We start from the raw sequence: 57,671 nt of genomic DNA, 5'->3' as shown, positions 1-57,671 counted from the left end.
TATAGCCGAATCATCTTCCGCGGTGAATATGCGTACGTCTTGACGAGCTCACTCGCGAAATCAAAAGTCTATGCCAAAACAAATCGCCTGTACATCCAAAAAACGACACCGATTCAGGTGGAGCCAAACAGTTCGAGCACCGTCTTGAAGCATCATAAACAAAATACACTCTTGACGATTTACGGGACGAGCGGCGCCTATAGCCGAATCATCTTCCGCGGTGAATATGCATACGTCTTGACGAGTTCGCTCGCAGCAACGAAAGCAGATCTGTATGCGACGACAGGAACACGTTACGTGACCGAAGACAAGTTGGTCGTCCATCCAAAAGCCAGTCTTAGCGGAAACATTGGGACACTGAAAAAAGGAGCATTAATCACGACCTACGGAAAAAGCGGTTACTACACACGCGTTAAAATCGGATCACGCTTCGGATTCGTTGACTCAAGTCGGCTCGGTTTAAATAAACCGACATCTAAAGCCAAAGTCGGGACCGTCTTTTACGTCCATTTCAACCAAACACCACTCTTTTCTGCTGACGTCGCCTACAGTCGTCCGGCGAGTCACTTAAGCAAAGGAACGAAATTGATCGGATTAAAATCGATTGATGATGACTTTTGGCAAGTCCGTCTACCGAATGGTCAAACGGGTTACGTCCTCAATCCTTATATCGGAACGAGCAAACCGGATATGCGGTATAACGAGCAAGCCATCAATCGTTCAAAAGTCTATACGGTCAAAGCAACGACTTCATTTTATGACACACCTGCCAGTCCAAAAAGTGCCGGGTTGGTCGAAAAAGGCAAGCGTGTGTATCCGCGTTACCGCGTCGGTAATTTCTATGTCATTCAGTCCGGCTGGACGCCCGTCTACATCCCGGTGACGGCCCTTACAGTGACGAGCGAAACAAAAGTTGACAAGAAAAATAATTCACGTGGCGAAAAGTTGATTCAAGCTGCTGTTGCCCATATCGGTACTCCGTACACATGGGGATCACAAAACGTGGCGAATGGTGGATTCGATTGTTCCGGATTGATTCATTATGCGACGAACCAAGCCGGAAAATACGGCGGACGGACGAATGTCCGCGGTTACTGGTACGGAGCGTTCTTTACAAATCAACGCACAAGTATCAGTTCCGGAAAACGCTCGGATATCGTCTTCTTCGAAAACACGTATACGGATGGCCCCTCGCATATCGGGATCATGTTAGATAGTAAACACTTCATTCATGCCGGAGGATCACAACTGCAAATCAGTTCAATTTACGAGCCGCACTGGCGTGAGCACTTCCTCGGTTTCAAATCAATGTAATGATTAAAAAAACGGACCTTCCCTAACCCGGGAGGTCCGCTTCTTTTAGCTAACATTAAAATGTCATTTCCGCATATTTCGTAACTTGGCGATCGATTAAGTACAATTCGATTTGTTCGCGATACGCTTTATAGTGGTCTGACGCAATATGCGCTTCTAACGCTTCTTCATCTTGATAGACTTCATACAGCATGAACTGATGTTCATCTTCAATCGATTGATGTAAGCTATAACGCAAGCACCCCGGCTCGTTTTGTGAAGCTTTGTAGACCGTACTTAAAATCGGAAAGACTTGATCGGCTAAACCTGCTTTGACTGTGATGACCGCGTTGACAATCATTTCTCCCATGACTTGTTTTCCTCCTCATCATTCATTACTCCTATCTGTACCCGTTTTATAGAAAGTCATACCTCAAAAACCTGAAAGGATGATTATGATGCAACAGCAACTCTTCACTCAACTCGATCAACTCGAACAACAAATCATTGAAAGACGTCGTGATCTGCACCGTCACCCGGAACTCTCTTTTCAAGAAGTGCGGACACCAAACGCCATCGCCTCATTTTATGATGAGCTTGGTCTCCCTTACCGCAGGAACGTCGGTGGTAGCGGGATCGTCGCGACCCTCAAAGGAAAACATCCTGGAAAGACCATCGCCATTCGGGCCGATTTCGATGCCCTGCCACTGCAGGAGGAAACGGATCTCGCCTTCCGTTCGATTCATCCGGGTGTCATGCATGCGTGTGGACATGACGGACATACGGCGATTGCACTCGGTCTTGCCTCGGCCTTTACAGCACTGCAAGAAGACCTTCACGGAACAATCGTATTCATTCATCAACACGGGGAAGAAGTCTTCCCGGGTGGTGCCATTCAAATGATTGAAGACGGCTGTCTTGACGGGGTCGATGCAATTTTCGGTACGCATCTCGAAAATGACTTACCTGTCGGAACAATTGGCTATCACGCAGGACATACGCTGTGCGCCATAGATGAATTCGAAATCGTCGTCCACGGACAGGGTGGTCATGCGCAAGCCCCTCATAAAACACAAGATGCACTCGTCGCCGGGGCACAACTCGTCTGTAATCTCCAACACCTCGTCAGTCGGCGCGTTGATCCGTTTTCACCTGCCATCATCGCAATCGGTTCATTCCACGCCGGAACGGCTCCGAACATCGTTACTGGTGAGGCACGGATTGTCGGAGAAATTCGAACATTTGACGAAGCGCTGCGTCACCAGTTACGACAGCAGGTCGATTTGGTTGCCCGGACGACGTGTGCCGGAATCGGTGCGAGCTATTCCATCGACTTTACGACGGGTTATCCTTCCCTTTGGAATCATCCGGTAGAAACAAATCTCGTTAAAGAAGCGACGGCTTTCTTAGGTGAGGCATCTGTCAAAGAACTCAAACCGATGATGGCAGCCGATGATTTCGCCTATTATTTAGAGCGTATCCCAGGAAGCTACTTCTTTACGGGGTCCGCCAAAACGGATGGGAGTACGATTTATCCGCAACATCACCCGAAATATGAAATCGATGAACAGGCATTGCTCATCGGCGCAAAAGCCTTAGGTGCAACCGTCCTGCATGCTTTAGAATCTTAAGGATTGACTTTGTCGTTTTAGAGATGCTATTATCACATCAATGATAACGAATTTAATCAACTTCATATAACACTTATCAAGAGTGGACTGAGAGATCTGGATCGATGACGTCCCAGCAACCTGCCTTCAGTGGCAAGGTGCTACGACCAGCAAAGCGCAAGCTTTGGTTGATAAAAAGCGACGACTCCTTTTGCAACCAAGCAAAGGAGTCGTTTTCGTTTTCTCGCTGTCAGAGCACGAATGATTATAGGGCGACTACCGCCAGCGGAAAGGACGAGATATAGATGGAAAAAGCAACATTCGCAGGAGGCTGTTTCTGGTGCATGGTGACACCATTCGAAGAACTGCCCGGTATTCACGGAATTGTTTCCGGTTATACAGGAGGACAAATCGAAAATCCGACATACGAACAAATAAAAACAGGCACGACCGGTCATTCGGAGGTCGTCGAGATTACATTTGATCCGGCGTTATTCTCATACGAGCGGTTACTCGAACTTTACTGGCCGCAAACGGATCCGACTGACGCCGGCGGACAGTTCCAGGACCGTGGGACACAATACGCACCTGCCATCTTTTATCATACGGAAGAACAGCGCCTTGCTGCGATTGCTTCACGTGACGCGCTTGCTGCGAGCAATCGCTTTAAGCAACCGATCGTCACACGAATCGAAGCGGCACAAGCCTTCTACCCAGCAGAAGACTATCATCAAAACTTCCACAAAAAGAATCCGGAGCACTACAAAAAAGACCGGAAAGCATCCGGTCGCGATGAATTCATCGATGTGGCTTGGAAAGAAGAAGTATCTGTCTAAACTAAAAAAAGCCCGCTCTTCGCGTGGGCTTTTTTGTTTGCAAATAAACGCTTATGAAGAGTGAGTATGCTATAACGAAAGACAATCAGTTTGCGCTTCCCTGTTTCGCCTCGTCTTCAAAGCGATTCGAGACAGATTGTGCTCTAACACTACTCTATGATTTTCTCTGCGGTACACCCTGAAAGCTTCGTTTTTCGTTGACTCCTACGGGAAAAAGCGCGTGAACACGCGCTGCCAAGAGGCTGGCAAGACCCTGCTCGTTGTCCGTGAGGTCAAGGAGCAACGGCTTGCGCCTCGCCCGAGGAAAGCAACGAAAAGAACGAATCTTTCATTCCACAACTACTGATTCGTCTTCGCGCTAAAAAATCGACTTTATACTGCCAGAGTTAACCGTAAGAATTACGATACCTTTTCCGACAACTCATCCGAAGATTCGATTTCTACGACTTGATATCGTTTCAACACAAAAATACCGGCTAGCATCACAAGCAATCCAGCGACTTGTCCGAGCGAAAGCTCAAGTTCCGGTAAACCGAACCAACCGAACAAGTCGACACATAATGCAAAACTCAGTTGCGAAATCAAGACGACCGAAATCGCAATCGATGGACCGAGCAACTGAATCCCGCGCATCACACAAAATACGACACCGACACCGACCAGACCACCGAATAAATAAAGCGGTTCGACCGTTTGAATGTTCGAGAATGTGCCACCCCGAAATACGAGTAGCGCAAACAGTGAACCGATGAACCCGACAAAAAAGACGAGGGTCGTCGTCGCCCATGCCCCGAACGCATGACTCATCCGTGCATTCAATACCGTCTGTAAACTAATCATCATTCCTGCCGTAATCGCACAAAACATACCTAGTCCCATGCTAGCCCCTCCTTATTCGTAACTATTTCCGTTCGCTTTTTCTTTAATCCGCTCTACATCTAAAATAATGATTTTCCCGCGTCGTCTCGCCAAGATTTCTTCTTCACAAAGTGTTGAGATGATACGGTTTAAATGACGGTAACTCGTCCCGAGCCAATCGGCGACGTCATGGAGATTCGACGTTCGCATCTCTTGATAAAACAGACTGTCGGAAACGTCCGAGGTAATCGATAACAGATATCCGGCAAATCGTTCTTCGACCGAATAGAGGACATGAAATGATGCTGATTTCGAGTCCGCGTACCACTTGGTCGTAATGACCCGCAGTAAAAATTGTAAAAAGGTGTTCGTCGTATTGTGCTCACGTAAGATCGCATACGGAATGCTGAGTGCCACGACGTCCGTAATCACCTCGATGGTATTCAAGACTTCCCGTTGATTGATATATTCCGCATCACCAATCACCGTCATCGCCTTTTTAAAGCGTAAAATCCGTTGTTTCCCTTCAGCCGATGCTGCAGAGATTTTAATTTTTCCTTCGACGATGAAATACATCCGGTCAATCGGTTCACCCGTCACACATAACAGGTCCCCTTCCGAAAACGTTTCGATGCGTAAATAGCCTTTACTGGTCTCCGTAAAAATATCCGCTAAGTCGTACTGTTTTAAATAGGTCTCAATCGTCTGCATAGGCCCTCCCTTTAGGACAGTGAAAAAATCGCAACTCCGGCAAGCATCAAACTGATCCCGATCCACTGTCCCCGGTTACTCCTTTTTTTGATGACACCAAACCAGCCGTTCAAATCAATCACGAATGCACATAAAATTTGTGCGACGAGCAACAAACACATCGCCCACGTCATGCCAAGTAACTGAATCGACGTCAGTTCGGTCACGACGACGAGTACGCCAAGCAATCCGCCACTGGCATAGAGGAGCGGAAGCTGTCGAAAACCGCCGATTTTCCGGTCACGAACCACACTATAAATCGCTAAGCACCCCATCAATCCGACGAAATGAACGATCGTCACCGAAAACCACGGACCAATGGCATCTCCTAAACGGGCATTAAAAATCCCCTGCAACGCAATGAATAGTCCACTCATTAATGCGAATATAACTCCCTGCACTTTAAGGCACCTCCTTTTGTTTCTTCTGTTATGAGTAGACACTATTTTCACCTTATCTGAAAAGGACAAATGTCCCATTTTAAAAAATTGTATAAAAAAAGACGGATTGCCCGTCTTCAGCGTGTAGATAATCGATTAAGAGGCGTAACCATGCGATATCGGGATGCAATCCGTTCGCGCTTCCCCGTCTCGCCTCGTCTTCAAAGCGGTATCACCTAAAAAGCGTCACGTTTCGTTGACTCCTACGGGGAAAGCAACGAATAACGACGCTTGATCTCCCGATCGCACGTTGTCTACAGTCCGAAGGCGGATTGTTCGTCTTCCCAGGAACAATCCGCCTTACTGATTACTGATCCATTACATATAATCGGCCCGCACCCGTTCAATTTGCGTATACGCTTCCTGTTGCATCCGCTCGAATAATTCAGATACGGTCGGAATATCTGTAACGAGACCAGACACGAGACCGGCGTTGACATACCCGTTGACCTCGTCACCATCGACCGCACCCGTCACGTGATACGCTTCTGTCGTCTTCGCGTTAAACTCATCAAGCGATGAAACACCTTGTAGTGCAGCAACGTACGGTCCATTTAACACACGCCGGACACGGCCGACGGAACGACCGATGATTCGTGTCTCAAGATCCGTTGCTTCTACGAGATGGTTCTTGTAGTTCGCATGAACAGCTGCTTCTTGCGTCGCAATCAGCCGCGTACCGAGTTGAACACCGGATGCACCAAGCATCCAAGCGGCTGCAAGGCCACGACCGTCTCCAATTCCACCAGCCGCGATGACGGGAAGCGTGACCTGATCCACGATTTGCGGAACCAGTGTCAGCGTCGTCAGCTCGAGCGGTGAATTGATACCTGCCGCTTCCACACCTTCTGCAACAAGCAAATCGACCCCGGCCGTTTCTGCCTTTAATGCATGTTTGACTGACGCGATGACCGCAATCGTCGTAATTCCGGCCGTCCGTAAACGTTCAGTATAGGGTGCTGGGTTTCCGGCTGATAAGGACACGACCGGAATCTGTTCTGCTATCGCTAATTCAATCAGGGCTTCCGTATGCGGCGAGACACCAATCGCAATGTTCAAGGCAATCGAATGCGTTGTTAATTGACGGGTCTGCTCAATCAAACGGCGCATTTCTTCCGGCGAACGTGTGCCACAACCGAGTGTTCCTAAACCACCGGCATTCGAGACGGCTGCCGTTAAGGCAGCATGACTGACATTTCCCATTCCGCCTTGGATGATTGGAACGCGGATTTGCAGTAACTCACATAATCGGGACATCGTCTTCCTCCAATCTGCTGTTTAAGAATGGTATACTAAGTAAGACTGAATTGAAATTCATTAATCGGAAAAGAGGGATTTTTATGAATATTCCATATCGTGATACGACACCTAGACTTGCGGAGACCGTCTTCGTGGCGCCGGGAGCATTCTTAATCGGTGACGTAACGATCGGTGAAGAGTCAACGGTTTGGTTCAACGCCGTATTACGCGGGGACGAAGGACCGATTACAATCGGGAAGCGTTGCAGCATCCAGGACAACGCGACGATTCATTTATACGAAGGGGCACCTGTCATCGTCGAAGACGAGGTGACGGTCGGACATAATGCGATTCTCCATGGCTGTCGCATCGGTCGCAGATCGATCGTCGGCATGGGGGCGACGGTCCTTGATCACGCCGAAATCGGTGAAGAATGTATCATCGGCGCCAATACGTTGATTCCCCCGGGCAAGAAGTTCCCGCCCCGCTCCTTGATTGTCGGGTCCCCCGGTAAAGTCGTGCGGCAGTTGACACCAGCTGATCTCGAGATGATTCAGGAATCAATCGACTCCTATGTTGATAAAGGTTACGCCTTCCGGGAACAGCTCGGACAATAACTGTTTTCCACATGCGAAAAGTGAACTTCCAGAAGACCGGAGTTCACCTGTAATAGATTCATTTCTCAATTGACGCTACGGTCGTAAGCACAAGGTTACTTGCGCTTACGACCGCTCCGCAAACAATGGATGCTCCGACGCATCGTAGTCAGCACTTTTTTGTGTCACGTCGTGTGTCTCTTTGAAAATCGACTCAAAAAATCGGCTGGCCGGTGCCGCAAGCAGGCGATAGTATTGTTCGAACAATACTGCCGCATGGTGTCCGTTCCAGGCATCCGGAAGTAATTCTTGCGGCAGACCAGGATCCGTAAACAAAAACTTCCGGTATTCATGGACGAGCTTCGTCCGTTCGACAAAACACTGTTCCTCATCCATCTCTCCGAGTTGGATTTGGCTTTGGTGGACGATGTAACGCCGGCTGTACTCAACGATGAATGCTTCGTACCGCGCTTGCAACTCGTCGAGCGGAAAAGCACGTTCGACGAGCGATTGATCTTGTTGCGGTCCGTGGTATTCACCGACAAAAAAATCAACGTATTCGGTAATCTGATACGCCTCGATCAGACGTGTCGCTTCTTTTTCAAGCGGGTTCGGAGAAATCCAGACCCCGTTTGATAAGTTACCGAAACCACTCCACGTCAGTTCCTTCCGCAACTCATCCCGAATCTGACGTTTTTCCTCCGGAATCGTATACATCAATGTCCGCCATTTCCCATCCCAGACGTGTGGCGTCGACTTGTAAATCCGCCGCGCCGCCTCTTCCATCCGTTCGACCCCACGGTCCGTCAGCGAATAAAAACTTTTTGTCCCTTGTTTTTCAGAAATCAACCATCCTTGCTTGACCATTCGTGAAACGGCAACGCGAACGGCTTGTTCGTTATGTCCGAACTCCTTCAACAACCGAATCAGACTTCCCACCCAAACCTGATTCCCGTAGTGCCGGATGTAATCGCCATAAATCGTAAAAATCATCGATTGGGTATTCGCACTCATGTCATTCACTCTCTCTTTGATATAACGTTTTTTTGTGTACCGTTAGTATACGTGTTATTTCAGGTGGCGACCATCCTCATCTCCCTTGAAACTGCGGTGTTCGCTTCTCAGCAAAGGCGCGGAGTGCTTCAAGCCGGTCCTCGGTCGGAATGACTGCCTCATAGGCTTCCGTTTCAAGTCGTAAGCCGTCAGCGAGCGACACATTCATTCCGCCATCGATCGCTTGTTTCGCCTGACGAATGGCAATCGGCCCATTGCGGAGCATCGCTGCTGCCAGTTCAAAGCAAGCCGGTAACAACGCATCCTTTGTCGCGACGACTTGCGAGACGAGCCCGTATCGTTCTGCCGTCTCGGCATCAATTTTCTTCGCCGTAAAGATCAGTTCTTTCGCCCGTGTCTCCCCAATCAGACGCGGAAGGCGTTGCGTCCCACCTGCTCCCGGGATGATACCAAAGCTCGTTTCCGTCAGACCGACCAACGCGCCGTCGACGATGATCCGGAAATCGCAGGCAAGCATCCACTCAAATCCCCCGCCAAGCGCGTGACCGTTAACTGCTGCAATCGTCGGTTGAGGCAACGCCGCGATGCTCGCAAAGACTTCACGGATTGCCAGCACATTCCGCCGGACTTCTGTTTCATTCAGTGTCACCCGCTCTTTTAAGTCAGCACCGGCACTAAACGCTTTCCCTGTCCCGGTAAATACGACGACCCGGACCGATTCGTCCGTTTTGACGGCATCCACAAGTTCCTGTAGCTCGACCAGCGTCGGATAATCAAAACAATTCATCCGTTCCGGACGATCAATCCGAATCAGCGCAAGTTGTCCACTTCGTTCAAAATGAATCATGTCAGTCCCTCCCGTTCGACTATCAAGGCGATTCCTTGTCCGACCCCGACACACATCGTCGCCAGCCCGTACGTCCGGTTCGTCCGCTTCATTTCATGCAACAAGGTCGTCAAAATCCGGGCACCACTTGCACCGAGTGGATGACCGAAAGCGATCGCCCCTCCGTTGACATTGACCTTGTCTGCATCAAGACCAAGTTCGGCAATACAGGCTAAACTTTGTGCCGCAAATGCTTCATTCAGTTCAATCAGGTCGAGTTGCTCGATTGTCAGTCCTGCGCGCCGTAACGCTTTTTTTGTCGCGTCAATCGGACCAATCCCCATGACGGCAGGTTCGACACCTGCCGTCGCACTCGCCCGGTAAAACCCGAGCGGCGTCAGTCCAAGCTCGCGTGCGTGTTCTTCGCTCATCAACAGCAAGGCTGATGCACCATCATTGACACCTGACGCATTCCCCGCCGTGACCGTTCCGTTTGGAAACAATGGGCGCAATGTACCGAGCTTCTCGCGCATCGTCTCCGGTCGCGGGTGTTCATCTTGACTGACCTCAAGCATCGCTCCCCGTTTATTTGCGTAACGAACAGGAACGATTTCGTCCGCAAAACGTTGACTATCGATCGCCTGTTTTGCCCGGGACTGACTTGTATACGCGAAGTCGTCCTGGGCATCCCGGCTGATTCCGTAACGCGACGCGACATTTTCCGCCGTTTCCGGCATCGAGTCGGTTCCGTATTGTTCGGCCAGCCGTTCATTGACGAACCGCCAGCCGATTGTCGTATCGTATAACGTTTGATTGCCACGCGGGAACGCCGCATCCGGTTTCCCCATCACGAATGGAGCACGCGTCATACTTTCCGTCCCGCCGGCGATATAGACGTCGCCTTCGCCTAAGGCAATCGCCCGTGCGGCTGCGATGACAGCATCAAGTCCGGAACCGCATAGCCGATTCATCGTCGTTCCGGCGACGCTGACCGGTAAACCGGCAAGTAAGCCCGACATCCGGGCGACATTCCGATTGTCTTCGCCCGCTTGGTTGGCGTTGCCGAAAATGACTTCTTCAATTGTTTCAGGGGCAACTTGTGTATTACGGGCGAGTAAGGCTTCGATGACGACTGCTCCTAAGTCATCCGGCCGGACGTCTTTTAACGCCCCATTGTACCGTCCGATCGGTGTCCGGACGGCGTCGATGATCGCGACACGCCTCATGGTGCCTTCACCCCGCTTTTCGCATAGTCATATACTCCGCGTCCCGTCTTACGACCGAGTCGTCCCGCTTTGACGTATTGCTCGAGCAATGGAGCCGGACGGTATTTTTCTCCGAGCTTCTCATGTAAGTAACGTAAATTATGCAGGCGCGTATCGAGCCCGACTAAGTCTCCCAGTTCGAACGGTCCCATCGGATAATTTAACCCGAGCTTGATCGCCTTATCGATTTCTTCCGGCGTTCCAAGTCCTTCTTGCAGCATGTAGAAGGCTTCGTTACCAACGAGGGCACTGATCCGTGACGTGACAAACCCCGGGAATTCCTGAATGACGACCGTTTCTTTCCCCATCCGTTCGGCGACGCCCGTCAGTGCCGTCACGGTCTCATCCGACGTCTCAAGTCCACGGACGAGTTCGACGAGCGGCATCAGATGAACCGGATTAAAGAAATGCATCGCCATGACACGGTCCGGTCGCATCGTAAACGAGGCGATTTCCGTCGGACTCATCGTCGATGTGTTCGTCGCGAAAAAACATGCCGGCCGGGCTGCGGCTTCAATCGTCCGGAAGACGGACTGTTTAATCTCGAGCCGTTCCGGGACGGCTTCAATCACGAGATCGGCGTGTGCTGCGGCCGCTGTTAAGTCTGTCGAAAAACGAAGGTGCAAAAACAGTTGTTCGACTTCATCCGCCGACATCTTCCCGCGGACGATTCCTTTTTCGGCAATCCGTTCCAACTCCTGTTTGGCAGAAGTGAGCAAGGCAGTTTCGATATCGACGAGTGTGACTTCGAATCCTTTTGCGGCTGCGACGTAGGCGATTCCGCGCCCCATGACGCCTGATCCAACAACGACAATCTGATTAATCATCTGAATTCCTCCTTATAAAAAAATGTGCGGACTCGCGTCCGCACGTTGGTGTTTACAGTCCGAACGGATTAAGCGGACGGCTTCCGTAATACGATAAGATACTTTTCGTTTCCGTATATAAATCAAGCGTTTCGATACAGAGTTCACGACCGAAACCGGATTGTTTGTAGCCACCGAACGGCGTACCCGGGAAGGCGGAGAACGGACAGTTAACCATGACAATCCCGGCTTTGATTTGGTTCGCGACTCGTGTCGCCCGCGCCCCGTCCTTCGTCCAGACCGCTGAACCGAGACCAAATTCCGTATCGTTCGCGAGACGAACCGCTTCTTTTTCATCTTTGAATGGCATGACGACGACGACCGGTCCGAAGATTTCTTCATTGACCGCTTTCATCTCGTGCGTGACGTTCGTGATGATCGTCGGTGCATACCAGAAGCCTTTTTCGAATCCTTCGACCTGTTCGACTTGACCGCCCGCAAGGATCGTTGCCCCGTCTGCTTTTGCCGATTGGACGTACCCGTCGATGACATCGAGTTGTTGTTGATCAATGATCGCCCCGATGTGTGTCCCTTTATCGAACGGGTTCCCGAGGACAAGTTGCTTTGTCTTCGCGACGAATTGTTCCATGAATGTTTCGTAGATGTCTTCATGGACGTAAAGACGTGACCGTGCCTCACACGATTGACCGCTGTTATAGAAGATGCCGAATAATGAGCCGTCGACAGCAGCCGTGATATCCGCATCTTCAAAGACGATGTTCGGTGACTTGCCGCCGAGCTCGAGCGTGACACGCTTCAGTGTCTCGGATGCCCGGCCCATGATGTCTTTCCCGACCGGTGTCGAACCGGTAAAGGCTACTTTATCGACGTGCGGATGCTCGACGAGATGGTTCCCGATTTCACGTCCTGATCCCGGAATGACGTTGACGACGCCTGCCGGGACACCGGCTTCCAGACAAATTTCTCCGAGAATGATGGCAGTCAGCGGCGTCAGCGTTGCCGGTTTGACGACGACGGAACAACCGACCGCGATCGCTGGTGCGACTTTCCAGGCAGCCATCATCAACGGATAGTTCCATGGAATGATTTGGGCACAGACACCGACTGCTTCTTTTTCTGTGTAGTTATGGAATTGTCCCGGCACGTTATTGACGACACCGCGGTGACCGACGATCGCCCCGGCATAAAATTCGAAGTCTTCGATTGCCTGCGTGACTTGTCCTTGCGCAGCCGCTAACGATTTCCCGGTATCGAGAATCTCGAGTTCCACGATTTCATTGAAGCGCGACCGCATGATGCTGGCGATTTTGTTCAGGATTTGCGCACGACGACCAACTGGCCACATCTTCCATTTGCCATGGTCAAACGCCTCACGTGCTGCTTTGACGGCACGGTCAGCATCTTCTTTGGACGCTTTCGCCACTTCTGCCAGGACTTCTCCGGTCGCCGGGTTATAGGTCTTAAACGTCTCGCCTGTCGTGCCTTCGACTTGCTCCCCATTGATGACGAGGTGGTAGACCGACCGTTTCATTTCGATTGTTTTTTCGTGTACCGTTGACATGACATCCACTCCCTTTTTAGTTTCCTTTGAATGTAGGTTGACGTTTTTCGAGAAAGGCTTGCATGCCTTCCGTTTGATCGTCTGTCGCAAATAACAAGTAGAAATTTCTCCGCTCGTGTTCCATTCCGTCCTGAATCGACAAGTCGCCGGCTTTATCGACGGCATCCTTAATCAGGCGGACCGACATCTTCGGTTGCGCCGCAATCCGGTGGGCAACGGTCAATACCGTCGCTTCGAGTCGGTCGGCTTCGACGAGTCGGTTGACGAGGCCAAAACGCTCCGCTTGATCTGCTGTCATCTGCTCCCCCGTCCATAACCATTCGAGGGCACGTGTCCGGCCGATCCGTTTCGTCAGTCGCTGTGTTCCGCCTGCTCCCGGCATGACACCAAGATTGACTTCCGGGAAACCGAACCGTGTCGTATCTGTTGCATAAATTAAATCGCAGGCAAGTGCCAGTTCAAACCCGCCACCAAGGACATATCCGTGAACGGCAGCGAGCAGCGGTTTCTTCAACCGGCTGATGCGATCCCAATCGGCGAAAGGGTCCAGGAGTTCCATCGAAATCGGTGTTGCCTCTACCATCTCATCGATATCTGCCCCGGCAGAAAATGATTTTCCGGTGCCACTCAATACGATGGCACCAATTGTTTCGTCACGGTCGAACTGCTCCATCGCTTCAACGATTTCACGAATCATCGCCCGGTTGAGGGCGTTGTACCGCTCCGGCCGATTGAGAGTGATGCGTCCGACCGCTCCATCAATCGCCGTTTTAACGTACTGTTGCATCGGCATGGACTTCTTCACCAATCATCAATGTGACGAGATCCCCAGCGAAGCTCATCAAGTCCTTCCCGGATGCTTTCCCTTCAAGTGAACGCATACCGGCCTGCATCGACTCGTGACTTTCGTAGACCATTTCACACATCAAATAATATTTTCCTTCGCCACCCATCGGTGAACCAACGATTTTCGTCACGGTCATCTCTTGTAAGCCGGGAATTTTAGCCGTGATCGGACCATGAACATTGAAGTAGTGCTCGTCAAACTGTTCCTTGTTCTCCGGGTGTTTATAAAGCGCGATTAGTTTTACCATATCAATTACCTTCCTTCACATGAGAGTAGAGACGGGTTTCATCGCCTCGAATGGATTTTTACACGTTTTACAGTACAGAATGCTGCGACATGCCGTCGGACCAAAGAGGTTTTCGATCGATACGAACGTCGAACCACAGTACGGACAATCAATTTCCCAAGATCCGTCGACGACGCGTGGTGGTGCAATTCCGAATGACTTCAGTCCCTCGATGCCCTGCTCAGTGATCCGGTCCGACGTCCACGGCGGGTCAAAGATGAAGACGACGTCGATTGTTTGTAACGCCGTTATTTGCTCGAGTGCTGCAATCGTATTTTTTTTGATGATGTCGAGTGCCGGACACCCGAGGAATGTCGGAAGTAACGTCACCCGAAGCGCGTATCCCGTCGCAGATTCCGTCAACTCCATCTTGTCGAACATACCGAGATCAAGAATGCTGACGGCATCGATTTCCGGATCCTTGACGGTATCGAGCGCGGCCTGGATTTCTTGTTGTAACGCAAGCGTCGTCATGACGCATCCCTCCTCACCATACGGCGGACTGGTCAATCAAGTAGACTTCTCCGAGCGTCGACAAGGCATCGTTCAAGTCAGCCGAATGTTCACCGTTGCGGCCATTGGCTGACATCCGCATCTCCGGTAACGTGACATTCAACTCGACGAGCGTCGGCGTCAATGTCTGATACCAGCGATCAAGCAAGATCCCCTGTCCTTCAATCAATCGCATCTCTTCGATGACATCCCCATGCGCCCCGTAGTCAAACATGTCGCCGAAGTCCGCCAGCACTTGTTCGAGTGCCGCATCCATCTTTTGACGTGCCGTCGGAGTCGCTTGATACAGTTGCGTGAACCACGTTTGCCAGTGGAGCAAGTGATAGTACAATTCCATATTGATTTTGACGGCGGCTGCCGCGAGTGGGGCATAGCTGCTGTTTTTTAAAGCATCGATGCGGATTTTTTTCGCCAGTGTGTAACAGTAGTTCCGGACGACGGCATACGCCCAGTCATATTCCGGTGTCTCCATGTAGTATCCGGGACCGTTGACCCGTTCGACGAGAATCGAATTTTTCCGTTCATGCGCCAGCCGGACGTGTGCCAATGCGTCCGCCTTCCCTTCCCCTAACTCTTCGAGCAACTGATAATACATCGCCGCGTGTCCCATCGAATCCTGGGCAATGGATGAGGACGCGACATCTTCTTCGATATGCGGTGCCAGACCAAGCCATTCCGAGCCGCGGAACGCATAAAGAAAATCGTCATCCGCTAACTGATACAGTAACGCTGCGAGCGCTGTCCGTTCTTGCTCCGTCATTTCGAGTCGCCTCCCTGCCAAGACATGATTTCTTTTTCGTCGAGCATCTGCTGTTCATAATGGCGCCACTTTTTCTTCAAGTAGCCGTACCCTTTCGTCGTCCGGTAATCCTTGTTATCGAGTCGCGTCAACATCTGCTTTTCGTCAGGAGTCAGGCCGCGGACGTCCGCCCGTTTGACGACCCAAATGTCGACGACCGGTTCGCGGCGCATGAAGTTTTCTTGCGCCATCAGTAAAGCCATTTCCTTGTTTGGTGCAAGCAAGCTGAATTGATGCGTGAACGCGGCGTTCGGCGTCCGTTTACTAAACACTTCGAACTCCTGATAAAATGTTTCCGTCATGTCGTTACCCTCCTTCATGCCATCGTCTCGGCCAACGCTTCACGGACCCACGCGTTATTTTGATAAGACGTCCGGCGTAAGGCGAGACGCTCCTTCGAACGCGGTCCTCCGCCTTGAATGATTTTCTTAAACTCCGACCAATCGGGCTGGGCATAAATCCATTGTCCCGATTCTTCGTCAAAACGGAGCGTTGGATCCGGAATGACCAGTCCAAGCGATTGAATCCGCGGGACATACTTCGTAAAGAAATTTTGCCGGAGTTCTTCGTTTGTCTTCGTCCGAATCTTATAAGCGATCGTGATATCCTGTTTTGATGTCCCGGTTGTTTCTTTTGTCGCCGGACCGAAGAACATCAACAGTGACTCCCACCATTCATCCAGTGATTCCTGAATCATTGCTTTTTGTTCGGGTGTTCCTTCAGCAAGTGCCATGATGATTGATTCACCATGCTGCGCATGGAACACTTCTTCCGCACAAATTCGTTGTAAGGCACGGGCATACGGACCGTATGACGCCCCTAACATGTTCGTCTGGGTGATGATTGCCGCCCCATCAACGAGCCAACCGATCGTTCCAGCATCTGCCCATGTACGGGTCGGCATGTGGAAGACGTTATGGAACTTAAGGCGTCCCGTAAACAGGTCATCCATCAAATCACCGCGCGTTTTCCCGTATGGTTTCATCAAATCCTCGACGACGCGGAGCAACAGTTGTCCGTGCCCCATTTCATCCTGGACTTTCGCCATGATGCCGAGCTTCCGGCGCAGGGACGGGGCTTTCGGGACCCATTCCTTCTCTGGTAAGGCGCCCATGATTTCGCTGATTCCGTGCATCGAAATCAATTTGATTAACGTATCGCGGTAAAACGCAGGCATCCAGTCATCGGCTTCAATCTTTTCACCGTTCTCGATTCGTTCCGTGAACCGGGCGAGCTTTTCATCTTCCGTCATGACTTCCGGTTCGAACAAGTGTGTTGCATCGTACATGTTGAGTTCCTCCTCTTGTCTTAAACAGGTTCTTTATCCGACGTTTCGGTCCGACGATCGACAATCCGCTCTGCTTTTCCTTCTGAACGGCTGACGCCATACCGTGGGTGACAGATCATTTCAATCGAAATCAGGCATTCTGATTTGATGGCTTCACAGACGGTTCGCATGACTGCTTCCTGCTGCGTCTGTTCTTCGAGCTCGACGTGCAGCTCGATCGCATCAAGTCCATGTCGTTTGACGAGATGAATTTGATAATGTGGTGTGACACCATCTTGTTTCAATAGGACACGTTCAATCTCCGACGGGAAGACGTTGACACCGCGGATGATCATCATGTCATCCGTTCGTCCTGTAATCCGGGACATCCGGGTCGTCGCTCGACCGCAAGCGCATGTTTCACGTGTAATCGAAGCGAGGTCCCCCGTCCGGTAGCGGATAATTGGAAGCGCTTTCTTTTTTAAACTTGTAAAAACGAGTTCCCCGACCATCCCTTCTGGTAACGGTTCCCCCGTGCTGGGATCAATGACTTCCGTGATGAACAAGTCATCCATGATGTGTAATCCCTGTTGCGCTGGACATTCGATTGCGACGCCCGGACCCATGATTTCGCTCAGTCCGTAAATATCAAGTGCAGTAATATTCAATTTTTCTTCGAGCGTCCGACGCATTTCTTCCGACCACGGTTCAGCTCCGAAAATTCCATAACGTAAGCCCGTTGTCCGGGGATTGATGCCCCGCTCTTCCATCCGTTCTGCAAGGCGCAGCACATAAGAAGGTGTCCCGCAAATCCCTGCCGGTTTGAAGTCTTCGATCAATGTGATTTGCCGATCCGTATTCCCGCCTGATACGGGGACGACCGTTATCCCGAGTTTTTCTGCTCCGGCATGTAAACCGAGCCCACCCGTGAACAGTCCATAACCATACGCGTTATGCAACAAATCCGTCCGTTTTGCACCTGCCATGACGAGACCACGTGCGACGGCACCTGCCCAGTCGTCCAAATCTTCCTGCGTGTACCCGACGACCGTCGCTTTGCCGCTCGTTCCGGACGAGGCGTGAATGCGCGCAACCTCTTCTTGTTTGACGGCAAACAGCCCGAACGGATAGTTCTCACGTAAATCACTTTTTCCGGTGAACGGAAGTTTTTGAATATCTTCTAGCTGATCAAAGGCAACAGCATCAAGCCCGGCTTCCTCAAAACGTTTCCGGTAAAACGGCACACGTTCCATCGCATACCGGACCGTTTCACGTAAACGATTGAGTTGCAGTCGTTGTCGTGTTTCATGCGTCATCGTCTCAAGTGCCTCATCATAAAACATAGCGCACCTCCCCATTCATTTAACACAATAAAAATACGCCCGTTTAAATTTAGTTATACGTTAAACCTACGATACGTTCACAATGTTGTCAATGATTCATTTTGTTAAAAGCTCCCATATCTTTCGTCACCCAATCGAATCTTCGTCATTTTTCGGATTTAAGGTCTTTTCACCATCATAAAACGGCATAACATACTACTGTTTGGAAAAAATTTCTGAAATGGTTTGCTCATTTTGTAACTGATTGATAAAATATCGTGTGACAAGTGTTATACTATTTTTGGTAAGACCACTTGGAGAGAAACAGATATGTTTTGAAGATAGAGGAGGATTCTATGAAACCTGGTTTAGCCCTTGGTCAGACGGCACGCGTCGAAACGACCGTCACGGAAGAGATGTTCGCACAGTTTGAAGGAACCGTCGTCCATCCCGCCTACTCCACTGTGTCGATGGTTTATCATATGGAGTGGGCCGCCCGCAAAATCATCCTCCCTTATCTGGAATCGTCAGAAGAAGGCGTCGGGGGAGCAGTCAACGTAAAACATCTGAATATGGCACCACTCGGATCACAGGTCAGCATCATAGCGACGGTGACAGAACTGCGGGACAACCGCGTCCGGACAAAAATCGACGTCACGAACGAACACGGGTTGATCGGCGTCGGCGAAGTCACGCAAATCATTTTGGATAAACGATTTATTGAGGACAAGTTGACGACACACGTTTTTTAAACTAAAAAATGAAAGCGCTTACTTAGAAATCCAAGGAGGCTTTGACATGAACATGATCAATCCATCTACAAACACATCTTTATCAATCATGGAAAAAATCGCAGGACACGAGCAGGTCATCTTTTGTAACGATCCGATTTCGGGACTTCAAGCCATCATCGCGATTCACGATACGACACTTGGTCCGGCACTCGGCGGTTGTCGTATGGCACCGTATGCGACCGTCGATGAAGCACTGGACGATGTCTTGCGTCTGTCGCGCGGCATGACCTATAAATGCGCCGCTGCCGACGTCGATTTCGGCGGAGGGAAAGCTGTCATCATCGGTAATCCGGCAACGGACAAAACGCCGGAAATGTTTCGTGCTTTCGGTCGATTCGTCGATTCGTTAGGCGGACGTTTCTATACGGGGACGGACATGGGGACGACGATGGACGACTTCGTCCATGCGAGTCGCGAAACCTCACGGATCGTCGGCATCCCGGAAGCCTTTGGCGGGAGTGGTGATTCGTCGATTCCAACTGCTGAAGGTGTCGTCAATGGATTACGTGCAACGATTGAGAGCCTGTTCGGATCGGACGACTTGAGTCGTGCCTCTTACGCCGTCCAAGGACTCGGAAAAGTCGGTTATAAGGTCGCAGAACAACTTTTACATGCTGGTGCCAATCTGTACGTCTCGGACATTAACGAAGCAGCACTCGCCTCGATCGTCAAAGAAGCCGAGATGACACCGGGAACGGTTCATGTTGTTGCCCCACACGAGATTCACCTGACGGATGCCGATGTCTTCGTCCCTTGTGCCTACGGCGGTGTCATCCGTGCGGATAACATCGCAAGTCTTCCGTGTAAGGCAATCTGCGGTTCAGCCAATAATCAGCTCGCAGACGATTCGCTCGCTGAAGAATTGATGCAGCGCGGCATCCTTTATGCTCCCGATTACATCGTCAATGGCGGTGGTCTGATTCAAGTCGCAGATGAACTGTACGGAGCCAATCATGAACGGGTCCTCCTGAAAACACGTCACATTTACGATGCCGTCCTGGAAGTATTCGGACAATCACGTGCCGAGTCGATTACGACACTCGAAGCCGCAAACCGAATGTGTGACAAACGGATTCACGTCCGCGCCCGCCACAATAATATCTTCACGAACACAACGAAACCGAAGTGGAACATTCGCAATCAATCTTGATGGAGGTGGACGAGATGGAATCACAATTCCCGATTCAACGCATCATCGACGATGCCGGTCACATCGTCGACGAGACGAAACGAGACGCTTTGACGAAAGAATTAGCGTTACAGTTATTCACGCACATGAACCGGATTCGGACATTCGACCGAAAAGCGATCAACTTGCAACGCCAAGGGCGACTCGGAACCTATGCCCCGTTCGAAGGACAGGAAGCGGCTCAAGTCGGCAGTGCCCTGGCGTTAAACGACACGGACTGGATTTTTCCGACATACCGTGATCACGGGGCGACGTTGACGTTCGGTGCCGATATGGTGCGGACACTCCTTTACTGGAACGGACGGGTCGAGGGGTGTGTCCCGACGGATGACTTGCATATCTTCCCCCCTGCCGTTCCGATTGCCACACAAATCCCCCATGCGGTCGGTGCCGCTTGGGCGGAAAAACGAAAAGGAACGTCCGCCGTCTCCGTTGCCTATTTCGGAGACGGGGCGACGTCTGAAGGTGACTTCCATGAGGGGATGAACTTCGCAAGTGTCTTCCAGGCACCGGTCATTCTGTTCAACCAAAATAACGGTTATGCGATTTCTGTCCCGATCCAGAAGCAGATGCACTCGGAGACCATCGCCCAAAAAGCACTCGCTTACGGCATGCCGAGCGTCCGGATTGATGGAAACGATGCCTTTGCCGTCTACTTCACGATGCAAAAAGCTGTCGCCCGCGCACGGAACGGTCAGGGACCGACATTGATCGAGGCCGTCACATGGCGGTTCGGTGCCCATACGACAGCGGATGACCCGTCGAAGTACCGCGATCAAGAACAGTCGCGCGACCGTGTCGATCCGCTCGAGCGCCTCGAACAGTTCATGCGCACGCAAGGGTTTTACGACGAGACGGAAATCGATGCAATCCGGACACGTCACCAAACGGAGGTCGAGGAGGCCGTCAAAGCGATGGAAGCCTTCAAGCCACCGGCAATCGATGACCTGTTCGATCATACCTATGCGACGTTGCCAGCAGACGTCGCGCGTCAAAAAACCGCTTACCTGACTGCGAGGGGGAACTAACATGGCGACACCAATCAATCAGCAAACCGACATGACGCTCATCCAAGCCGTCACGGATGCATTACGCATTAAATTAGCGACCGACGACACGACGCTTGTCCTCGGCGAAGATGTCGGGAAAAACGGCGGTGTCTTCCGGGCAACGGACGAACTGCAAGCCGAATTCGGCGAAGACCGTATCATCGACACCCCACTCAGTGAAGCGGGGATTGTCGGAACCTCGGTCGGACTTGCCGTCAATGGCTTTAAACCGATCGTCGAAATTCAATTTCTCGGGTTCATTTATCCGGCTTATGAACAAATCATGACCCACGTCTCGCGCATTCGGATGCGGACGATGGGACGCTACAGCGTACCGATGGTCATTCGTGCGCCGTATGGTGCCGGAATCCGCGCCCCGGAAATTCATTCGGACAGCACGGAAAGTTTATTCACCTCGATGCCAGGACTCAAGGTCGTCTGCCCTGCGACGCCTTACGATGCCAAAGGACTGTTACTTGCTGCGATCGATGACCCCGATCCCGTTCTGTTCCTCGAGTCGATGCGGAGCTATCGCGCTTTCAAGGAACCCGTCCCAAATGAAGCCTATACGATTGAAATCGGTAAAGCGAACATCGTCTCGGAAGGGACCGACGTCACGTTGATTGCCTGGGGTGGAATGGTGCAAGTCGCTCAAAAAGCAGCAGCACAGGCAGAAAAACAAGGTCTCTCTTGTGAAGTGCTCGACCTGCGGACACTTTATCCGCTCGATCAAGAGACGATCGCCGCCTCCGTCCAAAAAACAGGACGGGCCGTCATCGTCCACGAGGCCCACGCGATGGGCGGTCTCGGGACAGACTTGATTGCTTTGATTAATGACACATCCTTCCTCTACTTACGGGCACCGATTGCCCGCGTGACCGGATTTGATGTTCCCGTCCCGTTGTTCGCACTAGAGGATCACTATATTCCGACACCCGCCCGCGTACTTGAAGCGATTACGCGTACGGTCGACTTCTAAGGAGCTGAGTTTATGACTGAAGTGAAACTACATGATGTCGGAGAAGGCATGACGGAAGGTGAAATCGCCCATTATCTCGTCAAAATCGGTGATCATGTGACGCTTGATCAACCGGTTGTCGAAGTGTCGACCGATAAAATGGTCGCTGAACTACCGGCACCGATTTCCGGCGTCATCAAAGACATCTTAATTCCGGTCGGCCAGACCGTCACTGTCGGAACGACACTCCTCCTGATTGAATCCGGTGACGAGGAAGCGGCAACACGTGAAACCGTCACCGAGCCATCGCGTCCTGTCGTGAACGCGCGAACACCGCTTGCCATACAGACGCGCCGTGTCCTCGCGACACCGTACACACGAAAAATCGCTCGCGATCACGGAATTGATATCGAACAAGTACCCGCATCGGACCCATCCGGACGCGTTTCGGAAGAGGATGTTCTGCAGTTCGTCACAAGTCGAGAATCCGCGTCACCTGTCCGGCCTGAAGCCGTCACGGCTCCTGAAGCGGTCACACCGCCAGCTACTCCGACGACGTTACCGTTTCGCGGGATCCGCAAACAGATTGCGAAGAAGATGACGCAATCGCTCTTTACGATTCCTCATGTCACGCACTTTGAAGAAATCGACATGACTCGTCTCCTCGCGCTGCGGGCAGAACTAAAAGCGAACGGGACACCGATCAGTGTCAACGCCTTCTTCGTCAAGGCACTTGTCGTTGCCTTAAAAGACTTCCCGGTCTTCAATGCCAAACTGGATGAAGCCAATGATCAAATCATTTTAGAGCAGGAGTACCATATCGGCATCGCGACGGAAACGGAAGACGGCTTAATCGTCCCTGTCGTCCGTCAAGCCGACCAGCTCTCACTCCGCCTGCTACATGAACAACTCGCCGGACTGCACACACGGGCGAAAACAAACGAGTTGCGGGCGGGCGACTTAAAAGCGAGCACGTTTACGATGAGTAATGTCGGACCGCTCGGTAGTACCGGTGCGACGCCCATCATCAACTATCCGGAGACCGCCCTGATCGCTTTTCATAAAACAAAAAAACGGGCTTGCGTCGATGAAAACGATCAAATCGTCGTCCGCTCGATGATGAACGTCTCGATGTCGTTTGATCACCGTGTCGCGGACGGAGCGACGGCCGTCGCCTTTACGAATCGCTTCGCCGGTCTGATTGAACAACCGACTACTTTATTAATGGAGTTGATTTAAATGGTCGTAGGAGAACTGACACAAGAGCGTGACCTCCTCATTCTCGGGGGTGGACCGGCTGGTTACACAGCTGCGATTCGGGCGAAACAGCTTGGACGCAACGTCACATTAATTGAACGGGAACGACTCGGTGGAACATGCTTGAACGTCGGATGTATCCCGTCGAAAGTATTGGCGCATGCTGCGCAGGAGCGGACACGTCTCTCACACTTGACGGCACTCGGCTTTTCCATCGAAACGACACATGATTTCGGCCAGTTAGCAAGCTACCGTGACCAAGTCGTGACGAAGCTGCGCCAAGGCGTCGAAGCGCTATGTAAAGCTAACGATATTGAATACGTGACCGGGTCTGCGTCCTTCCTCTCAGACGACCGGATTGGTGTCGAACACGGACATCAGTTCGATACGTATCGTTTTCAGGATGTCGTGATCGCAACCGGCAGCCACAGCATCCGTGAAGAATCATCCGTTCTCTTGAACGCGGAACAACTGTATCAATTACAAGAGTTACCGGACAGTCTGATTATCATCGGGAACGATTATATCGCGATTGAAGCAGCGATGAGTTTTCAAGCACTCGGGACAGATGTGACGTTGATTGCTGACGGATTCGAGTTCGACACAAGTCTCGAAAAAGAATTGAAGCGGACGTTCAAAAAACAAAAAATCACACTTGTCAGTGGCACTGTGACGACGATTACACCGACAGATACTCACGTCGACGTCACAATCGTCAAGGCTGAACAAGAAAAAACTGTCCAGGCCAGTTACCTCTTCCAGTCGTTGCCACGCGTAGCCAATACACTTGATTTAGGTGTCGATCGGCTTGGTCTGACGTTAAACGAGGATGCAACACTAGTCGTAGATGCGCTTGGTCGAACAAACTTCCCCCATATTTATGCGATTGGGGACGTAACACCTGGTCCGCAACTCGCGACGCGGGCAATCCATGAAGCAAAACGGACGGCGGAACATCTCGGTGGCGCTTCACCTGATACGACGATTCCTTACTTCCCGACAATCATCCGCTCACTTCCGCCAATCGCTTCCATCGGCTTGACGGAACAAGCAGCCACTGAAGGCGGGTTCACGGTGCAAGTCGGACAGTTTCCATTGACGGCAAACGGGGCGAGCAGTATCGATGCGGCCAGCGGTTTTATCAAAGTCGTCTCGGACGCGAAGACATCACTGATTTTAGGCATTCATATGATTGGGGACGGTGCCCTTGAACTCGCCGGTACATGTGCGCTTGCCCTTGAAATGGCTGCGAAACAAGAAGATTTACGTTTTCCGGTCCAAGCACACCCGAGTCGCAATGAAGCCTTGACGGAAGCACTCGAAGCACTGGTCGGACAAGCAATCCATCTTCCACCACGTCAACAGGCTGTCTTCTCGAACACGTAACCACACCACTTGTTTTTGAAGGAGCAATGCCCGATGGAACTTTACTTTACGAAACTTGAATGGGAACACCATTGCTTTCCGATTGCTGCGACGTCGGACGGTCTCTGTTATGTCGGTGCGTTTGACGAACCGTCCGAACTCTTTGAAGACTGGAAACGAAAGCATCTTCCACGGGCTGAAGTCTTAATTGACGATTCAAGAATCAATCCGTACCGGGAGCAACTGCTCGGTTATTTGCAGGGAGAGCGGACGGCCTTTACATTGCCACTTCACCCGATCGGGACACCGTTCCAGCTCGATGTCTGGCAAGCATTGCAAGCTGTTCCATACGGAAACACTACAACGTATTCCGAGATCGCAGCGGCCGTCTCACGCCCTCGTGCCATCCGGGCAGTCGGCACGGCAATCGGGAAAAACCGGTTGCTGTTAGTCATCCCCTGTCACCGGATTGTCGGTAAAAATGGTGGTTTGATTGGCTACTGGGGTGGATTGAACATGAAACGCCGCTTGCTTGCCTTAGAGCAAGAAGTCAGTCCGAATTCAATGTAATTGAAAACCCGAGCGACTCCGTTTTCTAACAAGAAGCGGAGCACTCGGGTTTTCTCGTAGACACGGCGTTCATTACGTCGCGGTTGATGAACAATTAGCCTTTTGTTCATATGTTTTTCTCGGTTGAGGCATGAGTCATCGAGATTAACACAAAATGAAATGGAGACAAGCTAAAAGTCAACGATCAAGCGGTTGTTGATTCTCATGCGAGACTTCGCTTTCCACGGGCGGAAGGCGAGCCTCCTTGTCACTTACGTTCCTCGGGGGTCTCACCTATTCCGCTGTTCCCGCAGGAGTCTCCGTCTCGCATGAGAATCAACGGATGACACCTGCTTCAGCATGTTCTTCATCAAAAGAATATAAAGATGAACAGCGGATGACTCAAACGAGGGACGTCACCCCTCCGATATCAGTTTACATTATTGATTCCAAACTGATATGTCGTCTCCCACTGGTACGTCGCACCCGGTTCGATGAGAATCGATGGAAAACGGGATTCATTGACAGCATTCGGATGAACTTGTGCCTCAAGGCAAAGACCAAGTGACGGACGGGACGGGACACCGCGAACCGTATAGTCGGTCAAAAGTTGTGTTCCCGTATATAAGACGACGACCGGCTGATTCGTCGTCATCTGTAACGTTCGTCCTGATACCGGATCCATGAGTTGCGCTCTCCCTTCGTCTAAGACGAACGGATAATCATAACCGTTCCCGGCATTGACCGTCTCCTCACTTTCCGATTCAGCGCCACTGCGAATCGACCGCCCTGTCCGGAAATCAAGGACCGTTCCGTCGACCGCACGGAATTCACCCGTCGGTAGCAGATCGGATCCGAGCGGTAGATAGGTCGAACTCGGTAACGTCAACTGATGATCCAGAATATCGCGTTGTAAGTTCCCGGACAGGTTCCAGTACGTATGATTCGTCACGTTCAGTGGTGTCGTCTGATCCGTCGTTGCTTCAATCGACAACGTCAATGCTGTCCCGTTTAGCCGGTAGATGACATCCACGGTTACATTTCCGGGATACCCTTCGCAACCATCCGGACTGAGCGTCCGTAAGTGCAACAGCTGTTCCGTTGCTTCGATGACATCAAAGAAGACTTGATCGAAGCCGTGCGTGCCGCCATGTAAGTGATTCGTTCCGTCATTTGCCGCAAGGTGATAGGTTTGTTCAGCAATTGAAAAGCGGGCTTGCCCAATCCGTCCGGCGACCCGGCCGACGATTGCTCCGAAATACGGCGAATGTTCTTTGTACGCGGCCAGTGTATCGAAGCCGAGCACCACACTCTCCATCTTGCCCGAGCGATCTTTGACCCGGACGTCATTGATGATGCCACCGTAATTCCATATCTCGACTTCCATGTCCGGTTGCATCAAGCGGTGCCGAACGAGTCGCGCGTCTTCTGTTTGATGTGTCTCGTACGTCATCGCCGGTCACCTGTCACTTGATGTGTCACCGTCTGCAGGAACCGGTTAAGTCCCGCCTGCCCTGCCTCCGTCTGTTTGAAGACACCGCAGTCTTCGAGTCCACGGACGAATTTTTCGGCCACCGCTTGTTCGACGTAAGCTGTGACCGGTTGACCGGTGTACTGTTGCTTCAACGCTTCTGCCCAAGTCCGGTGTACCGGCAAGACGTCCGTCGTTTCACCGACGATGAACTGTTCGACCTGCTTTAGTTCTTCAAGCAACCGGGCTGGTAAGACCGCAAGTCCCATCACTTCAATCAAGCCGATGTTTTCACGTTTGATGTGGTGGATGTCCGCGTGCGTATGGAAAATGCCATCCGGATGTTCGACAGAGGTCCGATTGTTTCGTAAGACAAGATCGAGTTCATAGACGCCGTTTCGCATCCGGGCAATCGGTGTCACCGTGTTATGCCGGACGCCGTCTGTCATCGCAATGATTTCCTGCTCCGCGTCACTATACGTCAGCCAGGCTGTATACACATCATCGGCAGCAGCGAGTAACTGGTGACGATCAGGGCTACTCAAGCGGATGACGCTGAGCGGCCAGTGTAACGTTTGCCCACTGACATCCGGTTGTTGCGGCAAGTCGAACCGGCTTTGGATCGTTGCTCGGTCCATCGCGAACTCATAACGCCCGCCTTGGTAATGATCGTGCGTCAAAATCGAACCGCCGACGATTGGTAAATCAGCATTTGACCCTGCAAAATAATGCGGGAATTGATCGACGAACTCCAGTAATCGTTCAAAGGCGTCGCGGTTGATTACCATATCGCGATGCGCCTGCGACAAAATGATGCTATGTTCGTTGTAGTAAACGTATGGCGAATACTGCAATGCCCAATCCTCACCTTGGAGTGTCAACGGAACGATCCGGTGGTTCGCCCGAGCCGGATGATTGCTGCGTCCGGCATAACCGACGTTCTCGACACAAAGCAAACACGTTGGATAGGTCGATGCTGCAACAGGTTCTGTCCGGGCTGCCGCAATTTCGCGTGGATCTTTTTCCGGTTTCGATAAGTTGATTGTAATATCAATTTCCCCGTAAACCGTCGCTGCCTTGTACTGGATGTTTTTCGCAATCCGTTTCGTCTGGATATAATTGCTCGCCTGACTGAGTTGATAGAAATAATCCGTTGCGTGCACCGGATTTTCTTTGTAGAGCTGATTGAACGTCGTCGTGATCGTCGAAGGACGATCGACGAACACATCCATTAATTCAGCTGCGAAACGTTCTTTTTCATCGAGTCGTGCTGCAAGCCGTCCGGACGCAATCATTTCTTCCACCAGCGCCTCGAGGATGTCTGGAATCGGTTCCGCTGTAACAGTCCCTGGATCGGTATAATCCGCCTGACCGACAAGCGCAAGAATTCGATTACGCGCATAGATTTCATCTTCTGCGTCAATCAGATGTTCAGCAATCGCTTGCTCAATCAATCGTTTGATGTGTTCATTCATCGCCTTCACTCTCCTCAATCCATTCTCTCTCTTATGTTGTCTGATAGCCGTTCGGACGGCGTTCGTGCCAGTTCCAGGCATCACGGATGATTTGGTCGATGTCCGTCCGACGCGGTGACCAGTCGAGAACACGTTTTGCTTTTTCTGATCCTGCGATTAACGTACTCGGATCACCGGCACGTCTTGCGACGACTTGTTCCGGAATCGGGTGCCCCGTCACCCGGCGCGCCGCCTCGATGATTTCGCGGACGGAAAATCCGTTGCTCGAACCGAGGTTAAAGACATCACTCGTGTGTCCTTGTTGTAAGTAATCGAGTGCGAGAATATGGGCATCAATCAAATCTTCGACATGAATGTAATCCCGGATGCATGTCCCGTCTGGCGTCGCGTAGTCATCCCCATAAATCGAGATGACAGACCGCTGATTGTTTGCGACTTCAAGGACAAGTGGAACAAGGTGTGTCTCTGGTGTATGGTCCTCTCCGACTTCTCCTGTCGCGCGTGCTCCAGCGACGTTGAAGTAACGTAACGCCACATAACGAAGACCATGTGCTTGTTCGCACCATTTCATCATCTTCTCCATCATCAATTTCGTTTCACCGTACGTATTCGTCGGGTTCGTCATTGCCGTCTCGAGAATCGGCATCGTTTCTTGCTCACCGTATGTCGCAGCCGTCGAAGAGAAGACGATTTGTTTGATATCATGTGCGACCATTGCCTCGAGTAAGACTTCTGTTCCGTAGACGTTATTGTTGAAGTATTTTAATGGTTGTTCCATCGACTCCCCGACCAACGAAAAGGCAGCGAAATGAACGACTTGTTCAATCGTCTCTTTTGTAAAGACACGGTCAAGGAACGACCGGTCGCGAATATCTCCTTCGTATAAACGGGCTTGCGGATGGACCGCCTTTTTGTGACCTGCCTGTAAATGATCAATGACGACGACGTCTTTTCCAGCATCAATCAACTGATAGACCGCATGGGAGCCGATATAGCCGGCCCCACCGACAACTAGTACTGCCATATTAGATGACCTCCCGTTCGACTTCACGCGCTCCGTCTCCGACAGTCGCCGTGTAAAACGTTGCCGGATAACCGATCCGGCTTTCATAGCGTTGTCCGACGGCATCGATGAATCGGTCGACTGTTGACGTTTCAACGATTGCAATCGCACAGCCACCAAAGCCGGCTCCTGTCATCCGTGCCCCAAGGACACCCGGTTGCGCCCAAGCCGCTTCGACCAACGCGTCGAGTTCTTGCCCTGTCACTTCATAATCGTGTTGGAGTGACCGGTGCGACGCATTCATCAATTCTCCGAATTCCTCGAGTTGCCCTGCTTGTAGTGCTTCCAAGGCTTGTAACGTCCGCTCATTTTCAGAAATGGCATGGCGTGCCCGGCGCATCAAGCGTTCGTCGTCGAGTGTGACGGTTTCGAATTCTGCCATCGACCAATCTCCGAGCGTTGCATACGGCCGGACTTGCTGTAACTGTTCGAGCACCTGTTCACACTCCGCACGTCGCTCGTTGTATTTTGAATCGGCGAGTTCACGCCGCTTGTTCGTGTTCATGATGATGATCGTATAGCCCGTCAAGTCGAGCGGTGCATACGTGTAATCAAGCGTTTGGCAGTCAAGGAGTAATCCTGACCCTGCCTGTCCCATCCCGATCGCAAATTGATCCATGATGCCACTGTTGACGCCGATGTAGTGATTTTCGACCTGCTGACCGAACTTCACAAGTTCGACCCGGTCGAGATCCAATTCATATAAACGCTCGAGCATGACACCGATGACGAGTTCGAGTGAAGCAGACGAAGACAACCCTGCTCCGTTCGGAATATCCCCTTTAATCAAGACGTCAAATCCTGACGTGATGGCGTACCCGGCTTCCCGGAGGATGTGCACCATTCCTTTGGCATAATTCGTCCAACCGTCTTGCGGATTATGGGCCAAGTCGTCTAATCCGACTTCGATGATGCCGTCTGCTTCGAAGTTGAGTGAATAGAAACGACACGTTGCATCATCCCGTTTTCGGGCAATCGCATGCGTCCCGAGCGTCAAGGCACATGGAAACACATGACCTCCGTTATAGTCCGTATGCTCTCCAATCAAATTGATACGCCCTGGCGCAAAAAAGCGATGTGTCGCCTGTACATCGAATTGCTCTTCAAAGATTTGTTCTAACGTCTGGTCGGTCATGCGATCGGCTCCTTTTGCTCAATTTGTCTCAATTGATAGATGGGTTGAATTCGTAAACAACGTGCTTCATAGTCCGTCGAATAAGAGAAGTTCAGTCCTTGGTTCATCAAGTAAGCACCGCTCACCTGGCGATCTTCCACTTGATAGAGTCTACTTGCATCTAATCCCGTCAGTTTAAAGCTGTACTGGTGAATGCCATGCTTACGTATCGGTGCAACCGCCAAAATGACTGTCTCAGTTTCAGACGTATACTGCATGATGCTCGCTGTCGTTTGTGAGAATGGACTGAGGCGGTATTGACGTCCGTGCTGAACTGTCGGCCGAATCGTCTTGTATGTCTCAATCCATCCTTTCGCTTCCGCGAGTTCACTTGCCGTCCACTCACTTAAGTTTCCACCGATGCCGAGCGTCCCTTGCATCGAAGAGACGAACCGCGTCGCAAGCGGTAAGTTCCGCCCATTCAACCAGTTCGGACCATCCGTCACCCAGCAACTCATCATTTTTGCATTATAGGCAAACGAGAAGTCATGTTGAATCGTCAACCGGTCAAGCGGGTCCGTGTTGTCACTCGTCCAGACTTGTTCCGTCCGCTCTAAAATCCCGAGATCAATCCGACCTCCGCCACCGGCACACGCTTCGAAGTCGACCGTCGGATGCCCGAGTCGTAGCTCGTCGAAGATTCGATATAAGGCATCGACGTGGCGCTTCCAAAGTTCTTGTTGCGCGTCCGGCGTTTGCGACGGGACACCCGGCTCAGAGAATGCCCGGTTCATGTCCCACTTGATGTAGTCGATTTCGTGCGTCGTCAATAATTCATCCATCATGTCATAAACAAAACGTTCGACTTCCGGTAAACCGAGGTTCAAGACGAACTGGTTTCTCGATGTCGTCCGGACAGCACCCGGAGCATGATAAATCCAGTCCGGATGTGCGCGATATAAATCGGAGTCCGGATTGACCATCTCCGGCTCGACCCAAAGACCGAACTGCATGTTTTTTCCCTTCACATACTCAATCAGAGGGGTCAGACCGTTCGGAAACTTCTTCCGATTGACGACCCAGTCGCCTAATCCCGCTTGATCGGAGTGACGTTCACCGAACCAACCGTCATCGACGACGAATAGTTCACATCCGATGTCCGCTGCTTGATCGACGAGTGCCCGTTGTCCCTGTTCCGTCACATCGAAATACGTCGCTTCCCATGAGTTATAGAGGACCGGTCGAACGTTTTCACGGTCAGACGCCGGCATGATCACGTGACGCTGGAAGTCATGCGCGCGCGCACTCATTCCGGCGAAGCCGTCCGGAGTATAGCCGATATAAAAGACCGGTGTTATTAGACGTTGTTCAGCGTCAAGCGTCCAGCTGAAGTCAAATCCATTCATCCCACCCGATAGTTGGACGAACCCGAAGGCATCTTGTTCAGCGTGAATCGACCAGTTGCCCGAATAGGCAAAATGGCCGTAAATGACTTCGCCCGTCGTCTCTGTCGCATTGTGTTCAAGCGCGAACCAGGGATTTGCCTGGTGACTCGTCACACCGCGTCGACTTTCAATCGTCTTGCGTCCTGCTGTCAGCGGCGTGATTTGTTTTTGGAATTCGCCCGTCCATGTCCCGGCATAATGATGGAAGTTGAGCGTCGGACGATTTAAAAGTCCCATCGCGAACGACTGCGCCGTCGTCAAACGGACAGGTCTTTCTCCTGCGTTTTCGACGATGAGCGAGCGCCCGATCATATCGTATGCCGCGAAAAGTTCATACCGTACCCCGACGCGCAAATCTTGGAGGGGATCGTGGAGCCATAAGACAAGTGCCGTATCCGACAGCTCTGCTTGCTCGAAAGAAAATTGACTGATTCTTGCTCCGTCTGCCCGTTCTGATTTTAACGTCGGTTCTGTATAGACCATCTCACCGAACGGGATAAAGTCGTACGTCGCGACGCCGTCTGGCGATTCGAATGAACTGTGGGCAAGAACCGCACTCGGTAACGCCGCATAATCTGCTCGATACGGAAGTCGTGCCCCGAAATACGTATGAACGAGCTTCCCATTCGCTCCGATTGTCACGACATGCGCGACATCTTGTCCTTCAATCACGAATCGGTGTTTCGATACTTCAAAGATTGCCATGGTCCTACCTCCTTACGTCGTCAGAATCAGTGTCGCAAGCGGTGCGAGTGTCACTGTTCCACTGTATGTCTCTTGCGTCGTCAGCTCCTGATATGTTCCGTCAAGCGTGACTTGTTTCGTTTCTTTTGTGTCATGGTTCATCAGGAAGACGAAATCGCGTGTTTCCCCGTGACGGCGAACGACTTCGACCTGGTCCGGCACTTCAAGCGTCTCGATTCCTGCTTCTTCAAAGGCTTGCGCGTAAATCGTATCGATCATCGCGTCATCGATCGACGCTCCGATGTACGTGATTGTTCCTTTGTATTGATTTCGCGTGACGGCTGCGACACCATCGTAAAATGTATCGCGATAAACGGCGAGCGGCTCTGCCGTCGTCGGTGTAATGAGATCGCACCAGAGGCGTGCCGTCGACGATTGTCCGTCAAGTCCCTCGACACGGTTTTGCTGGACCGCTTGAAGGGATTCATATTCATCGATTTCAATGCCGGCATACGTGGCAAACTTCCCGGGAAGTGTTTTCGGGATGACATTGTTATGCGGATCCTTGACACCTGTCCGGTACGTAAAGATGACGTGCCCCCCTTGTTCCATGTAATCAATCAATGCTTGATCGAACGTCGGGTTCGTCAGGAAGTACAGCGGCACGATAATCAGTTTGTAGCCGTCAAGCGCATCGCCCGGGAAAACGATGTCCGTCGCAACCTGCTTGCGGACAGCCCCGCCGTAAAAACGGACGAACTCGGTCCGGAAATCAAATGCATCGCTGTGTGGTTGATGCGTCCAGGCCCAAACGTTTTCCTGATCAAAATAGACACCGACATCCGCTCGGTACGTACTGGCATTGATCTCGTCGCCGAACGTATTTAGTTCCGTCATGATCTGTTTGACTTCAGCAAACTTCCGTTTCGGTTTCCCGTCGTGGTCGATGATGCCGTGGCAAAATTCTTCCGTCCCGAACAAGGCTGCCCGGAAGCGGAAATAGACGATCGCTTCCGCGCCGCGCGCAACGGCTTGATACGTCCAGAGACGAATATGACCCGGGCGTGGTAAGTATCCGATTTTGCTCCACCCCTGTGCGCCACTGAGCTGTTCCATGACCCAGAAACCTTTGCCCTGTTTCGACGACCGGCAGAGATCGTGATCGCTCGCCATCTTCTCGAAACGGTTTGGTTCCGGTAACCCGCCCCAGACGGGATAGTTATCAAATGAGACATAGTCAAGATCTTGCGCCATCTGTTGTTGATTCACAGCCATATCGCTGTAGACGAGGTTATGTGTGATAAAGGCATCCGGATGGATATGTTCCCGTAAGACATCGACTTGCAGCTTGTTGTAATAGTTATAGCCGTCGGCACAAAATCGGTCGAAATCGACGAGCAGGGCAGGACTATGCTCTTGGTAAACTTTACGCGGGACGGGAATTTGTTCCCACGCCGTATAGGTTTGACTCCAAAAGACCGTTCCCCATGTCTCGTTTAACACGTCAAGCGTGCCATACCGCTTCTTGAGCCAGACCTGGAAAGCGGCCCGGTCGATAGCACTGTAAGAGCGGTCCGACTTTTCATGACCGTACTCATTATCTGTCTGCCAACCGATGACACGCGGATGTTGCCCGTACCGTTTCGCCATTTCCGTCGTAATCGCGACGGAAAACTTTTGATAGGTCTCACTGTGAACCGTATAGTGACGACGCGCACCAAAGCTGATCGTCACACCGTTTTCGTCGACCGGTAAAATTTCTGGATACTTATGACACATCCAGGCGGGTGGTGTTGCCGTCGGTGTACCGAGGACGATATCGAAGCCCGCGTCACTGAGTCGTGCGACGACGTCATCCCAAAAGTCGAAGTCATAAACCCCTTCTTCCGGTTCCATCATCGTCCACGCAAATTCTGCAATCCGGACGACGTTGACCCCCAGTTCTTTCATCAAACGAAAATCTTCCTCCCACAATTCACGTGGTGTTTGTTCCGGATAATAATCGACTCCTAAATACATATTGCTCCCCCTGACTCAAAAAACAAATTATTTTACTGCACCGGCCGTCATTCCTTTTTGGAAGAAACGTTGGAAGAAGATATAGAAGACCATTGTCGGTAAACTGATTAACACAAGTGAGGCATAGATTTTACCTGGATCGCCGCCGAGTGCATCTTTGAAGAAACTCGGTGCCATCGTGACTGTCTGGTAAGCGGGATCGGTCATGAACGTCAAGACCATCAAGTATTCGTTCCACGAGTTGAGGAACGCATAGATTAATGCTGTCGCAAGTGCCGGTTTCGCGAGTGGCAACATGACTTTGAAGAAGACTTCTAAAATTGTCGCACCGTCGATATAGGCCGCTTCCATCAGTTCGTTCGGCAATTCGTCAAAGTACCCTTTGATGAGCATCAAGCCGAACGGGAGGAAAAATGCAACTTCTGCCCCAATCAATCCCCAATGATTGTTCAGTCCGTCAAATGAACGGAGCGTAAAGAACAAAGGGACGATCATCGAAGCAACCGGTAACATTAAACCGGCGAGGACCATATTGAACATGAGACGCTTTCCTGCGAACTCTAGCTTTGAAAAAGCGAACGCTGCAAACGCAAGAATCGTGATTGAGATGATGATCATGAAGAAAGCAACAAAGAAACTGTTGAAGACGAACGTTGGGAAATTCGGGTTTTGTAACGTCGCGATATAGTTCTCAAATCCATTGACACGTAAGCTTTCCTTGAACATGACAAAGATCGGGAACAGCCAGACGATTGAAGCTAAGGCAAGGACAAGGTTGATCATCCAACGACTCTTTTTAGATTCTACATTCATGGTACGTTCCTCCTTAGTTATCCATTTTCTTTTGTATCCGTAATTGGAAATACGTGATCAGCAACGCGATTGTAAGTAGCACGATGGCGACAGCACTCGAGTAGCCGACTTCCTGTTGGAGCATTGATTTTCGGAATAAGTAGGTCGAGATAAATTCTGTGGACGATCCCGGCCCACCGGCAGTCGTGATCCAGACTAAGTCAAATGTCTTCAGTCCACCGATGACACCGAGGATCGATAACGTGAAGGTCGTGCCCTTTAAGTTCGGGAACACAATGCTCCAAAGGGTCCGGAAGAAACCGGCTCCATCAATTTTCGCAGCTTCGAAAATTTCTTTTTCAATCGTCAACATCGCCATGTAGTACATGACCATCGACGACCCTGTCCACTGGAAGATATTGATGGCGATGACGGAATAAAGCGCGATATCCGGATCGCCGAGCCAATTCTGCTCGAGACTCCCAAGACCGATTGCACGTAAGAATTCGTTGATGTAGCCAAATTGGAAATCATAAATTTGTGTGAAAGCTGCCCCAAGGACGACCGGACTCAAAACGACCGGGAAGAAGAAGACCGATTTCATCGCAGTCCGCAGCGGTCCTTGTGTATGCAGGAAGTACGCGAGAACAAGTCCGATTCCAGCCTGGATTGTGACCGTCAAGACGGTGAAGATGAAGGTGTTTTTGAGCGAAAGATAAAAGTCCGGATCTCCGAACATTTCCGCATAGTTTGAAAGCCCGACAAACGCTTTATCAAACGAAATCCCGTCCCATGAGAAAAACGAGTTATAGGCATTGTAGAAAATCCCGTAGTAGATGAAACTGACGACGAAAAGGACGATTGGTGCGACAAATGCCCAACCGACCATATTTTGTTTCATCTTGCCTTTTTTTCTTGGAGCAGGTGAACGTGTCGCTGCTGGTTTTAACGGCTCTGCTTTTGGTTTAATCGGCAATTCCTGACGCTCTGTCTGCATGTTGATTCCTCACTTTCCTCTTTTCCAAAAATCAGGAAGTGATACGCCAGGCGCATCACTTCGCTGTCTACTGCTTATTTCGCCGATTTATCCGCTGTATCTTGAACACGTTGAAGTGCTTCTTTCGGATCTTGACCTGTTGCGATATTTTGAAGTTCCTTCCCGAGGATATCGTTCAATTTCGTATCCCGGATTCCACGGCTCGCGACTGCGTCCGCAAGCGTATCGTTTAACATTTTGTATGATTCTTTTTCGCCTTCCGATGTGAAAGCGGAATCAGAGTCGATTGTGACATCTTTAATTCCTGGTGCCATCTCGAACTCACCCATGTATACTTCTTGTCCTTCACCTTGACTCATGAAGGCGATGAACTCTGCTGCACCTTCTTGTTGTTTCGATTCTTTATTGACACCAAGCGCCATATCGATTGAAGCGATGATTGGTTGTTCTGTTCCGCCTACGAGGTTAGGAAGTGGTGCAAATCCAAGCTCATCGTCAATTTTCCATTTGTCTTTTTTCTCAGCCGTCGTCATCGAGTGTGCTTCCCATGAACCGATGACCCACATCGCAGCTTTTTTATCGAAGAACTGGTTCATCCCGTCATTGTAAGTCGCAAGACCCAGCGCTCCTTCTTGGAAGACTTTATCTTCGAAGAGGTCTTGCCATACTTGTGCTGTTTTGACCATTTCGTCATCTGTCCATTTTGCTTCACCCGACAAGACTTTTTGAATATAACCCGGCGCGACTTGGTGACTGAGGACGTTGTAGACATCGATGTCGATCCAAGCATCTTTTGCTCCGAGCATCAATGGAATGACTTTATCGCCAGACGCTTTGATTTTTTTGACGGCATCAACCGTTTCTTTATAGTTCTTAGGTGGCGTGACACCGTATTTATCAAGCATCGTCTTGTTGTACATCAAGTATGCTTGTCCTGTGAAACCGATTGGGACTGCGTATTGTGTACCATCAAGTGTCGTCTGTTCAATCCCGAGCTCGACGAATTTATCTTTCCATCCATCTCCGGCTGCTTTATCCATATATGAATCGACCGGTACGACACGATCTTTATACTGCTGAATCATCGGTTCTTTTAAGCCAATGATGTCCGGGCCTTTACCTGACAACATTGCGACTTGAAGTTGCTTTTCATAGTCTTCACTGTACCGTTTGAATTCGACTGAATACTTGTCTTGCGATTTATTGAACGCATCGACAACGGCTTTCCCAGCTTCAGGTTGTGGTGCCCAGCCCCACCAGGTAACGATTGTTTTACCGTCTTTTGTTGTCGTCTGTTGCTCATCTTCGCCACCACAAGCTGCGAGTAGTGCTGATAATGTAAGAACCGATGCTGCCGCTAAAATTTTCGATTTTTTAAATTTCATCTGATTGATCCCCTTTTTATGTGTAAGTATCATGCGTATTTTTGACCGTGTTGACCTTCCAGTTTCGCTTGTTTGCACCAGTCTTCCATCACCGTTTGGTCGATCGGCATTCCCTGTAGCCGAATCAACACGCGGGCAATCAAACGTAACCGATAATCCAATGTGTCGACTTCGCGAGCGACAAATAAGTAAAACTCCCCGCCAAGTGTTAAGCAGCCTGCCGTCCGCATTTGTTGCATCAATGCGCGTAATTCGATGTATCCGCTCTCATTTTTTCGAACATGCAGTTCTGAGGAACGGATTGTCAATACTCCTTGCACGGATGACATCCGGAATTGAAAAACTCCATCTTGTCGCGGACGGACGAGCACGATGTCTTGGTCCGGTGACCGTTCATCCCCTAGTTGTTGTTCAGTCATCCGCTGCGTTTGACGATCATAGTAAAAGCCGCGGATGGCCCCGTAACGCCCAAAAGCTTCACGATAGGAAACCCACGGATCTTTTGTTTCCATCGGCGCGTTGCCTCCTTCTTTCCGTTTCAGCTCGACTGGTCTTCGCCAGTCCGCATCCACCTCCACCGTTCACATGAACTTAGTAAATTAAATTTATTATCTATCTTTAAAAAGACTATAGCATATGACTTTTATATTTGTAAACGTTTTCATAAATTATTTTTTTGGGTTATCTCGAGATTGCTTGAAGTCCTGATAACTGAGGGCGTGACAAAGCGTCTTTTTCGTTGCTTTCCTCGGGCGAGGCGCAAGCCGTTGCTCCTTACGAGCAGGGTCTTGCCTGCCTCTGAAAGTGCGTTAAACACACACTTTTTCTCGTAGGAGTCAACGAAACGTGACGCTTTTTAAGTAATACCGTGAGAGAAATCCAGGCATGCAGACGATTTGGAGCGCAATCCGTCTTGAATCGCTTTAGACCAATTGCCGCTTTGAAGATGAAGCGAGAAAGGGAAGCGCGAACTGATTGCTTCTCGTTATCGCATTTTCACTCTTCATAAGAGTTTGCCTACAGTCAAAAAAACTACTTCCGTCATATCGATGGAAGTAGTTTATACTTTAAATCGTTTGAAAGACACTATTTGTCGCTAAGGCAGCTGCACTAAGTGCTCCTTGTTTTTCACTCCACGGCACCATCTTCACGTCCGTCTGTCGCGAGGCTGTTGTCAGCGCCGTATGCGCAACCCGTTCTTTAATCTGCTCGACGATGCCCGGTGCGCGTTCAAACATCGGGCCGCCTAGTAAAATCCGTTTCGGGTTCAACAAGTGAATCGTATTCAATACACCAATCCCGATATACTCTCCTGCTCGATGATAGGCGCGCGCCGCTTGTTCGTCTCCTGCCACTAAACGACTCCGCAGTTCCAGTAAGGTTTTTACTTGCGGATCAATGACTTCAAAATCGCGCAACAGTGACTTTTCGCCTGCCAATGCCTCAAGGCAACCACGATTGCCACAAGAACAGATGGGTCCATCTAGATCAAGTCGCATATGTCCGACTTCACCCGTGATGTGGTTTTCCCCATCAATCAACTTTCCATCCAGTACATAGGCGCCTCCAATCCCTTCGCCTGCATAAAGGTAAAAGAATTGATCGACCCCGACCCCCTCGCCAAATAACAATTCGAAGGAAGCGAGCGCACGCACGTCATTCTCGATGAAAACTGGATAGGCAAATCGTTCCTCTAAATGTTTTTTTAGTGCGACATCATGAAGGTGGAACCGAGGGGCAAATAGGATGACACCTGTTTCCGGATTAACCATCCCGTGGACAGAAATCCCGATGCCATGAATCGTCCCGACACCGTTTGTCGCTTCAATCAATTCTTCACACAGTTGACTGACGGCATCAATCATATCGTCACTCGTATCAAAGTGTCCGATTGATTCGACTTCATGGATCGTATTTCCACTCAAGTCGGCGATGACACCGATGAAACGATGACTCGTCGCATCGATTCCGATGACATATTGTTCCGTCGCAACCAATTCAAGCATGATTGGTTTGCGTCCCCCATTCGAAACTCCGAGTTCCCGCTCCGTCACGAGACCATCGGCAATCAACTCACTGACGATGTTCGAGACCGTCGGCTTCGTCAAATTTGTCCGCTGGGCAAGTTCGACCCTCGAAATTGGCTGATGCATTCGAATCAGGCGTAACACAAGTGCCCGATTGTAGGAGCGCATCCATTTTGAATTACGTGGTGTCTCTTTAGTCATGCTTCCCCTCATCCCCTCTAACCTTCTCCTTCCTATCTTCGCACATTTTGTAAGGGATTTCACTGTCTCCTTTTTAACTCATTTTGAAAGAGAAAGAGGCGAGGTTTCACGCTTCATCATACGGCTGCTCGATGACGAGGATACGGCTACCGTCTGGCTTTTCCGTCAACTCCATTTCAATAATGGCCTGCCCGACTAGCAACACAGCCGGCAATTCTGGGTCCGTCTTCCGAAAAAAGCTGACATGACCTTGATAAACGTCCATATAATCAGCGAACAAAAACGTTCCATTGACATGGATTTCGTCTTGCTTCGGGTTGAATTCAAGTCGCGGGACCCCGAACCATGCTTCTCCGTTCAAATACAACAATGGTTTGTTTCCAATTCCTTCATTGGTGGCTCGGCGCACTTCAATCGCTCCTTTCGTCTCATAATAAAGGCGGTCATCCCCTCGTGTCGCAATGACAATCGGATTGTCTTGATACAGGACGATTTCAAGAATTTCATCCGCCTGTTCGACATAATAACCCGAGTCATCAGCTGTCGCAAAACTAATCGTGTACAGTTGAATCCAGGCGACGACATCTGTTACTTCGACCGGCTTCAAAAATAACGCGGAGACAAGATACGTCCGCTCCGGCATCACGATTAAGTTGACACAGATATCTGCCAATTGAATCGTTCGTACTTGTGTTGAAGGATACATTTCTTCGTAATCTTTCATAAAAATCACTTCATAATAATGCGTCGTCTCCCGGAGCTCTCTCCCAGGTAAACGACGATCAAAGTCGGCAATCTGGATGCGTTTCATGTTGTGCCTCCTCTGCAAAAACCTGTAAGTGTCTCATGCTGATTATTACCCAAAATTTGGTCTCTTTGCACTCCCCTAAAAATCAAAAAATCACCTCCCGATTTTTTCAGGAAGGTGACGCGTCAGATTGTTTTCATTGGAGATACAAGTCATAGAGCACATAGAGCACTAGCGCAATCACAAAGACGAAAAAGAATTTTCCCGTACCAAAAAAAACACGGTCGCTTGTTTCGTTCCGATTATTTTTATCCGGATACATTATACAACTCCCTTTCTCATCTATCCAATTTTTCTCATATTGAATAGTTTCGCCTTTTGCGGCATCAATTCCTTCCGAACTGACGATTGATTTCTTTAAGATTTCATCCCGTTCGCAAAAAAGACGAGCGTTTCTTCTTCGTCCGTCGTTAACACACGGTCGACCGTTTCTTTGTATAATCGATGCATCTCTGAAATCTTCCCACCTGCTCGCTCCGTCACATCCATCGCCTGACGTAACATCGCGACTTCTTGTTCGAACGCTTCGCAGGGCATTGCCTCACCGTGCGACCAAACGTAATACGCCGCATCATACTCCGCGATTGCATCGAGTAACAACGTCATTCGCTCGACCGTATAGTTCCATTTCGCCGAAAAGATATCAGCATACATCGCGTCCCCTAAAAATAAGACACGTTCTTCCGGTATGTAAACAAGCAGACTCCCGGGTGAATGGTCATTTTCGACTTCGCGCAGAATACAATGCACATCCCCTAAGTCGACGACAAGTTCTCCCTCGAATTGAATATTTGGCAATTGTACTGCTATATCACGTGTCGGACCAAACTCGAGCTTGATGGCATCGGCACAAAACGGTATCTCGATTCCCTGCTCGATTCGCGCTTCGAGTGCTTCATCTGTCCAGTCATAATCTAGCATCTGTTCAATTCGCGCTACCGTCCGCTTCGTTGCCATCGCCGGAAGGTTCATTTCCTTTAGTCCGAAAATATGATCCCAGTGCCAATGCGTCAATGCCAGTAAATCAGGTTTTTTCAAGCCATGTCGCTCCACTTCTTCTAAAAACAGTGCCGCATGCCGGCTCGAGTTTCCTGCGTCAATCATCAGACTGCGTTTTGCTCCGACGATCAGCCCTAAAATCGGTCGATCCGTTTCACTGACCGGTGTTTGATACCACACACGATCCGTCAATTGATTGAATTGTTGCATCTTCATCGCCTCCTGCTTGTAGTATAACGAAAAAGCCCATCCGGATGACGCCCGGATGGACCAGTTCAATGCCTTTACTTCTTATTTTCTTTTTGACGGAAAGGCCACCAGACACCTGAACCGAACGAAACCGTAATCGCCGGGATCAAGAGCGGTAAGACAATCAATCCATACAAGAGAAGACCCGTGATGACAATCGTCGCGATTTGAACGAGACTGAGGACACCGGATGGCATCATCGCACCGAACGTACCGGCGAGGATGATCGCTGCCGTAATGATGACCGAGCCCATTTTTTTCATCGAGATGTACATCGCTTCTTTCGTCTCAAGTCCGTTGATCGTTTCTTCGCGGAAGCGATCAAGGAGGAAGATTGAATAGTCGATGCCAAGTGCGACAAGCATGACAAAGCCAAAGAATGGAACCGCCCAACTGATTCCGTCATACCCCAGTCCGTTGACGAAGATCAACTCTGCGATTGAGACCGACGTATAGTACGTCAGTAACAATGAACCAATCATGAACAGCGGCATGATGAACGAACGGAACATGATTGCGAGGACGATGAACAGACTCACGATCATAATCGCGACCGTCCGCGAAAAGTCCGCTTTTGACGTATCGTTTAAGTCACTATTGATGCTTGAAATACCACCGTAAGCAACTTTTGCCTCTTCGAGTGGCGTATCTTTTAACGTACTCGCAGTCGTTTTTTTAATCGCCGCGACTGTTTCGATCGCTTTTGGCGAATAGGGATCGTCGTTTAAGATGACTTCAAACTTCAATCCTGTTTCGTCATCAATTGCATATCGTTCGATGACCGGTTCAAACTCTTTATTCGTTAACGTCTCTTTCGGAATAAACATTCCGGTCCCGCGAATCGTTTTCGAATCGCCCATCTCAGTCAGAATATCCGCTACATCCGTTAAACCGTCTTCGATTTTTTGAAGACCCTCATTTGCCGAACCGACACCGTCCGCAAGTTGCGTCAAGCCACCACCGAGCTGTCCAGCTTGTGCACCTTGTTGTTCAATTCCTGTCGCCGCTTGCGCAATGCCGGTTTCAATTTGCGTCAATTGTTCCGATAAAGCGGACAACGTCCCGACCGCTTGCGATATGTTTTGTGTCGTTTGCAGCCCTTGACCGACAGCGCCGAGCTGTTGATTGATTTGACCGAGACCATCTGCTGCCTGTTGCAATTGTGTCGCCCCAGCCGTCGCTTCGTCTCCAGCCGGAAGCTGTCCACTAATCGATTGAAGGTTTTTTTCGACTTCCTCTAAACCTTGACCGACTTCACCAAGACCCGTATTGGCATCTTTGACCCCATCTGCAATTTGCGCGAGTTGGCGGTCGACGTATAAATCGGGGATGACCTCACCCGTTGGTCTTGAAATCGACCGAACGGATTTGACACCATCCAATTTGACGAGCTCGCGACTTAACTGCTCCGCATAAGGAAGTGTTTCTTCTGTCACGATGTCTTTATCGTCCTTTAAGATGACGTTGACGGGGAGCGATTCTCCCGCACCAAATCCGTCTGAAATCGCATTTAACCCTTTGACGGTTTCGTATTTTTCTCCAATCTCATCGACTGTATTGAATGAAAGATCGTCATCATACGTAAAGAGCGTCGGGACTGTAATGACGGCGACGATTGCCATCGCGAGCAATGGACGGCGAATCGATAATCCGCCGTAACGTGCCCATAACTTACTATCACGGTGACTCGCTGCACTTTTCGACGGCCAGAATAATTTTTCTTTTAACGTCGCCATGAAGAATGGGACGAGTGTAAACAGGACGAGCAGTAAGACGGCAATCCCGACCGCTACTGCAACCGATGATTTAAAGATCGGGAAATCTGCGAATCCGATTGCCGAGAAACCGACGAGAACGGCAATCCCACTAATCAGCAATGTCCGACCCGCTGTTTTATACGTGTTGACGATTGCCGTTTCGACGTCATGTCCAGCTGTCAGTTCTTCCTTGTAGCGGCTTAACAGTAAGATACAGTAATCTGTCCCAATCCCGAATAAGATCGCGACGAGGAAGATTTGTGTGAAGTTCGAGACCGGGAAACCGAACCAATCAACAAAAAACGCCACAAATGATTGGCTCATCAGGTAGGTTACGCCGACTGCAAGCAGTGGAACGAACGGTGTGACGATCGAACGGAAGACGATAAGCAATAAACCAAAAATCAAACCGACAGTAATTAACTCCGTCCGTTTCAGTCCTTCTTGCGAACTTTTGTTGACGTCTGCATTAATCAGCGATTCACCTGTCAGATAAATCGTCCGGTCGTTCGGAAGGACATCCGCCCGGATTTTTTCCGCGAGCGCTGTAATTTCTTCTTGTGACCCGTCCACTGTAATTGGAACGAGCACCGTTTTTTTATCTTTTGAGACAAGTTGTCCTTCCGTTTCCTCACTTTCAAACGGATTAAGGACACCGGTCACAGGTTTGTCGAGTTTTTCTAAATCCGTCACGATTTGACCGATGTCAGTGCGGTCAGACGCTGAGACCTTGTCCTTTAACGGGATGACGAGCGAAATGGTTTCTTCACTTGCACCAGCTGCCTGTAAAATATCTGCTGCGCGCTGCGAATCTGCATCACTTGCGAGCTGAATCGCTCCAGCATCCTCTGCTTGTTTCGATAAGTTCGGTGCCGCTAAAAATAGACCGACTGTCGCAATCAATAAGACGATTACGATCGGCCAGCGCCACTTGACGATTTGTCGCATGCCTTCTCCACCTCTTCTAGTTCTATTTTTCTCTGCTGCTTAATCTTCAATCTTTAAAATCGATTTAACCTTTTTAAACGTTTCGATAAACTGTTGAATTTCATCGTCCTCGACCTTACCGTCAATCAATTGTTCCAAATAGAGATAGATTGCCTGGTTCGATTCCTCGACGACATCGTGTCCTGCTTGCGTCAAAATGATTTGTTTCGTCCGATGATCATCTTCCGCCCGTTCGACTTCCACGAGTCCTTTTTCATTTAACTTTTTCAGACGGTTTGAAATCGCGCTTTTATGGACACCTTGCATGACGGCGATTCGTCCCGAAGCAATCGGTCCGTATTTACCGACGATTTTCAATAAATGAAGTTGCTCTGGAGAATACAAACGCCACACGGGAGATTCAACGGACTTTAATACGCGTTCCGTCCCATGAATCATGACTTCCTCAAACAGAAGGACGGCTTCCCGAAGATTGTCTTTCATTTTAGTTTACCTCCTAAACTGTTAGTTTTAGTTTAGCCCCTCAACTAGCTGACGTCAACTTCAAACTGTCACAATTAGGCAGACAGACCCGAGCAATGTTCGATATGATAAAAGAGAGCTTGATGCTTGCTAGATAAAGGAGGAAGAACGATGACCCTTTTATTTTGGATCGCCCTTGTGATTTGTATCATTGGACTTATTTTTACACTCATGGTCGGACGTAGCCGCAATGAAGAAAGCTACAGTAACAAAACAACTGCTAAAAACATGGTTTGGATGTACTTGATTTTACTACCGGTCATCTTAATCGTACTTGGTGTATTTTATTACCTGCTGACAAAGTAAACTAAAAAAAGATAAGCGGTCCCTTAAGCTACTACCGTTAAGAGACTGCTTATCTTTTTTGATTAATTTAACGTTTTTGGACGGACGATATAAATGTCGCATTTCGCATAACGGGCAATGTTTTCGGATACACTCCCAATCATAATCCGTTCCATTGCGTTCATGCCGACAGCCCCACAGACAATCAGTCCTGCCCCCACACGCGGTGCAATGACTTTCGGGATCAACGTCTTCGGTGACCCTGTCTCGATGACGAGCTCGACTGCATCCAATCCGGCTTGATGTGCCTGTTTTTCGTATCGTTCAAGTAATTCTTGTGCATACTCTGTCACGTTTTGGTCAATGAAGCGTTGGTTGGCACGGACATTCGCGAATGTCTGAATGTCGATGACATGTGTGATGACGAGCTTTGCATGATCAATTTTTGCAAACTGGACCGCTTTATCGAATGCCAAGTCTGCTGTCTTTGATCCGTCTACTGCGACCAGAATTGTATGGTAGTGGCTGTCCATCATGATTCACCCTCTCCACTCAAACAAAGGCAACACTCATAATTTATCGTTGTTTTCGTTCTCCAATGCTCTGTTTTCATGATCGAGTTTCCGTTCTGCTTCGATGCCTTCCGGCTCCGTCTCAAGAATACTTTTAGGTGACGGTGTCGGTCGCTCCGCACCTTCTCGATCCGCGAACAAGACGTAAGCACCATGCCGGACACCGACGACATGACGTTCGATTTCCTCGTCCGCTAGACCAAGCGACGTAAATGCCGTTCGGATTTCATCTTCTGTCGCCGGCTTTCCAGTAAAACGCTCGAACAATGTCCGTTTACCCGTGACGAGTTGTGCTGCTGACTGTCCCCGCAACATCGCCATATCGGTTTTATCCTGTAAGACGACGTATAAATCTTCCTCAAGATACCCTTTAAAATGTAAATCTTCAATATCCCGAATCAATTCGGTTTCATTTTCATACGTTCCGATAAATTGTTTTTTCCCCATTTGACTGTGTCCCCCTTTTTAACTTCTATAAGGGATATACCCGAAAAAACGAAAAGCAATGATTCAAACTGTCGGTTTGTTTCAAGAAACTGGTGTTTTTTGTTCTGAAAAAACCTTTTGTCGTCTCCGAAAGACCACTACTGTGACGATTGCGACTGCCACCGTCGCAATAACGGTAATCCATTCCTGTGTCAAAGTGAGACGATCGTTAAAGAACAGCCCACTATAAAACCAAATCATCACTACACCAAACACCCAATCCGAATGGAACCAGCTGAATACTAGTACACCACCTGCAAAAACAATCAGCATGATACTCGTCCAAAGCGAGACACTTAAACCAAACAGTTCCTCAAACCGGAAATCACGTAAAATCCGAAACGGTAAAATTAAGATTTGGACGCTCGACCAGGCTAGAAAGACGGAAAAAGGCGAGCGCATCCAAGGTGAACGGTTCGGATGCTGTTGAATTTTTGAATAGATGAGACAAAGACTTATGAAAGACACTGTCATCAACACGAGTTCCCACGGCGGACCTACAATCGAACTTACTCCGAGTCCAATCATCGTCAAACTGAACCATCCACTTATATCAAGTATCAACGTTCGATCTGCCGGATAAGATCGGACTGGACGGATGCACCAAATCAGGAGTGTCGTATACAAAACACCGACGACAGCATCAACGAATGGCGCCGGCATGATTGCTAACGGTAACTCGGTCGGCGTCTTATACCACACGACACGGGCAAGTAAAACGAATAAAAACGATAAAAAATTGAGTAAACGAAGTCCTGTCAGTGTCAACATCTCGCGTCCACCTCCTTACCTAGTCTTTTCCCGACGCGACATGCTCGAAAACAAAAAACCTGTCTTCAAGAAACGGATTCAGGTACGATGGAAATACAAAGGAGCGTTGATCATATGCAGCCATTCATCAAGCCCCATCAATATAATTTCATCCGGAATCAAATTGAGTTATTACTTCAACAATTAACGACCGTGAATGACCCCGATGTCCGTGATGCCGTTTTATACAGCGCGACGACAAAAATTTTCGACATCATTCCAATTCTGTCCCCGGAACAAGAGGAACTTTTGATGACAATCCGGAATCAAGCTTCAGAGCAACAGCTGTTCACGTATCTCGATCAAATCCAACCGTTCGTCGAACCATTTCCGACGATCACCCCCGCTGAAATCCAGGCACTTTTTCCAAAGGTAAAAAAACTCCATCTTCCTCCACTCGATACGATTGATTTTTCGATTGATTTTTCAATGACGACGTATTTGAGCTGGAATGATACGAGCAACAAAAAGAAATTTTTTGTTTATCCGCTCGACGGGACGTGGATCGGACTCGAGAGCACCTATTTACCAAACATTCAGCACGGAATTTGCAGCCTCTGTAAAACAAACAATGAGGTCGCGCTCGTCTCGGTTCGAACAAATAAATCAGCTGATCACTATCGTGCTGTCGGGAACTACTTATGCATCGATAGCGACCAGTGTAACGCTTCCATCACAGCGATTTCTGATCTTGAAAAATTTTTAACAAATGCTAAATAACAGCAAAAGCGAAGCACCCTGTTTCGGGAGGCTTCGCTTTTTAATCAGCTTGTAAATAGAATTGGTTTTTCCCGCGTCGTTTCGCTTCATACATCGCAATATCCGCTTGTTCAATCAACGTCGTCCGTGACGTCGCATGTGTCGGATAGATTGCGCACCCGATGCTCGCTGTCATGCAGACCGGTGTGTCTTGAAGAATAAAGGGGCGTTCAAACAATTGTACGAGTAATTGTCCACACTCCTCAATCACGTTCGTTTCTTTCACGTCAAATAAAAGGACAACGAATTCATCGCCGCCTTGACGGGAAATGACGGTGTTGTGTGGTAATTTTTTCTCAAGACGGCTGGCAATATCGATGATGAGTTGATCGCCGATTTGGTGACCATACGTGTCATTGATTTGTTTGAAGTGATCCACATCAATAAAATACAGAGCGGCTAACCGTTCGTGTATTTCAGCGCGACGCAGCTCTTCTTTAAAGAGACGGGCAAACAAATACCGGTTCGGCAAATTCGTCAATGCATCGTGATAAGCCATGTGCTCCATTTCTTCAAGCGCTCGCTCTAAGTCCGCCGTCCGCTGGTCGACTTTCGCCTCCAAGTTTTCCCGAAGCCGTTGATTGTCCATGACAATACGAATTTGTCGCGAAATCAACAACGGTGTCGCAATCATCAGCCCGATGGTCAATCCGTTAAAGGTGACGGCTTGGCGTGCCATTGTGATAAATAAAATCAACAAGAAAATATAAGGCGTCACTAAGCGTACCCAATCCAGCACACGACGATTTAACATGAAATCGATGGACCGCTCATCTGCATTAAATAAAATCGCGGCTCCCCCTACTGTCAACGTCGTCGCGAGCCAAACTGGATCGAGCCACATGGCGGACACCGGGAAGTCCGCCCGATACAACACGACGTACAGAAGGTCGGCTAATAGTTGTAAGTGAAAACCTAATAAGACGAGCAACAACGATCTACTGTTGCCTCGTTTCATCACGCCAAAGAATAAGATGATCATTCCTCCAAGGAGTAACAAATCACCTAACGGATAGCGAATCAACAGCAAGGTTTCTAAGTCAAATCCGGTCGCATTTTTTAAATAGGGTGTAATCATATAGTGCCAAGATATCGATCCTGCAACGATCAAAATAATTAATTCATCGAATAAGAAAAATCGCAGATTGATTTGAGTACGGCGATTGAATAAAAAATAACAAAACGCAATCAAATAAAAGATAATCTGCAAGCTGAAGACAAAGTCAATCCAGTCGAATGGTCCAAAGCGTTCAGCCCGCTGAATTTGTAAAACCAATTGACCTACTTCACCTGTAATCAAAGCGATATTTCCTAAGAGCAACAGGGAAAATAGTCGTTGCGTAAAGGGACGAGTGGGATGTTTATAAATCGCCAGTAGGAGCATTGCAGAAGATAAAACGGCACCACCCGTCGTAAATAGACTATTACCGATTCGTGCGAGATCGGAGGACGTTCCTACGATACCTAACCAGCTAAAATGACTCAAAATCCAAGCAATTATCAAAATATAAATTAATTTTTGTCTCACTTCGTCCTCCTCCCTTCAAATAGTTCTAATGTCCTATCATCTATCGGTCAAAACAATATATTTTTAACCTTCTTTTCTTATTATATTCAAAAAGTTTTTTATTTTCCTCTATTCCGCCTATCGAAGTATTTGGTTTGGTCGACCCTAAAAAATGCTTGCTCGAATGAACGAGCAAGCATCTCAGACTGTAGACAACGTGCTATCGGGAGAAAAAGCATCTTTATTCGTTGCTTTCCTCGGGCGAGGCGCAAGCCGTTGCTCCTTGGTCCTTACGGACAACGAGCAGGGTCTTGCCTGCCTCTGAAAGTGCGTTAAAAACGCACTTTTCCCCGTAGGAGTCAACGAAACGTGACGCTTTTTATAGGAAGACCGTGACGGAAAGCCGGGCATGCAGACGGTTTAGCGCACGATCGTCTCGAATCGCTTTAGACCGCGAAAAGCAATCGGTCGCGACCTTGCAGCTTTGCTGTAGCGGCGTGACCGATTGCCGCTTTGAAGACGAGGCGAGACAGGCAAGCGTGAACGGATTGCCTCTCGATACCGTATGTTTACGCTTTTTAATAGTTTTTCTACACGCTGAAATGCTTGCTCGAATGAACGAGCAAGCATTTTAGTGTATTTTTAAGATGGAAGTACGCTAGACAATGGAAGTAGAATCGTAAATGTACTGCCTTCGCCTTCTTCAGATTCAACGTGGATCGTTCCATCATGTTCCTTGACGATTTCTTTACAGATTGATAACCCGAGTCCCGTTCCACCGATACGACGCGTATCGGAATTGTCTACGCGATAAAATTTATCAAACAGATGAGCAAACGCATGAGGCGGTATGCCGATCCCTTCGTCAATGACATGAATGATGACATTCTCATCATCCAAGTCCAGAACGACGTCAATTTCTCCACCATCCGGTGAATATTTGATTGCATTATTAATTAAATTACTTAAGAGCTGTTTAATACGATCTTCGTCAGCATGAATGGCTGGCAATTCCTTATTTAAGAGGCGTAGTCGAATCGAGTGGCGTACACTCGACGTCTCATAAATTTCGACGACTTGTTTCGCGACAGTATACAAATTAAGTGTCATCTTTTGATAGAGCTGCGCTCCTGATTGCATCCGTTGAACGTCTAAGAAGTCTGTCACTAAGTTCGACAAACGACCTGTTTCGTCATGAATCGTTGCTAAATATTTTTTTTGCTTCATGACATCGATTTCACGGTTCAACATCAACTCCGTAAATCCATAAATGGATGAAAGCGGTGTTCGTAACTCATGGGAGACCGTTGACACGAGTTCTGTTTTCAGGCGATCCGCCTCTGTTTCCCGGGTAATATCACGAATGACAAGAATGACACCTTTCCATCCGCCTTCAATATCAATCCGTTCCGCATACACTTCGAGGTGTGCTGTATTGTTTCGCACATCGAACTGAAACTTATCCGGAGGAACGATGCCTGAGCGAATTAAAGTGACATACTCATCAAATACGTCACGATCGTCGACTACACTTCGCATCACTTCAATCACATAGGACCCGGATGATAAGGTCCGGTCACTCGTGAACTCCGATTGTAATTCCGGAATCAGGTCAAACAGCGGACGGTTGACATACAGTTCGTCATTTCCGTCTTCTAGATAGATGATGGCCTCACGAATCGAGTCTAACACTTGTTCCGTTTTTTTCTTTTCTTGTTTCATCTCTTCATACGAACGTGTCCGTAACAGAGAGAGCGTCATTTGTTGGGAGAAATCGCGCATATCAAGTAACTGTTGCTTTTTGTAAGGCGACTTGTACCGGACTAAATAAACTGCCGCCATCAACTGACCACTTGCCGGATCATAGATAGGTAGTGCCACTTCGTGTGTACTAAAGCTGTACGGAATGTCCGCTGTGCGGTCGACACGTTTTTCAGATTGAACGATTTTTTTACCTAACAGCATCCGACTTAACACGGACGTATCGTCAGTTCGTAAGGCTTCCAGGTGACTTTGTTTCATGCCATTCGTCGTCGCACCGATGTACATGCCTGCTTCATAAAGAAGAAGCGCTCCGTACTCTGAAGACGTGATATCAATCATTTTCTGGATGATTGACGGATAGGCTTCCATCGTTTCTCGAATGGCTAAGGCTTCTGTCAGTTCACTTCTGAGCTTTAATTTTTCTTCATTTTGTTTCGTTGCCTGGTAGGCTTCCTCTAATTCTTCTTGCTGTGCTTGCAGTTCTTCTTGTTGTGCAAGCAATTCTTCACTTTGCGCTTGCAACTCTTCATTTTTCCCCTGCATCTCATCTTTATGTGCGTTCGTCGTCATCGCCATTTGATTGAATGAGGCCCGGAGTAGACCGATTTCATCCGGACGTTGTTGTGCCACCTCATCTATTTCAATCGGTTCACTTCGCGTCAATTTTTGATTGTCGTCAATTAAGCGGAATAACTGTTTTGTCATCCGACGAATGAACGGATGAACGAACAATAGAATGAAACTGATTAAAACAAAAATACTTGAAATCCAAATCCATTGTGTATTCGCGACTTCAGTCCGTAATTTTAAAACGGCAGCTTCTTGTTGTTGCTGCAACGTATCACGGTATTCTTCCAGTGCCGATGATGCTTTTTCGATGTCTGGTGTGATATCAATCGATCCGTCTGCCGTCGGTTTGATTTGACCTTGCTCGACAAGACGTTGCGCGATTGGTAACGAAAACAAACTATCACCTTGTAAAAAATCTTCATTGATGCGATTTGCTTTTTTCTCCGTTACGTATGATTGCGTCAGCGGGAACAATGCCCCGTAATATAAATCATACAAGTTCAACATTTGCGCAGCGAATTCTTCTTCTTGATCCGTTTCTGCTCTGCGTCCAAACCAATCCGTCTCACTTTTGATTTCAGTCCGTAAGGCTTCAATCTCATCAAATCGTTCCTGATCTCCAAAAATCACGAATCCGCGTAACCCAAATTGGACGGTCTGCCAATTGTCCCAAAGCGTATCAGCCCGTCTATTTTTCTCACTAATCGTCTCAAGATCACTTCGGGACGATTCAATTCGTGTTTCCATGTAGTCATAAACAAAAAATGATGTCACCGATACTAATAGTAATACTACATAAAACACCGCTAGCAACTGGCGTCCGATTCGTCTCCGAATCCACTTGATCATAGAATATCCTCCTCACCATCCACTCAGGGATGATGCCTTTTTTAAAATGGTTTCAGTTACTTAAAAATAGCATAATCTACCGAAAAATACCTTAAAAATAATCGACTACAAAAAAACCTCCTCCAGATGACTGGAGAAGGTCTGTTAAACAGATTATTTTTTCGCTTTTTTGACCGTGATCGACGTCTTTACACTTGTCTGTTTATGCGCGTTGACAAGATAAACGGAAAGTTTCGTTCCTGCTTTTTGTTTCGCGATTTTTACAGAGAACGTTCCTTTTGACGTGACGGTTCCTTTAGCGATGACTTTCTTTTTCGCATTTTGTACGTAGACGCGTGTTTTTTTCTCACCTGTCCCAGACAGTTTCGTCTGACTACTAGTGATGGCTTTGACTTTTGGTGCCGCAGGTGGTGCCAAAACCGTTACGACAGTTGGTTTACTTGAACGTTTTGCGATATCAAGCACCGTCACGCTGAGGCGTGCTCCAGCTGTTTGTTTTGGTACTTTGACGCTGAACTTACCTTTCGCATCCACCATGCTTGTGGCAATCGTCTTATTCTTAGCGTCCTTCATGACGATTTTTCCACTTGCACTGGCTGTTCCTGTCACTTTCGTCGCGCCTGCGAGTACAGGATTCACTTTCGGTGCAGCAGGTGCTTTCCCAGGCAATACTTCCGTCCGCTCAGATGTAACATCCGTTCCATTCGCATAACGAATCGTCAAGACTGTTTCTTTTGCTTGGCGTGGAATTTGAACGGAGAACGTACCAGCTTTTGCTACCGTCGAAGCTAAATGTTTTGTTGACCAGACTTCTACTTTTGTGCCCGTCTTAACAGTCCCGCTGACAACGAGTTGATTGTCATAGACCGGTTTGACTTTTCCTTGTAAATGCAATTGTGAGATGGCACGCAAAATATTGATTTTCCCGTAACCGGATACCGGACTGACGTAGGCCGGAAGTTTTTCTGGCGCTTTACCAGGCGGATACTCGTCTTCCATGTCCTCTTCATCATCCTCGTACCAATCATTCGGATTTTCGAAGGCGAGTGGTTCTGCACTTGTTCGTAAGATGTTTTCGATTTCTTTTGGTTTCAGTGTCCCGTCGAGTGACGCCAAGATGCCGGCGACTGCCGCAACGTGTGGTGTTGCCATACTCGTTCCATCCATGTAGACGGTGTTACCGTCCGGGACGAGACTTGCGATTTTTGATCCTGGTGCTACGACGTCAAGCCCGAAACCGTAGTTCGAATAGTCAGCGACCATCCCGAGTGGATTCGTTGCTCCAACTGAAATGGCATACTCCGAGTTCGCCGGGAACCCGATGTAACTGTCATATTCATTCCCTGACGCCGCGACGACTGTGACGCCGTTGTCCGCTGCGTACTTCATCATGTAAGCCATCGTTCGACTCTCGCCGCCACCGAGGCTCATGTTGATGACTTTTGCTCCGTGATCGACAGCATATTTAATTCCGAGTGCGATGGCATCTGTTTCGCCTTCCCCATTCGCATTCAATACTTTAATCGGGAGGATTTTAGCAGATTGGTGAATTCCGCGAATGCCGTATTCATTTTCGAGTGCTGCCGCGATGACGCCTGAGACGTGTGTCCCGTGACCATTGTCGTCAAGGGCATCTCCTTTTCCATTGACATCGACATAGTTTTTTTCGTTCGCGATGTCGACTTTTCCTTGTAAATCTTTCAGGCGGTAATCGACTCCTGTATCGATGACAGCAATCGTCACCGGAGTCAGTGTTTTGCTGATTGGACTGGCGACGAATTGTTCAAAACCGATACCGACATCCGGTAACTGTTCGACGATCGCATTTTTATTTAACGCCCACTGGTAGTCATAGTTGATGTCCCCTGTTGCGCGGTACGTCTGAATTTTCTCGACATACTCGACGGCAGAAGACCGGCTGAGTGACTGTTTCAATGCCGTCGCGGTTTGACTTTTGACTGTCGGATCTTCCGTGACAATGACGAAGTCGCCCGCTTTACCAAGCGATAAACGCTCAACATCTGTCGCCGGAGTTCCAGCGATCTTCATCGACCGATTCATCTGACCTGGTTTTAATTTAACGATGAACCGTGTTTTTTCTTCTGATTGAATCGTCATTCCGAGTGAACGGAATGTTTCACTCAGCGTGCTTCCACCGAGCGTTGAAATTTCCATTTTTTTCGCATACTGATTGATTTCATTCGCGATGATTTCTGGTGACGCGTCACGTGTTAATTCAAACAGACGATTGACTGCCTGCTGATCGGCTTTTGATAATGTATACGTCGTTCCATTGACGAGCGCCGTCATCGCTGGTTTCAACGTCTTCAAGTCTTCTGCTGCTTGTGTTCGCTTATCTTTATTAAATAAAATCGCTTTGACGACGTAGGGTGACGCTTTGTAATACAGCGACGTTAAGCTACGTCCTTGCTCCGATTGACTCAACACTTGTTTTTGAATCGCGTGCATCAACGCTAGCATCGGCTTTTCTTCAGTCGTTTGCTTCAACGCTTCTTCCGCTGCACAGCTAATATCACTGATTGGTTCGTACTCGACTGCCAGTTTGACATCATTGTATGTCAGTTTAACGTGTGCCGCTTTCGTCGTTTTGCCTTCTTCGATATTCGGATAGTACTCGACTTTTATATAATACGGGCCATCCCAAGCGTAAGGAACCGCCAGTTTCATGGCTTCTTTTTCATCAGGTTCAGCGTAGCTCCGGTAACGATCGAATGTTTCATCTTTCGCTGCCATTTCTTCACTCGGATAGGCGGTCACTTCGATCGATTGATCCGTATCAATTGATAATTCGAAGTGCGATGCCGTTTTTTCGATTCCTGCTTGCTGTTCGACTTTATACCAATATGTATTTTTGTCGTTCGTCCCCGTTTCGAGAACCGTTTCTTGTCCTGCTTTTAATCCGATTGCCTGTCCTATTTCGTCTGCCGCTATCGTTTTCATAGCGAAAGGTCCCACTCCAAGTGTCAGAATGAGGCAGCTCAACATGAGCCAAATCGTCAACTTCTTCACCACTGTTCCTCCTTAAGAAAAATAAATCGTGCTTTTCTCAAGTATAAACAATATTTGGATAAATATGATAATTTTTTCGTTATATTACCTTACAATTTCGAAAGGAAAAATATTCACTTGACCGAACGACTTGGTCCCCCTGCTTTTTTTCAGAAGAAAACCCACCCTTTCGAACGAAAGGATGGGGCGCATATGTTATTTAAATTCAGACAGATACTGACCGTACCCCTCTTTTTCTAAATCTTCCTTCGCAATGAACTGTAGAGCTGCCGAGTTCATGCAGTACCGAAGACCGGTCGGCTCAGGACCATCGTTAAAGACGTGACCGAGATGGGCGTTGCCATGACGACTCCGGACTTCCATCCGCTTCATCCCGAGGGCAAAATCACTTTTTTCAATGATATTCCCAGGCTCGAGTGGTTGACTGAAACTGGGCCATCCTGTTTTCGAGTCGTACTTATCTTTTGATGAGAAGAGCGGTTCACCAGAAATCAGATCGACGTAAATCCCGTCCGCTTTTAAGTCGTGATAAGGATTGTCAAAGGCAGGTTCGGTCCCGTCTTCTTGCGTGACTTTATACTGAATATCGGTCAATTTTGCTTTCTTTTGAGCATCCGTTAACTTGTCATACTTCGGTAAATCGAGTTTCGGTTGATCGTTCCAGTAGCGGTCGATGAACTCATCTCGCCCGGAAGCGGCACGGTAAAACTTATACTTTTTCTCGCTCTTCAAGTAGTAGTCCTGATGATATGCCTCCGCCTCATAAAAAGGACCGGACTCAATCAAAGGTGTGACGATTTTGTCGTCAAAGATGCCGCGGTCTGCCAGGTCTTGTTTTGACTGTTCAGCGATTTGCTTTTGGTCATCGTTTGTATAAAAAATCGCTGTCGTATACGACTCGCCTTGATCGACGAATTGACCGTTCGGATCGGTTGGATCGATTTGGCGCCAGTAGACATCGAGTAACTGTTTGTACGAAATGACAGTCGGGTCAAACGTAATCAAAACGGCTTCCCGGTGACCGGTCGTCTCAGCAGACACTTGATTGTAGGTCGGGTTTTCAACGTCACCGCCGGTATAACCCGAGATGACGGACTTCACGCCCTTCAATTCCTCAAATGGCGGTTCCATACACCAAAAACAGCCCCCTGCTAAAATCGCCGTCTCCTCTTTCGCATAGGTCAGTTCTTTACTTCCGCTCGACTTCGCCTGTTGCTGCTGGAAAACAAAATACCCGCCAATCATGATGGCAAGTAATGCAACGACGGATAGAATCGTCAACATTCGCTTCTTCATCTCCCTTCGCCTCCTTTTTAAAGCATACGTTCCGGGTGAATGGTTAGATGTCTTTTTTCTAATGTACCTTGATTTCACATAGTTTGTCGTTGACCGTGCCTCAAAATTGCACATCTGATGCTGAATGATTATTTAATGAAAAAGTAGGGAATAGCTTTAAGACTAAACACCAGGAGGGGTATCGATGTTTGATTATACAGTTACGACTGAACACTCAACAGAAAAAACCATCACACGTTTGAAAGAGGAGCTCCAAAAAGTTTCATTTGGTGTCCTTTGGGAATTCGATTTAGCAGGAAAATTAGATGAAAAGGGACTCGACTTTGAAGGCGAGTATCATATTCTCGAAGTCTGTAACCCGAAAGAAGCACACCGCGTCCTGTCAGCTGAACGACGTGCGGGTTACTTCCTACCTTGTAAACTGGCTGTCTTTACGGAGAATGGACAAACGAAAATCGGCATGCCACGTCCGACAGC

The 57,671-nt window shown here is 49.1% G+C and carries 53 protein-coding genes and 1 riboswitch (2 of these 54 only partly in view); of the genes, 14 read left to right on the top strand and 39 right to left on the bottom strand.

The genetic code is table 11. The features are described 5' to 3' along the window. On the top strand, positions 1-1,314 hold part of the coding region annotated (locus KNP99_RS10380) for a C40 family peptidase (protein ID WP_215193224.1) (this coding region is incomplete at its 5' end). Its footprint begins 57 nt before the window's first position; 1,314 of 1,371 annotated nt are visible. 55 nt (positions 1,315-1,369) lie between these two features. Here KNP99_RS10380 and KNP99_RS10375 read toward each other — a convergent pair. After that, a complete protein-coding gene (locus KNP99_RS10375; protein WP_215193223.1) occupies positions 1,370-1,663 on the bottom strand; it encodes a putative quinol monooxygenase in 294 nt (97 codons plus the stop codon). Positions 1,664-1,751: 88 nt separating this feature from the next. Here KNP99_RS10375 and KNP99_RS10370 point away from each other — a divergent pair, with 88 nt between their 5' ends. Both KNP99_RS10370 and msrA read left to right on the top strand, forming a co-directional pair. Further along, the gene (locus KNP99_RS10370; protein ID WP_088836229.1) at positions 1,752-2,924 is read left to right on the top strand and encodes a M20 metallopeptidase family protein; all 1,173 of its coding nucleotides are present in this window, start codon (positions 1,752-1,754) and stop codon (positions 2,922-2,924) included. 70 nt (positions 2,925-2,994) lie between these two features. Continuing rightward, positions 2,995-3,101, top strand: a riboswitch (SAM riboswitch). A gap of 107 nt (positions 3,102-3,208) precedes the next feature. Beyond that, entirely contained in the window at positions 3,209-3,739 is a 531-nt protein-coding gene (msrA, locus tag KNP99_RS10365) for a peptide-methionine (S)-S-oxide reductase MsrA (RefSeq protein WP_088836228.1), read from the top strand. A gap of 399 nt (positions 3,740-4,138) precedes the next feature. On the opposite strand, the gene KNP99_RS10360 is transcribed toward msrA, so the two are convergent. From KNP99_RS10360 to KNP99_RS10345, 4 genes are all read right to left on the bottom strand, one after another. Further along, positions 4,139-4,618: a DMT family transporter gene (locus KNP99_RS10360; RefSeq protein WP_214767191.1), complete on the bottom strand. Its 480-nt coding sequence runs from the start codon at positions 4,616-4,618 to the stop codon at positions 4,139-4,141. A gap of 12 nt (positions 4,619-4,630) precedes the next feature. Beyond that, on the bottom strand, positions 4,631-5,308 hold the full coding sequence (locus tag KNP99_RS10355; RefSeq protein ID WP_214770488.1) for a Crp/Fnr family transcriptional regulator: 678 nt from the start codon (positions 5,306-5,308) through the stop codon (positions 4,631-4,633). Positions 5,309-5,319: 11 nt separating this feature from the next. Beyond that, on the bottom strand, positions 5,320-5,748 hold the full coding sequence (locus tag KNP99_RS10350; protein ID WP_214767195.1) for a DMT family transporter: 429 nt from the start codon (positions 5,746-5,748) through the stop codon (positions 5,320-5,322). Between the two features lie 357 nt (positions 5,749-6,105). Then, on the bottom strand, positions 6,106-7,044 hold the full coding sequence (locus KNP99_RS10345; protein ID WP_215193222.1) for an NAD(P)H-dependent flavin oxidoreductase: 939 nt from the start codon (positions 7,042-7,044) through the stop codon (positions 6,106-6,108). 83 nt (positions 7,045-7,127) lie between these two features. On the opposite strand from KNP99_RS10345, the gene KNP99_RS10340 reads away from it, so the two are divergent. Continuing rightward, positions 7,128-7,643, top strand: coding sequence for a gamma carbonic anhydrase family protein (locus KNP99_RS10340; protein WP_214767199.1), 516 nt, complete (start codon positions 7,128-7,130; stop codon positions 7,641-7,643). A gap of 105 nt (positions 7,644-7,748) precedes the next feature. Here the strand turns inward: KNP99_RS10340 and paaX are convergent, their stop codons facing one another. The 12 genes from paaX to KNP99_RS10280 form a co-directional block, all read right to left on the bottom strand. Next, positions 7,749-8,636, bottom strand: coding sequence for a phenylacetic acid degradation operon negative regulatory protein PaaX (gene paaX / locus KNP99_RS10335; RefSeq protein WP_088836220.1), 888 nt, complete (start codon positions 8,634-8,636; stop codon positions 7,749-7,751). A gap of 76 nt (positions 8,637-8,712) precedes the next feature. Further along, positions 8,713-9,483, bottom strand: coding sequence for an enoyl-CoA hydratase-related protein (locus KNP99_RS10330; RefSeq protein ID WP_214770476.1), 771 nt, complete (start codon positions 9,481-9,483; stop codon positions 8,713-8,715). Continuing rightward, the gene (locus KNP99_RS10325; RefSeq protein WP_215193221.1) at positions 9,480-10,688 is read right to left on the bottom strand and encodes an acetyl-CoA C-acyltransferase; all 1,209 of its coding nucleotides are present in this window, start codon (positions 10,686-10,688) and stop codon (positions 9,480-9,482) included. Before KNP99_RS10325 ends, KNP99_RS10330 begins: the two co-directional genes overlap by 4 nt. Further along, positions 10,685-11,554, bottom strand: a complete 870-nt coding sequence (locus KNP99_RS10320; RefSeq protein ID WP_214767205.1) for a 3-hydroxyacyl-CoA dehydrogenase — start codon at positions 11,552-11,554, stop codon at positions 10,685-10,687. Before KNP99_RS10320 ends, KNP99_RS10325 begins: the two co-directional genes overlap by 4 nt. A 52-nt stretch (positions 11,555-11,606) precedes the next feature. Further along, positions 11,607-13,115 (bottom strand): aldehyde dehydrogenase family protein, encoded by a 1,509-nt coding sequence (locus KNP99_RS10315; protein ID WP_214767207.1) that lies wholly within the window; start codon positions 13,113-13,115, stop codon positions 11,607-11,609. 16 nt (positions 13,116-13,131) lie between these two features. Beyond that, complete coding sequence (locus tag KNP99_RS10310; protein ID WP_214767209.1) at positions 13,132-13,908, bottom strand: enoyl-CoA hydratase/isomerase family protein; 777 nt, start codon at positions 13,906-13,908, stop codon at positions 13,132-13,134. After that, positions 13,886-14,209, bottom strand: a complete 324-nt coding sequence (locus tag KNP99_RS10305) for an EthD family reductase (protein ID WP_214767211.1) — start codon at positions 14,207-14,209, stop codon at positions 13,886-13,888. The genes KNP99_RS10310 and KNP99_RS10305 overlap by 23 nt, the downstream gene beginning before the upstream one ends. A gap of 15 nt (positions 14,210-14,224) precedes the next feature. Then, positions 14,225-14,722 (bottom strand): 1,2-phenylacetyl-CoA epoxidase subunit PaaD, encoded by a 498-nt coding sequence (paaD, locus tag KNP99_RS10300; RefSeq protein ID WP_214767213.1) that lies wholly within the window; start codon positions 14,720-14,722, stop codon positions 14,225-14,227. A gap of 13 nt (positions 14,723-14,735) precedes the next feature. Continuing rightward, positions 14,736-15,521: a 1,2-phenylacetyl-CoA epoxidase subunit PaaC gene (paaC, locus tag KNP99_RS10295; RefSeq protein ID WP_214767215.1), complete on the bottom strand. Its 786-nt coding sequence runs from the start codon at positions 15,519-15,521 to the stop codon at positions 14,736-14,738. Next, entirely contained in the window at positions 15,518-15,862 is a 345-nt protein-coding gene (paaB, locus tag KNP99_RS10290; RefSeq protein ID WP_214767217.1) for a 1,2-phenylacetyl-CoA epoxidase subunit PaaB, read from the bottom strand. The genes paaC and paaB overlap by 4 nt, the downstream gene beginning before the upstream one ends. Positions 15,863-15,876: 14 nt before the next feature. Beyond that, on the bottom strand, positions 15,877-16,848 hold the full coding sequence (gene paaA / locus KNP99_RS10285) for a 1,2-phenylacetyl-CoA epoxidase subunit PaaA (protein WP_214767219.1): 972 nt from the start codon (positions 16,846-16,848) through the stop codon (positions 15,877-15,879). 20 nt (positions 16,849-16,868) lie between these two features. Continuing rightward, entirely contained in the window at positions 16,869-18,170 is a 1,302-nt protein-coding gene (locus KNP99_RS10280) for a phenylacetate--CoA ligase family protein (protein ID WP_214767221.1), read from the bottom strand. A gap of 335 nt (positions 18,171-18,505) precedes the next feature. Here KNP99_RS10280 and KNP99_RS10275 point away from each other — a divergent pair, with 335 nt between their 5' ends. Genes KNP99_RS10275 through KNP99_RS10245 form a run of 7 tightly spaced genes read left to right on the top strand, consistent with a single transcriptional unit; the run spans position 18,506 to position 25,331 of the window. Continuing rightward, entirely contained in the window at positions 18,506-18,901 is a 396-nt protein-coding gene (locus KNP99_RS10275; RefSeq protein WP_088836210.1) for a thioesterase family protein, read from the top strand. A gap of 46 nt (positions 18,902-18,947) precedes the next feature. Further along, positions 18,948-20,093 carry a Leu/Phe/Val dehydrogenase gene (locus tag KNP99_RS10270; protein ID WP_088836209.1) on the top strand — a complete coding sequence of 382 codons (1,146 nt, stop codon included), beginning with the start codon at positions 18,948-18,950 and terminating at the stop codon, positions 20,091-20,093. A 14-nt stretch (positions 20,094-20,107) separates the two neighbouring features. Next, positions 20,108-21,160, top strand: a complete 1,053-nt coding sequence (gene pdhA / locus KNP99_RS10265; protein WP_214845975.1) for a pyruvate dehydrogenase (acetyl-transferring) E1 component subunit alpha — start codon at positions 20,108-20,110, stop codon at positions 21,158-21,160. Between the two features lies 1 nt (position 21,161). Continuing rightward, on the top strand, positions 21,162-22,160 hold the full coding sequence (locus KNP99_RS10260) for an alpha-ketoacid dehydrogenase subunit beta (RefSeq protein ID WP_214770452.1): 999 nt from the start codon (positions 21,162-21,164) through the stop codon (positions 22,158-22,160). Positions 22,161-22,172: 12 nt separating this feature from the next. Further along, positions 22,173-23,378: a dihydrolipoamide acetyltransferase family protein gene (locus KNP99_RS10255; RefSeq protein WP_215115677.1), complete on the top strand. Its 1,206-nt coding sequence runs from the start codon at positions 22,173-22,175 to the stop codon at positions 23,376-23,378. After that, on the top strand, positions 23,379-24,782 hold the full coding sequence (locus KNP99_RS10250) for a dihydrolipoyl dehydrogenase family protein (protein WP_214770446.1): 1,404 nt from the start codon (positions 23,379-23,381) through the stop codon (positions 24,780-24,782). A 33-nt stretch (positions 24,783-24,815) separates the two neighbouring features. Beyond that, the gene (locus KNP99_RS10245) at positions 24,816-25,331 is read left to right on the top strand and encodes a methylated-DNA--[protein]-cysteine S-methyltransferase (RefSeq protein ID WP_088836204.1); all 516 of its coding nucleotides are present in this window, start codon (positions 24,816-24,818) and stop codon (positions 25,329-25,331) included. A gap of 409 nt (positions 25,332-25,740) precedes the next feature. Here KNP99_RS10245 and KNP99_RS10240 read toward each other — a convergent pair whose 3' ends face one another. The 15 genes from KNP99_RS10240 to KNP99_RS10170 all read right to left on the bottom strand — a co-directional run bounded on the left by KNP99_RS10240 (position 25,741) and on the right by KNP99_RS10170 (position 45,227). Continuing rightward, positions 25,741-26,763: an aldose epimerase family protein gene (locus KNP99_RS10240; RefSeq protein WP_215193220.1), complete on the bottom strand. Its 1,023-nt coding sequence runs from the start codon at positions 26,761-26,763 to the stop codon at positions 25,741-25,743. After that, the gene (locus KNP99_RS10235) at positions 26,760-28,256 is read right to left on the bottom strand and encodes a UDP-glucose--hexose-1-phosphate uridylyltransferase (RefSeq protein ID WP_214811291.1); all 1,497 of its coding nucleotides are present in this window, start codon (positions 28,254-28,256) and stop codon (positions 26,760-26,762) included. Before KNP99_RS10235 ends, KNP99_RS10240 begins: the two co-directional genes overlap by 4 nt. 31 nt (positions 28,257-28,287) lie before the next feature. Then, positions 28,288-29,280, bottom strand: coding sequence for a UDP-glucose 4-epimerase GalE (gene galE / locus KNP99_RS10230; RefSeq protein ID WP_088836201.1), 993 nt, complete (start codon positions 29,278-29,280; stop codon positions 28,288-28,290). 1 nt (position 29,281) lies between these two features. Next, positions 29,282-30,454, bottom strand: a complete 1,173-nt coding sequence (locus tag KNP99_RS10225; protein WP_214805531.1) for a galactokinase — start codon at positions 30,452-30,454, stop codon at positions 29,282-29,284. Then, a complete protein-coding gene (locus KNP99_RS10220) occupies positions 30,451-32,583 on the bottom strand; it encodes an alpha-galactosidase (RefSeq protein WP_215193219.1) in 2,133 nt (710 codons plus the stop codon). The genes KNP99_RS10225 and KNP99_RS10220 overlap by 4 nt, the downstream gene beginning before the upstream one ends. A gap of 12 nt (positions 32,584-32,595) precedes the next feature. Further along, positions 32,596-34,581 carry a beta-galactosidase gene (locus KNP99_RS10215; RefSeq protein ID WP_214767235.1) on the bottom strand — a complete coding sequence of 662 codons (1,986 nt, stop codon included), beginning with the start codon at positions 34,579-34,581 and terminating at the stop codon, positions 32,596-32,598. Positions 34,582-34,608: 27 nt separating this feature from the next. Continuing rightward, positions 34,609-35,394: a carbohydrate ABC transporter permease gene (locus KNP99_RS10210; protein ID WP_088836197.1), complete on the bottom strand. Its 786-nt coding sequence runs from the start codon at positions 35,392-35,394 to the stop codon at positions 34,609-34,611. Between the two features lie 13 nt (positions 35,395-35,407). Further along, a complete protein-coding gene (locus KNP99_RS10205; protein WP_088836196.1) occupies positions 35,408-36,370 on the bottom strand; it encodes a carbohydrate ABC transporter permease in 963 nt (320 codons plus the stop codon). Positions 36,371-36,444: 74 nt separating this feature from the next. Next, positions 36,445-37,755, bottom strand: coding sequence for an ABC transporter substrate-binding protein (locus KNP99_RS10200; RefSeq protein ID WP_214767237.1), 1,311 nt, complete (start codon positions 37,753-37,755; stop codon positions 36,445-36,447). A 29-nt stretch (positions 37,756-37,784) separates the two neighbouring features. After that, positions 37,785-38,267: a hypothetical protein gene (locus KNP99_RS10195; protein ID WP_029332520.1), complete on the bottom strand. Its 483-nt coding sequence runs from the start codon at positions 38,265-38,267 to the stop codon at positions 37,785-37,787. Positions 38,268-38,822: 555 nt separating this feature from the next. Beyond that, positions 38,823-39,983: an ROK family transcriptional regulator gene (locus KNP99_RS10190; protein ID WP_214767239.1), complete on the bottom strand. Its 1,161-nt coding sequence runs from the start codon at positions 39,981-39,983 to the stop codon at positions 38,823-38,825. A gap of 106 nt (positions 39,984-40,089) precedes the next feature. Continuing rightward, positions 40,090-40,794 (bottom strand): hypothetical protein, encoded by a 705-nt coding sequence (locus tag KNP99_RS10185; protein ID WP_214767241.1) that lies wholly within the window; start codon positions 40,792-40,794, stop codon positions 40,090-40,092. Between the two features lie 354 nt (positions 40,795-41,148). Further along, positions 41,149-42,000 carry an MBL fold metallo-hydrolase gene (locus tag KNP99_RS10180; RefSeq protein ID WP_215193218.1) on the bottom strand — a complete coding sequence of 284 codons (852 nt, stop codon included), beginning with the start codon at positions 41,998-42,000 and terminating at the stop codon, positions 41,149-41,151. A gap of 74 nt (positions 42,001-42,074) precedes the next feature. Further along, a complete protein-coding gene (locus KNP99_RS10175) occupies positions 42,075-44,744 on the bottom strand; it encodes an MMPL family transporter (protein WP_214803383.1) in 2,670 nt (889 codons plus the stop codon). A 39-nt stretch (positions 44,745-44,783) separates the two neighbouring features. Then, a complete protein-coding gene (locus KNP99_RS10170; RefSeq protein WP_029332515.1) occupies positions 44,784-45,227 on the bottom strand; it encodes a MarR family winged helix-turn-helix transcriptional regulator in 444 nt (147 codons plus the stop codon). Positions 45,228-45,377: 150 nt separating this feature from the next. Here KNP99_RS10170 and KNP99_RS10165 point away from each other — a divergent pair, with 150 nt between their 5' ends. Further along, positions 45,378-45,572, top strand: a complete 195-nt coding sequence (locus tag KNP99_RS10165; RefSeq protein ID WP_088836190.1) for a hypothetical protein — start codon at positions 45,378-45,380, stop codon at positions 45,570-45,572. Positions 45,573-45,634: 62 nt separating this feature from the next. Here the strand turns inward: KNP99_RS10165 and KNP99_RS10160 are convergent, their stop codons facing one another. The 3 genes from KNP99_RS10160 to KNP99_RS10150 all read right to left on the bottom strand — a co-directional run bounded on the left by KNP99_RS10160 (position 45,635) and on the right by KNP99_RS10150 (position 47,380). Further along, positions 45,635-46,084: a universal stress protein gene (locus KNP99_RS10160; RefSeq protein ID WP_088838409.1), complete on the bottom strand. Its 450-nt coding sequence runs from the start codon at positions 46,082-46,084 to the stop codon at positions 45,635-45,637. Positions 46,085-46,120: 36 nt separating this feature from the next. After that, complete coding sequence (locus tag KNP99_RS10155; RefSeq protein WP_214767247.1) at positions 46,121-46,570, bottom strand: YflT domain-containing protein; 450 nt, start codon at positions 46,568-46,570, stop codon at positions 46,121-46,123. Positions 46,571-46,651: 81 nt separating this feature from the next. Continuing rightward, the gene (locus KNP99_RS10150; RefSeq protein ID WP_088836188.1) at positions 46,652-47,380 is read right to left on the bottom strand and encodes a hypothetical protein; all 729 of its coding nucleotides are present in this window, start codon (positions 47,378-47,380) and stop codon (positions 46,652-46,654) included. A gap of 114 nt (positions 47,381-47,494) precedes the next feature. Between KNP99_RS10150 and KNP99_RS10145 the strand changes: the two genes are divergently transcribed. Next, the gene (locus KNP99_RS10145; protein ID WP_215193217.1) at positions 47,495-48,139 is read left to right on the top strand and encodes a FusB/FusC family EF-G-binding protein; all 645 of its coding nucleotides are present in this window, start codon (positions 47,495-47,497) and stop codon (positions 48,137-48,139) included. A 40-nt stretch (positions 48,140-48,179) separates the two neighbouring features. Here the strand turns inward: KNP99_RS10145 and KNP99_RS10140 are convergent, their stop codons facing one another. The 4 genes from KNP99_RS10140 to msrB all read right to left on the bottom strand — a co-directional run bounded on the left by KNP99_RS10140 (position 48,180) and on the right by msrB (position 57,194). Beyond that, a complete protein-coding gene (locus tag KNP99_RS10140; RefSeq protein ID WP_353049633.1) occupies positions 48,180-49,706 on the bottom strand; it encodes a diguanylate cyclase domain-containing protein in 1,527 nt (508 codons plus the stop codon). A gap of 621 nt (positions 49,707-50,327) precedes the next feature. Then, positions 50,328-52,868, bottom strand: coding sequence for an ATP-binding protein (locus KNP99_RS10135; RefSeq protein WP_215193216.1), 2,541 nt, complete (start codon positions 52,866-52,868; stop codon positions 50,328-50,330). A 153-nt stretch (positions 52,869-53,021) separates the two neighbouring features. After that, positions 53,022-55,898 (bottom strand): S8 family peptidase, encoded by a 2,877-nt coding sequence (locus KNP99_RS10130; protein WP_215193215.1) that lies wholly within the window; start codon positions 55,896-55,898, stop codon positions 53,022-53,024. A gap of 195 nt (positions 55,899-56,093) precedes the next feature. Beyond that, positions 56,094-57,194 carry a peptide-methionine (R)-S-oxide reductase MsrB gene (gene msrB, locus KNP99_RS10125; protein ID WP_214767257.1) on the bottom strand — a complete coding sequence of 367 codons (1,101 nt, stop codon included), beginning with the start codon at positions 57,192-57,194 and terminating at the stop codon, positions 56,094-56,096. 184 nt (positions 57,195-57,378) lie between these two features. Between msrB and KNP99_RS10120 the strand changes: the two genes are divergently transcribed. Next, on the top strand, positions 57,379-57,671 hold the 5' portion of the coding sequence (locus KNP99_RS10120; RefSeq protein WP_088836183.1) for a DUF302 domain-containing protein. It continues 91 nt past the right edge of the window; only the first 293 of its 384 coding nucleotides appear in the window; its start codon is at positions 57,379-57,381; the stop codon falls past the right edge of the window.

This window comes from Exiguobacterium sp. s95 (genome assembly GCF_018618655.1).
Taxonomy (GTDB): domain Bacteria; phylum Bacillota; class Bacilli; order Exiguobacteriales; family Exiguobacteriaceae; genus Exiguobacterium_A; species Exiguobacterium_A oxidotolerans.
Note: the sequence above shows the minus strand (reverse complement) of the source record. Positions and strands in the feature narration are given on the sequence as shown.

Excerpts from the sequence above, each read along its gene's own strand:
- KNP99_RS10375 (WP_215193223.1), bottom strand. The coding sequence starts at position 1,663 with ATGGGAGAAATGATTGTCAACGCGGTCATCACAGTCAAAGCAGGTTTA.
- KNP99_RS10370 (WP_088836229.1), top strand. The coding sequence starts at position 1,752 with ATGCAACAGCAACTCTTCACTCAACTCGATCAACTCGAACAACAAATC.
- msrA (WP_088836228.1), top strand. The coding sequence starts at position 3,209 with ATGGAAAAAGCAACATTCGCAGGAGGCTGTTTCTGGTGCATGGTGACA.
- KNP99_RS10360 (WP_214767191.1), bottom strand. The coding sequence starts at position 4,618 with ATGGGACTAGGTATGTTTTGTGCGATTACGGCAGGAATGATGATTAGT.
- KNP99_RS10355 (WP_214770488.1), bottom strand. The coding sequence starts at position 5,308 with ATGCAGACGATTGAGACCTATTTAAAACAGTACGACTTAGCGGATATT.
- KNP99_RS10345 (WP_215193222.1), bottom strand. The coding sequence starts at position 7,044 with ATGTCCCGATTATGTGAGTTACTGCAAATCCGCGTTCCAATCATCCAA.
- KNP99_RS10340 (WP_214767199.1), top strand. The coding sequence starts at position 7,128 with ATGAATATTCCATATCGTGATACGACACCTAGACTTGCGGAGACCGTC.
- paaX (WP_088836220.1), bottom strand. The coding sequence starts at position 8,636 with ATGAGTGCGAATACCCAATCGATGATTTTTACGATTTATGGCGATTAC.
- KNP99_RS10330 (WP_214770476.1), bottom strand. The coding sequence starts at position 9,483 with ATGATTCATTTTGAACGAAGTGGACAACTTGCGCTGATTCGGATTGAT.
- KNP99_RS10325 (WP_215193221.1), bottom strand. The coding sequence starts at position 10,688 with ATGAGGCGTGTCGCGATCATCGACGCCGTCCGGACACCGATCGGACGG.
- KNP99_RS10320 (WP_214767205.1), bottom strand. The coding sequence starts at position 11,554 with ATGATTAATCAGATTGTCGTTGTTGGATCAGGCGTCATGGGGCGCGGA.
- KNP99_RS10315 (WP_214767207.1), bottom strand. The coding sequence starts at position 13,115 with ATGTCAACGGTACACGAAAAAACAATCGAAATGAAACGGTCGGTCTAC.
- KNP99_RS10310 (WP_214767209.1), bottom strand. The coding sequence starts at position 13,908 with ATGCCGATGCAACAGTACGTTAAAACGGCGATTGATGGAGCGGTCGGA.
- KNP99_RS10305 (WP_214767211.1), bottom strand. The coding sequence starts at position 14,209 with ATGGTAAAACTAATCGCGCTTTATAAACACCCGGAGAACAAGGAACAG.
- paaD (WP_214767213.1), bottom strand. The coding sequence starts at position 14,722 with ATGACGACGCTTGCGTTACAACAAGAAATCCAGGCCGCGCTCGATACC.
- paaC (WP_214767215.1), bottom strand. The coding sequence starts at position 15,521 with ATGACGGAGCAAGAACGGACAGCGCTCGCAGCGTTACTGTATCAGTTA.
- paaB (WP_214767217.1), bottom strand. The coding sequence starts at position 15,862 with ATGACGGAAACATTTTATCAGGAGTTCGAAGTGTTTAGTAAACGGACG.
- paaA (WP_214767219.1), bottom strand. The coding sequence starts at position 16,848 with ATGTACGATGCAACACACTTGTTCGAACCGGAAGTCATGACGGAAGAT.
- KNP99_RS10280 (WP_214767221.1), bottom strand. The coding sequence starts at position 18,170 with ATGTTTTATGATGAGGCACTTGAGACGATGACGCATGAAACACGACAA.
- KNP99_RS10275 (WP_088836210.1), top strand. The coding sequence starts at position 18,506 with ATGAAACCTGGTTTAGCCCTTGGTCAGACGGCACGCGTCGAAACGACC.
- KNP99_RS10270 (WP_088836209.1), top strand. The coding sequence starts at position 18,948 with ATGAACATGATCAATCCATCTACAAACACATCTTTATCAATCATGGAA.
- pdhA (WP_214845975.1), top strand. The coding sequence starts at position 20,108 with ATGGAATCACAATTCCCGATTCAACGCATCATCGACGATGCCGGTCAC.
- KNP99_RS10260 (WP_214770452.1), top strand. The coding sequence starts at position 21,162 with ATGGCGACACCAATCAATCAGCAAACCGACATGACGCTCATCCAAGCC.
- KNP99_RS10255 (WP_215115677.1), top strand. The coding sequence starts at position 22,173 with ATGACTGAAGTGAAACTACATGATGTCGGAGAAGGCATGACGGAAGGT.
- KNP99_RS10250 (WP_214770446.1), top strand. The coding sequence starts at position 23,379 with ATGGTCGTAGGAGAACTGACACAAGAGCGTGACCTCCTCATTCTCGGG.
- KNP99_RS10245 (WP_088836204.1), top strand. The coding sequence starts at position 24,816 with ATGGAACTTTACTTTACGAAACTTGAATGGGAACACCATTGCTTTCCG.
- KNP99_RS10240 (WP_215193220.1), bottom strand. The coding sequence starts at position 26,763 with ATGACGTACGAGACACATCAAACAGAAGACGCGCGACTCGTTCGGCAC.
- KNP99_RS10235 (WP_214811291.1), bottom strand. The coding sequence starts at position 28,256 with ATGAATGAACACATCAAACGATTGATTGAGCAAGCGATTGCTGAACAT.
- galE (WP_088836201.1), bottom strand. The coding sequence starts at position 29,280 with ATGGCAGTACTAGTTGTCGGTGGGGCCGGCTATATCGGCTCCCATGCG.
- KNP99_RS10225 (WP_214805531.1), bottom strand. The coding sequence starts at position 30,454 with ATGACCGACCAGACGTTAGAACAAATCTTTGAAGAGCAATTCGATGTA.
- KNP99_RS10220 (WP_215193219.1), bottom strand. The coding sequence starts at position 32,583 with ATGGCAATCTTTGAAGTATCGAAACACCGATTCGTGATTGAAGGACAA.
- KNP99_RS10215 (WP_214767235.1), bottom strand. The coding sequence starts at position 34,581 with ATGTATTTAGGAGTCGATTATTATCCGGAACAAACACCACGTGAATTG.
- KNP99_RS10210 (WP_088836197.1), bottom strand. The coding sequence starts at position 35,394 with ATGAATGTAGAATCTAAAAAGAGTCGTTGGATGATCAACCTTGTCCTT.
- KNP99_RS10205 (WP_088836196.1), bottom strand. The coding sequence starts at position 36,370 with ATGCAGACAGAGCGTCAGGAATTGCCGATTAAACCAAAAGCAGAGCCG.
- KNP99_RS10200 (WP_214767237.1), bottom strand. The coding sequence starts at position 37,755 with ATGAAATTTAAAAAATCGAAAATTTTAGCGGCAGCATCGGTTCTTACA.
- KNP99_RS10195 (WP_029332520.1), bottom strand. The coding sequence starts at position 38,267 with ATGGAAACAAAAGATCCGTGGGTTTCCTATCGTGAAGCTTTTGGGCGT.
- KNP99_RS10190 (WP_214767239.1), bottom strand. The coding sequence starts at position 39,983 with ATGACTAAAGAGACACCACGTAATTCAAAATGGATGCGCTCCTACAAT.
- KNP99_RS10185 (WP_214767241.1), bottom strand. The coding sequence starts at position 40,794 with ATGAAACGCATCCAGATTGCCGACTTTGATCGTCGTTTACCTGGGAGA.
- KNP99_RS10180 (WP_215193218.1), bottom strand. The coding sequence starts at position 42,000 with ATGCAACAATTCAATCAATTGACGGATCGTGTGTGGTATCAAACACCG.
- KNP99_RS10175 (WP_214803383.1), bottom strand. The coding sequence starts at position 44,744 with ATGCGACAAATCGTCAAGTGGCGCTGGCCGATCGTAATCGTCTTATTG.
- KNP99_RS10170 (WP_029332515.1), bottom strand. The coding sequence starts at position 45,227 with ATGAAAGACAATCTTCGGGAAGCCGTCCTTCTGTTTGAGGAAGTCATG.
- KNP99_RS10165 (WP_088836190.1), top strand. The coding sequence starts at position 45,378 with ATGACCCTTTTATTTTGGATCGCCCTTGTGATTTGTATCATTGGACTT.
- KNP99_RS10160 (WP_088838409.1), bottom strand. The coding sequence starts at position 46,084 with ATGGACAGCCACTACCATACAATTCTGGTCGCAGTAGACGGATCAAAG.
- KNP99_RS10155 (WP_214767247.1), bottom strand. The coding sequence starts at position 46,570 with ATGGGGAAAAAACAATTTATCGGAACGTATGAAAATGAAACCGAATTG.
- KNP99_RS10150 (WP_088836188.1), bottom strand. The coding sequence starts at position 47,380 with ATGTTGACACTGACAGGACTTCGTTTACTCAATTTTTTATCGTTTTTA.
- KNP99_RS10145 (WP_215193217.1), top strand. The coding sequence starts at position 47,495 with ATGCAGCCATTCATCAAGCCCCATCAATATAATTTCATCCGGAATCAA.
- KNP99_RS10135 (WP_215193216.1), bottom strand. The coding sequence starts at position 52,868 with ATGATCAAGTGGATTCGGAGACGAATCGGACGCCAGTTGCTAGCGGTG.
- msrB (WP_214767257.1), bottom strand. The coding sequence starts at position 57,194 with ATGAAGAAGCGAATGTTGACGATTCTATCCGTCGTTGCATTACTTGCC.